General features: G+C 42.0%; 63 protein-coding genes and 1 tRNA gene. 48 read left to right on the top strand and 16 right to left on the bottom strand.

Annotated features, from left to right (window positions below; all coding sequences use genetic code 11):
- Positions 1-18 precede the first annotated feature (18 nt).
- The 4 genes from H6624_16975 to H6624_16960 are packed head-to-tail and all read left to right on the top strand — an operon-like array spanning position 19 to position 3,126.
- Complete coding sequence (locus H6624_16975) at positions 19-501, top strand: hypothetical protein (GenBank protein ID MCB9086040.1); 483 nt, start codon at positions 19-21, stop codon at positions 499-501.
- Positions 502-519: 18 nt separating this feature from the next.
- A complete protein-coding gene (locus tag H6624_16970; GenBank protein MCB9086039.1) occupies positions 520-1,314 on the top strand; it encodes a MotA/TolQ/ExbB proton channel family protein in 795 nt (264 codons plus the stop codon).
- A 3-nt stretch (positions 1,315-1,317) separates the two neighbouring features.
- Complete coding sequence (locus H6624_16965; GenBank protein ID MCB9086038.1) at positions 1,318-2,070, top strand: OmpA family protein; 753 nt, start codon at positions 1,318-1,320, stop codon at positions 2,068-2,070.
- A 9-nt stretch (positions 2,071-2,079) separates the two neighbouring features.
- Positions 2,080-3,126 (top strand): hypothetical protein, encoded by a 1,047-nt coding sequence (locus H6624_16960; protein ID MCB9086037.1) that lies wholly within the window; start codon positions 2,080-2,082, stop codon positions 3,124-3,126.
- A 59-nt stretch (positions 3,127-3,185) separates the two neighbouring features.
- On the opposite strand, the gene H6624_16955 is transcribed toward H6624_16960, so the two are convergent.
- Together H6624_16955 and H6624_16950 are read right to left on the bottom strand one after the other, a co-directional pair.
- A complete protein-coding gene (locus H6624_16955; GenBank protein ID MCB9086036.1) occupies positions 3,186-3,962 on the bottom strand; it encodes a hypothetical protein in 777 nt (258 codons plus the stop codon).
- Positions 3,955-4,968, bottom strand: a complete 1,014-nt coding sequence (locus H6624_16950; protein ID MCB9086035.1) for a hypothetical protein — start codon at positions 4,966-4,968, stop codon at positions 3,955-3,957. The genes H6624_16955 and H6624_16950 overlap by 8 nt, the downstream gene beginning before the upstream one ends.
- A 371-nt stretch (positions 4,969-5,339) precedes the next feature.
- Here H6624_16950 and H6624_16945 point away from each other — a divergent pair, with 371 nt between their 5' ends.
- The 4 genes from H6624_16945 (at position 5,340) to H6624_16930 (ending at position 10,039) form a co-directional block, all read left to right on the top strand.
- Positions 5,340-7,712 (top strand): fibronectin type III domain-containing protein, encoded by a 2,373-nt coding sequence (locus H6624_16945; protein ID MCB9086034.1) that lies wholly within the window; start codon positions 5,340-5,342, stop codon positions 7,710-7,712.
- Positions 7,713-8,086: 374 nt separating this feature from the next.
- Complete coding sequence (locus H6624_16940; protein MCB9086033.1) at positions 8,087-8,665, top strand: helix-turn-helix domain-containing protein; 579 nt, start codon at positions 8,087-8,089, stop codon at positions 8,663-8,665.
- On the top strand, positions 8,658-8,996 hold the full coding sequence (locus tag H6624_16935; protein ID MCB9086032.1) for a four helix bundle protein: 339 nt from the start codon (positions 8,658-8,660) through the stop codon (positions 8,994-8,996). The genes H6624_16940 and H6624_16935 overlap by 8 nt, the downstream gene beginning before the upstream one ends.
- Positions 8,975-10,039: a group II intron reverse transcriptase domain-containing protein gene (locus tag H6624_16930; GenBank protein MCB9086031.1), complete on the top strand. Its 1,065-nt coding sequence runs from the start codon at positions 8,975-8,977 to the stop codon at positions 10,037-10,039. Before H6624_16935 ends, H6624_16930 begins: the two co-directional genes overlap by 22 nt.
- A 437-nt stretch (positions 10,040-10,476) precedes the next feature.
- On the opposite strand, the gene H6624_16925 is transcribed toward H6624_16930, so the two are convergent.
- Both H6624_16925 and H6624_16920 read right to left on the bottom strand, forming a co-directional pair.
- Complete coding sequence (locus H6624_16925) at positions 10,477-10,935, bottom strand: hypothetical protein (GenBank protein MCB9086030.1); 459 nt, start codon at positions 10,933-10,935, stop codon at positions 10,477-10,479.
- A 112-nt stretch (positions 10,936-11,047) separates the two neighbouring features.
- Complete coding sequence (locus H6624_16920; GenBank protein MCB9086029.1) at positions 11,048-11,326, bottom strand: helix-turn-helix domain-containing protein; 279 nt, start codon at positions 11,324-11,326, stop codon at positions 11,048-11,050.
- A 558-nt stretch (positions 11,327-11,884) separates the two neighbouring features.
- Here H6624_16920 and H6624_16915 point away from each other — a divergent pair.
- Positions 11,885-12,166 (top strand): helix-turn-helix transcriptional regulator, encoded by a 282-nt coding sequence (locus H6624_16915; GenBank protein MCB9086028.1) that lies wholly within the window; start codon positions 11,885-11,887, stop codon positions 12,164-12,166.
- Between the two features lie 95 nt (positions 12,167-12,261).
- Here H6624_16915 and H6624_16910 read toward each other — a convergent pair whose 3' ends face one another.
- Genes H6624_16910 through H6624_16880 form a run of 7 tightly spaced genes read right to left on the bottom strand, consistent with a single transcriptional unit; the run spans position 12,262 to position 19,555 of the window.
- Positions 12,262-15,141, bottom strand: coding sequence for a HAMP domain-containing histidine kinase (locus tag H6624_16910; protein ID MCB9086027.1), 2,880 nt, complete (start codon positions 15,139-15,141; stop codon positions 12,262-12,264).
- A complete protein-coding gene (locus H6624_16905) occupies positions 15,114-15,968 on the bottom strand; it encodes a hypothetical protein (protein MCB9086026.1) in 855 nt (284 codons plus the stop codon). The genes H6624_16910 and H6624_16905 overlap by 28 nt, the downstream gene beginning before the upstream one ends.
- Positions 15,961-16,686 carry a hypothetical protein gene (locus tag H6624_16900; GenBank protein ID MCB9086025.1) on the bottom strand — a complete coding sequence of 242 codons (726 nt, stop codon included), beginning with the start codon at positions 16,684-16,686 and terminating at the stop codon, positions 15,961-15,963. Before H6624_16900 ends, H6624_16905 begins: the two co-directional genes overlap by 8 nt.
- A gap of 8 nt (positions 16,687-16,694) precedes the next feature.
- Positions 16,695-17,489 (bottom strand): alpha/beta fold hydrolase, encoded by a 795-nt coding sequence (locus H6624_16895; protein MCB9086024.1) that lies wholly within the window; start codon positions 17,487-17,489, stop codon positions 16,695-16,697.
- Positions 17,486-17,908, bottom strand: a complete 423-nt coding sequence (locus H6624_16890; GenBank protein MCB9086023.1) for an acyl-CoA thioesterase — start codon at positions 17,906-17,908, stop codon at positions 17,486-17,488. The genes H6624_16895 and H6624_16890 overlap by 4 nt, the downstream gene beginning before the upstream one ends.
- Positions 17,905-18,165, bottom strand: coding sequence for a hypothetical protein (locus tag H6624_16885; protein MCB9086022.1), 261 nt, complete (start codon positions 18,163-18,165; stop codon positions 17,905-17,907). The genes H6624_16890 and H6624_16885 overlap by 4 nt, the downstream gene beginning before the upstream one ends.
- On the bottom strand, positions 18,149-19,555 hold the full coding sequence (locus H6624_16880) for a sigma-54-dependent Fis family transcriptional regulator (GenBank protein ID MCB9086021.1): 1,407 nt from the start codon (positions 19,553-19,555) through the stop codon (positions 18,149-18,151). Before H6624_16880 ends, H6624_16885 begins: the two co-directional genes overlap by 17 nt.
- Before the next feature lie 333 nt (positions 19,556-19,888).
- Between H6624_16880 and H6624_16875 the strand changes: the two genes are divergently transcribed.
- The 25 genes from H6624_16875 to H6624_16755 all read left to right on the top strand — a co-directional run bounded on the left by H6624_16875 (position 19,889) and on the right by H6624_16755 (position 41,928).
- Entirely contained in the window at positions 19,889-20,095 is a 207-nt protein-coding gene (locus H6624_16875; GenBank protein MCB9086020.1) for a hypothetical protein, read from the top strand.
- A gap of 17 nt (positions 20,096-20,112) precedes the next feature.
- Positions 20,113-20,337: a hypothetical protein gene (locus H6624_16870; GenBank protein MCB9086019.1), complete on the top strand. Its 225-nt coding sequence runs from the start codon at positions 20,113-20,115 to the stop codon at positions 20,335-20,337.
- A gap of 121 nt (positions 20,338-20,458) precedes the next feature.
- Positions 20,459-21,043 (top strand): hypothetical protein, encoded by a 585-nt coding sequence (locus tag H6624_16865; GenBank protein ID MCB9086018.1) that lies wholly within the window; start codon positions 20,459-20,461, stop codon positions 21,041-21,043.
- Positions 21,030-23,492: a type IV secretion system DNA-binding domain-containing protein gene (locus H6624_16860; GenBank protein MCB9086017.1), complete on the top strand. Its 2,463-nt coding sequence runs from the start codon at positions 21,030-21,032 to the stop codon at positions 23,490-23,492. The genes H6624_16865 and H6624_16860 overlap by 14 nt, the downstream gene beginning before the upstream one ends.
- Positions 23,489-25,027 (top strand): Flp pilus assembly complex ATPase component TadA, encoded by a 1,539-nt coding sequence (gene tadA, locus H6624_16855; protein ID MCB9086016.1) that lies wholly within the window; start codon positions 23,489-23,491, stop codon positions 25,025-25,027. Before H6624_16860 ends, tadA begins: the two co-directional genes overlap by 4 nt.
- A complete protein-coding gene (traF, locus tag H6624_16850) occupies positions 25,002-25,742 on the top strand; it encodes a conjugal transfer protein TraF (GenBank protein ID MCB9086015.1) in 741 nt (246 codons plus the stop codon). Before tadA ends, traF begins: the two co-directional genes overlap by 26 nt.
- 37 nt (positions 25,743-25,779) lie before the next feature.
- Positions 25,780-26,211, top strand: coding sequence for a hypothetical protein (locus H6624_16845; GenBank protein ID MCB9086014.1), 432 nt, complete (start codon positions 25,780-25,782; stop codon positions 26,209-26,211).
- Positions 26,212-26,530: 319 nt separating this feature from the next.
- Positions 26,531-26,953 carry a hypothetical protein gene (locus H6624_16840; protein MCB9086013.1) on the top strand — a complete coding sequence of 141 codons (423 nt, stop codon included), beginning with the start codon at positions 26,531-26,533 and terminating at the stop codon, positions 26,951-26,953.
- Positions 26,946-27,395: a hypothetical protein gene (locus H6624_16835; GenBank protein ID MCB9086012.1), complete on the top strand. Its 450-nt coding sequence runs from the start codon at positions 26,946-26,948 to the stop codon at positions 27,393-27,395. Before H6624_16840 ends, H6624_16835 begins: the two co-directional genes overlap by 8 nt.
- Positions 27,396-27,397: 2 nt before the next feature.
- The gene (locus H6624_16830; protein MCB9086011.1) at positions 27,398-28,306 is read left to right on the top strand and encodes a hypothetical protein; all 909 of its coding nucleotides are present in this window, start codon (positions 27,398-27,400) and stop codon (positions 28,304-28,306) included.
- Positions 28,307-28,323: 17 nt separating this feature from the next.
- On the top strand, positions 28,324-29,166 hold the full coding sequence (locus H6624_16825) for a hypothetical protein (GenBank protein MCB9086010.1): 843 nt from the start codon (positions 28,324-28,326) through the stop codon (positions 29,164-29,166).
- A complete protein-coding gene (locus tag H6624_16820; protein ID MCB9086009.1) occupies positions 29,163-30,419 on the top strand; it encodes a hypothetical protein in 1,257 nt (418 codons plus the stop codon). Before H6624_16825 ends, H6624_16820 begins: the two co-directional genes overlap by 4 nt.
- On the top strand, positions 30,382-30,666 hold the full coding sequence (locus tag H6624_16815; GenBank protein ID MCB9086008.1) for a hypothetical protein: 285 nt from the start codon (positions 30,382-30,384) through the stop codon (positions 30,664-30,666). Before H6624_16820 ends, H6624_16815 begins: the two co-directional genes overlap by 38 nt.
- Before the next feature lie 2 nt (positions 30,667-30,668).
- On the top strand, positions 30,669-33,224 hold the full coding sequence (locus H6624_16810) for a hypothetical protein (protein MCB9086007.1): 2,556 nt from the start codon (positions 30,669-30,671) through the stop codon (positions 33,222-33,224).
- A gap of 21 nt (positions 33,225-33,245) precedes the next feature.
- Positions 33,246-33,704, top strand: a complete 459-nt coding sequence (locus H6624_16805; GenBank protein ID MCB9086006.1) for a hypothetical protein — start codon at positions 33,246-33,248, stop codon at positions 33,702-33,704.
- A 44-nt stretch (positions 33,705-33,748) separates the two neighbouring features.
- Positions 33,749-35,053: a hypothetical protein gene (locus tag H6624_16800; protein ID MCB9086005.1), complete on the top strand. Its 1,305-nt coding sequence runs from the start codon at positions 33,749-33,751 to the stop codon at positions 35,051-35,053.
- Between the two features lie 9 nt (positions 35,054-35,062).
- On the top strand, positions 35,063-36,571 hold the full coding sequence (locus H6624_16795; protein ID MCB9086004.1) for a hypothetical protein: 1,509 nt from the start codon (positions 35,063-35,065) through the stop codon (positions 36,569-36,571).
- Between the two features lie 244 nt (positions 36,572-36,815).
- Positions 36,816-37,175: a hypothetical protein gene (locus H6624_16790; GenBank protein ID MCB9086003.1), complete on the top strand. Its 360-nt coding sequence runs from the start codon at positions 36,816-36,818 to the stop codon at positions 37,173-37,175.
- A complete protein-coding gene (locus H6624_16785; protein MCB9086002.1) occupies positions 37,168-38,931 on the top strand; it encodes a relaxase/mobilization nuclease domain-containing protein in 1,764 nt (587 codons plus the stop codon). The genes H6624_16790 and H6624_16785 overlap by 8 nt, the downstream gene beginning before the upstream one ends.
- A gap of 16 nt (positions 38,932-38,947) precedes the next feature.
- The gene (locus tag H6624_16780) at positions 38,948-39,313 is read left to right on the top strand and encodes a hypothetical protein (GenBank protein MCB9086001.1); all 366 of its coding nucleotides are present in this window, start codon (positions 38,948-38,950) and stop codon (positions 39,311-39,313) included.
- Positions 39,314-39,326: 13 nt separating this feature from the next.
- Positions 39,327-39,728, top strand: a complete 402-nt coding sequence (locus H6624_16775; protein ID MCB9086000.1) for a hypothetical protein — start codon at positions 39,327-39,329, stop codon at positions 39,726-39,728.
- Positions 39,725-39,988 carry a hypothetical protein gene (locus H6624_16770; protein ID MCB9085999.1) on the top strand — a complete coding sequence of 88 codons (264 nt, stop codon included), beginning with the start codon at positions 39,725-39,727 and terminating at the stop codon, positions 39,986-39,988. Before H6624_16775 ends, H6624_16770 begins: the two co-directional genes overlap by 4 nt.
- Positions 39,988-40,161, top strand: a complete 174-nt coding sequence (locus tag H6624_16765; protein ID MCB9085998.1) for a hypothetical protein — start codon at positions 39,988-39,990, stop codon at positions 40,159-40,161. Before H6624_16770 ends, H6624_16765 begins: the two co-directional genes overlap by 1 nt.
- A 145-nt stretch (positions 40,162-40,306) precedes the next feature.
- Positions 40,307-40,639 carry a helix-turn-helix domain-containing protein gene (locus H6624_16760; GenBank protein ID MCB9085997.1) on the top strand — a complete coding sequence of 111 codons (333 nt, stop codon included), beginning with the start codon at positions 40,307-40,309 and terminating at the stop codon, positions 40,637-40,639.
- Complete coding sequence (locus H6624_16755) at positions 40,636-41,928, top strand: hypothetical protein (GenBank protein ID MCB9085996.1); 1,293 nt, start codon at positions 40,636-40,638, stop codon at positions 41,926-41,928. The genes H6624_16760 and H6624_16755 overlap by 4 nt, the downstream gene beginning before the upstream one ends.
- Before the next feature lie 98 nt (positions 41,929-42,026).
- Here H6624_16755 and H6624_16750 read toward each other — a convergent pair.
- Positions 42,027-42,103 (bottom strand) — tRNA-Pro (locus H6624_16750).
- 287 nt (positions 42,104-42,390) lie between these two features.
- On the opposite strand from H6624_16750, the gene H6624_16745 reads away from it, so the two are divergent.
- The 4 genes from H6624_16745 (at position 42,391) to H6624_16730 (ending at position 45,809) form a co-directional block, all read left to right on the top strand.
- Entirely contained in the window at positions 42,391-43,692 is a 1,302-nt protein-coding gene (locus tag H6624_16745) for an alginate export family protein (GenBank protein ID MCB9085995.1), read from the top strand.
- Positions 43,693-44,219: 527 nt separating this feature from the next.
- Positions 44,220-44,720, top strand: a complete 501-nt coding sequence (locus tag H6624_16740) for a hypothetical protein (GenBank protein ID MCB9085994.1) — start codon at positions 44,220-44,222, stop codon at positions 44,718-44,720.
- Between the two features lie 10 nt (positions 44,721-44,730).
- Positions 44,731-45,342, top strand: coding sequence for a hypothetical protein (locus tag H6624_16735; GenBank protein MCB9085993.1), 612 nt, complete (start codon positions 44,731-44,733; stop codon positions 45,340-45,342).
- A 41-nt stretch (positions 45,343-45,383) separates the two neighbouring features.
- On the top strand, positions 45,384-45,809 hold the full coding sequence (locus H6624_16730) for a hypothetical protein (GenBank protein MCB9085992.1): 426 nt from the start codon (positions 45,384-45,386) through the stop codon (positions 45,807-45,809).
- Positions 45,810-45,832: 23 nt separating this feature from the next.
- Here H6624_16730 and rpsR read toward each other — a convergent pair whose 3' ends face one another.
- Positions 45,833-46,105, bottom strand: a complete 273-nt coding sequence (rpsR, locus tag H6624_16725) for a 30S ribosomal protein S18 (protein MCB9085991.1) — start codon at positions 46,103-46,105, stop codon at positions 45,833-45,835.
- A gap of 215 nt (positions 46,106-46,320) precedes the next feature.
- Here rpsR and rpmB point away from each other — a divergent pair, with 215 nt between their 5' ends.
- From rpmB to H6624_16690, 7 genes are all read left to right on the top strand, one after another.
- Positions 46,321-46,623: a 50S ribosomal protein L28 gene (gene rpmB, locus H6624_16720; GenBank protein MCB9085990.1), complete on the top strand. Its 303-nt coding sequence runs from the start codon at positions 46,321-46,323 to the stop codon at positions 46,621-46,623.
- Positions 46,620-46,880 (top strand): KOW motif-containing protein, encoded by a 261-nt coding sequence (locus H6624_16715; protein MCB9085989.1) that lies wholly within the window; start codon positions 46,620-46,622, stop codon positions 46,878-46,880. Before rpmB ends, H6624_16715 begins: the two co-directional genes overlap by 4 nt.
- Positions 46,881-47,001: 121 nt before the next feature.
- Positions 47,002-47,349, top strand: a complete 348-nt coding sequence (locus H6624_16710) for a hypothetical protein (protein MCB9085988.1) — start codon at positions 47,002-47,004, stop codon at positions 47,347-47,349.
- Between the two features lie 5 nt (positions 47,350-47,354).
- On the top strand, positions 47,355-48,182 hold the full coding sequence (locus H6624_16705) for a carbon-nitrogen hydrolase family protein (protein ID MCB9085987.1): 828 nt from the start codon (positions 47,355-47,357) through the stop codon (positions 48,180-48,182).
- Positions 48,183-48,242: 60 nt separating this feature from the next.
- On the top strand, positions 48,243-48,818 hold the full coding sequence (locus H6624_16700; GenBank protein ID MCB9085986.1) for a hypothetical protein: 576 nt from the start codon (positions 48,243-48,245) through the stop codon (positions 48,816-48,818).
- Positions 48,819-48,935: 117 nt separating this feature from the next.
- A complete protein-coding gene (locus H6624_16695; GenBank protein ID MCB9085985.1) occupies positions 48,936-49,154 on the top strand; it encodes a hypothetical protein in 219 nt (72 codons plus the stop codon).
- A gap of 72 nt (positions 49,155-49,226) precedes the next feature.
- A complete protein-coding gene (locus H6624_16690; GenBank protein ID MCB9085984.1) occupies positions 49,227-50,360 on the top strand; it encodes an RNA methyltransferase in 1,134 nt (377 codons plus the stop codon).
- 27 nt (positions 50,361-50,387) lie between these two features.
- Here H6624_16690 and H6624_16685 read toward each other — a convergent pair whose 3' ends face one another.
- The gene (locus H6624_16685; protein MCB9085983.1) at positions 50,388-50,756 is read right to left on the bottom strand and encodes a hypothetical protein; all 369 of its coding nucleotides are present in this window, start codon (positions 50,754-50,756) and stop codon (positions 50,388-50,390) included.
- A gap of 221 nt (positions 50,757-50,977) precedes the next feature.
- On the opposite strand from H6624_16685, the gene H6624_16680 reads away from it, so the two are divergent.
- Positions 50,978-53,008 (top strand): sodium-translocating pyrophosphatase, encoded by a 2,031-nt coding sequence (locus H6624_16680; GenBank protein MCB9085982.1) that lies wholly within the window; start codon positions 50,978-50,980, stop codon positions 53,006-53,008.
- Positions 53,009-53,130: 122 nt separating this feature from the next.
- Here H6624_16680 and metG read toward each other — a convergent pair whose 3' ends face one another.
- Together metG and lpxD are read right to left on the bottom strand one after the other, a co-directional pair.
- The gene (gene metG, locus H6624_16675; protein ID MCB9085981.1) at positions 53,131-54,654 is read right to left on the bottom strand and encodes a methionine--tRNA ligase; all 1,524 of its coding nucleotides are present in this window, start codon (positions 54,652-54,654) and stop codon (positions 53,131-53,133) included.
- A 38-nt stretch (positions 54,655-54,692) separates the two neighbouring features.
- Positions 54,693-55,757: a UDP-3-O-(3-hydroxymyristoyl)glucosamine N-acyltransferase gene (lpxD, locus tag H6624_16670; protein MCB9085980.1), complete on the bottom strand. Its 1,065-nt coding sequence runs from the start codon at positions 55,755-55,757 to the stop codon at positions 54,693-54,695.
- A gap of 183 nt (positions 55,758-55,940) precedes the next feature.
- Between lpxD and H6624_16665 the strand changes: the two genes are divergently transcribed.
- The gene (locus H6624_16665) at positions 55,941-56,645 is read left to right on the top strand and encodes a hypothetical protein (protein ID MCB9085979.1); all 705 of its coding nucleotides are present in this window, start codon (positions 55,941-55,943) and stop codon (positions 56,643-56,645) included.
- A 36-nt stretch (positions 56,646-56,681) separates the two neighbouring features.
- Positions 56,682-56,900, top strand: coding sequence for a translation initiation factor IF-1 (gene infA / locus H6624_16660; protein ID MCB9085978.1), 219 nt, complete (start codon positions 56,682-56,684; stop codon positions 56,898-56,900).
- Positions 56,901-56,940: the final 40 nt, after the last annotated feature.

Raw genomic sequence — 56,940 nt, 5'->3', positions numbered from 1 at the left:
GGAGTGGGAGACTCTGTAGTGAATACTGATGAAAATTTAGTCAGGACAGAAGGTCCAATAAGTTATTCCTTTTTTTTAGAGTATTCATTTGATTCTAGATTGACTCTGGCGGCGGAACATGTGCGCAGTTTGGATTTGTCTCCAGTTTCTACCGGAATTTCAATGACGGGGCTTCATGGCAAGTATTATTTTTATACTCCACACCCTCAGAATTTAAAGCCACAATTGGGGCTTCGTTCTACTGTAAATGTTATTCAAAAAAGTTGGTCGCCTTATGTGGGCACTGGTATTGGTTTTTCCCAAAGTAGTGTGTTGCCTCGCACCGATGAGGAAACTGCTGCGGCCTCGGCAGGATTATATATAAAGGCTAGCTTTGGGGTAGAGTATCCCCTTTGGGGAAAGTGGGGTTTGAGATCCGAATTGAGCTATGGAACGAGTGTTGTCGGGACCGGACAGGTTCAAATGTTGAACTGGCTTTGGGGCATTTATGCTTATTTATAGTCAGAGGAGAGTGAGTTTATGAAGTTTTCTGGAATATTAGGAGTATTGTCGGTACTCACAGTGTTTTTACTGGCTATTTTTGACTCTTCTCACTCTAAAGAAATCTTTTTAAATACACATGCCATTGTTATCGTAATCGGTGGAACTCTTGCGGCAACCATACTATGTTTTCCCGTCTCTATGCTGTTTAATCTGGTAAAAGTATTTTTTCAAAAGGTACTGGGACGTTACTCCCAAGCCCATGAAACTGTAATTAAAGAAATTGTAGATTTGGCGCGAGGGTATCGCGAGGACGAGTTTTATTTAAAAAATAATCTTGATCAGATTAAAACTCACTTTCTTCGTGATGCTATTGACCTAATGGTCAAGGGAGGAATTAAACCAAAGGTCATTGATGAAATTTTATATAAAAGATCATTGACTCACTCTAAACGTTATGAAGAAGAAGCCGGGGTGTTTAAAGTTGTTGGGAAGTTTCCTCCTGCTTTTGGTTTGATGGGTACAACCCTGGGAATGATTGGTTTATTGCAAAGTATAGGAAATGCTGATGCCTTTAAAAAACTAGGCCCTTCTATGGCCGTGGCACTTGTAGCAACATTTTATGGAATTGCTTTGGCAAACCTTATATTTGTTCCATTGGGAGAGCATTTGAGCCAGCTTAATCGTGAAGATGAAGTGTTGAGGCAGATTGTTATGGATGGTGTTCGCCAGTTAAGGTTAAAAGAGCACCCTGTAGTGGTAGAGGAGCATCTCAAGAGTTATTTATTACCCAAAGAACGAGATCGTTTTGATAAAAATCATAAGGTGGCTTAAAGTATGTCTGAAGAAGCTTATGATATTTCGCAAGAAGATGACTTTGAATCGCCCTCTGAATATTTTGCCGACGAAAACTTAGCTTATACTCGGTTGGCTAAAAAACACGTAGAGATCGAAGAGTCAGAGAGCAATTGGCTTGTAAGCTATGCGGATATGATGACTTTACTTGTGGGTTTCTTTGCCATGTTATTAGCTTTTTCAAAAATAGATTCCGTAGCCTTTGAAAAAATAAAAAAGGAGACCACAAAAATATTTGGTGGTGAATATCAGATACCTTTTGAAAAGTTATCCGAGAAATTGAAAGATGTTATTGCTAAGTCTAACTTAACGGATCAGGTTGTTTTAACAGAAACGGATAGGGGCATTGACGTCACATTTAAAGGCTCTCTTTTTTTTGCTTCTGGTTCGGCAGAACTTTTACCAAAGGCAAAAAGTGTTTTACTAGAACTTTTACCAGTCATTCAGACTGAAGCTAAAGGCTTTGGTGTTCTTGTTGAAGGGCACACAGACAATGTACCTATTCAAAGTAAAATGTTTGCCAGCAATTGGGAATTATCGAGCGTAAGAGCTTGTACTGTTGTGAGACTTTTTGAGGAAAAGGGCTTTAGCAAAAATCGTCTAAAGGCTTTAGGCTGGGGGGATACTCAACCTATATTGCCGAACGAGTCTAAGGAAGGGAAAGCCTTACCCCACCATCAAGCTCAGAATCGTCGGATTGTGATAAAAATACTAAGGGATTTTTCGACTGATTAGGAGGTTTTCTTGAAATTGGAGGCCTCAGATCGAGTGGTTATTATTGTCGGAGCCATATTATTATTTATTTCTGCTTATGGCATTTTTGGTGTTAGCCAGGAATCAATGAATAGGTCTGGATTGTATCCTTTAGCAGGTCATGTTGACAGTGTTTTAGGCGATGTGCGCCTTAGAGATCCCGAAAAGTCTCACTATGTGGATATTTCACCTAATATGAATGTTTATCAGAGTGATCGAGTTTTTACGGGAGAGAACTCCAAAACTGTTATTGAACTATTTGATAGTTTTACTCTAAGCCTTCAGGAAAAGTCACTTATTATTATTACCGGAAAAATGGGAGAGCCAAGAATTCATTTAGACCATGGAAAGTTTCAGGGGCAATTGAAATCCAGTCAGCCAGTTGTGTTGGAGTTTCGAGATAAGGAAATGATATTAGAGGGCGACAACTCTACAGTGGAGGTCTGGTCTGAAGGGGCCAATAGCTACCCTGGGGTTAGAGCTATAAAGGGGAGTGTAAAGGTCAAAATTGAAGGAAAAACTCATATTCTTAAAGAGGGGGAGAAAATTCAACTTGAGGGTAAGGGACTTTTTTCGGGAGGTTTAACTGTCAAGTGGGACAAAAATCGTGAAAAGAACAAACCCCCATCTTTAAATAAGAAGGTGAGTGATACTTCGCAGAATTCAAAAGCAAAGGTTAGAGCTGTTGAGCCTAATGCAACCGTTTCTATTGGCACTTACCCTTATCCGAAGAGGAAAACTGTATTTTTACATAAAAAAGGTGGTGTAATTTTTGTAGCACCTAAAAGGACATGTGATAGACCTTGCCACTTAGTTATTTTTATTGATTCTGAAAACCGACTAGAAGAAGATTTTGATAGAGGCCAAAGGCCCATAGCTCAAATGTCAATTGGCCAAGGCATGAGCGGGTGGGTTGAATGGACATTGCAAGAGCAGGGTGAATTGCCACTAAAAGGACAGTTTGAAGTCCGACCCCACTCCACCGATTTTTTTAAACAGGCCTTATCTGGTGGTAAGCCCATAGAAATTTTAGATTGAATGTAGATAAATAACAATGTGTGCAGTTATCTACTTTAACCTTGGTTGTTGATGGGCATTCAATTTGGACTAAAAAATGCCGCTTTGAGTGTTTCAACGATATCTCGTTTTGTAATGCCTGGGATGGAGAGAACCTGTTTGATTGAGAGATCATCTGTTGAAGCTTCAATTTCCTGGAGAACCATTTTTAAATCCTGAGAAGACTGGGAGCCCAGAGACAACTTGTCACTCTCTTTGAGAATTTGCGTCAATCTTAGGATATCATTCTTGTGTTTTTTTATACTGGTGGAGTCTACACTTTTGTCACCCCTTTCCTTTCTCTCGGAGAGCTCTCTAAAGGCTCTGGCTTTCAGGCAGATTGTTGCAAGTGGACTTATGATTGAGTAACCGAGATGGCTTTTAATGCAGTTATTTTTTATTAAGCCAAAATACTCATCGTCAAGAAGAATTGCCGACAATTTATCGGCCTCACTATTTTCAACGATAGGAATGATATATTGTCCATCATCGAGGTTAAGTTGTTGTTCATTGTGAGCAAAGAGTTCAATTATCTTTGGAAACTTATTGTCAATCGGTTTTGAAAAGCGGAAATACTGTTTGCCATGAATAGTTTCTTTAGACTGATATTGTCCCTTCTTGATGTATTCCAGAATGCGATCGTTTAGTTTGTCAGAAGAGTTTGTTAGTATTACGATGTCTACATCTTTTGTTACTCTGAAGCTGATATCATTTTCTTGAAGAGCGATATCGACGGCAACTCCACCTATAATCACATAATCATCTTCAACGTCTTTAAAATAATCTGCAAAATGTTGAAGTCCATGAACCTTAATCATCTAGCTTCGCCTCCAAATTGTAGCTTTTGAGCATTTGTGAAAGTGACAATTGAACTCGTTCATCATCATGGTGATTCAATTCAAAATATAATTCTATGGGGTTTAGATTGCCCTTAACTGAAAATAATTTGGGAGATATTTTTCGAACCTCAATAAAGGTAGTTTTTATTGAGGGCTCACCTTTTTCAAAATCTTGTTTCAAAATCTCGTAGTCTTTTTGTGTTACAGCAAAAGTTTTTTTTTCTGGCTCAGCAAGATCTGAATAGAATTGTAATGCTGACTCACCAGAAAGGATATTTCTTTTTTTAAGAATGGGCCATTTAACCTCGACCAACTTAGTCCCCGTTTTTATAGGGGTGTTTCTAATTGAGTGCCAGATGTCTGTATGGGGTTTAAAGTTGAGTTGCCGATTGGGACCAGACCCCTCTGTAATTACCAACTCTCTTTTGATGAGTTTGTTAATTGCGCGGGACAAAGTCATTTTAGATATGGTGATATTTCGTTTTGTCAGAATGGCTAGAAGATCGTCAAGGTTGAAGTCTGCGAGGATCAATTGATTACTAAGAACTCCTGCCAAAAGCTTTAGCTCCAAAGCGGAGATAGATTTGGATACGATCTCTGCATTTGTATAAGCAGTTTCCCCCAGTTGTTTACGATTGATTTTTAGCCCTAAAAGCGGAGCAAAGATAGATTGATCTTTAAAGATGAAGGGAATATTGTTCTTTACGAATAAGGCTCGATATCTTGGATTGATTTTGTCGGCGCTTATAAGCCATTGTATTGGTTCTTTTTTTTCCACCTGGCTGTATATTTTTCGAAGGACATCAAATTCAAGGGGAGTTTTGGGTTCAATGAGCCCGATAGCTGTCTTGTTTGATTTGATTTTATGGTACTTTGCAACCTTCCTGAGCCATAAAGGTAGGTCTCCTCCGAAAGGCAAAACTTCTGGAGGTATTTCAGAAAGAATAAGAATCCTTAGTAAAGCTATATTTTCTTTTAAAACCATAACTATCAATAATAATATCAAATATATAACAATTTACAAATCATTATAACTAAAAAATGTTATAAATATATTTAAAGTGATATATATATAATATTATTTGATTTTTTCTATTTTTAATAGGTTGTAGGCGGAGGAGTCAAGTGATTGATCTGAAAACGTATCAATTTGAGAATACACTGTTACCGAATGGGACGTTAGCAGGGGCCACCCAAAGAGATTTGAGTTCAGCCATATGGGCTTTCGTAAAGAATTCGTTAAAAATCAAAAAAATGCTGTTAACCCTTCGAAATTTCTAAAGATATAGAGGGAAATGCCGAAACTATATCTAGAGTTATGCCAGAAATGGTAGCTTTGAGGTTAGGGGTCATTGCTTGAGATTTAAATTAACGAAAAAAAGATTCTATATTACACGCTTAATTTGCTTGTGTGGCATTGTTTTACTTTTGGGTTCCTGTTTAGGGAAGGAAAGTGAGGTCACATCAGGTAGCAGTTCTAATCCCTCTAGCCCAACTGATCCAGCATCTGATTTTGGTTTCACGGGAGTGAGTTCGGTTTCTAACTTAGATGACACCCGTATACAAATCTCTTGGTCTGCCGCTACGGGGTCAGACGTAATTGGTTATCGCGTTTATGAAATGCAAGCCGATGGAAGTTTGACAACGTTAGCGACTGTACCCACATCTATTTTGAGTTACATACATTCTGGTTTAACGGCTGGCACCTTACACAACTATGTAGTAAGAGCCGTGGACAATTCCAACGAAACGGATGGTAATTTTAAAATTTTATCAGGATTGACTTATGCGGGTATTACAAGTGCGACTCTGAAGGGTTTTGGCCAGGTGGATGTGGCTTTCCCTGCAGGTAGCACCGACATTCAATCTCTCAAAATTTATGGGACAGTTGGAGCCTCTACGACCCTCTTGAAAACAGTTTCGTCAGCCTCCACAACAGCTAGTTTAACAGGGTTAACTGATGGAGCTAACTATAGCTTTACTGTGAAAGCTGTTAGTAACTTAGGTCAAGAAGATGAAAATTTATCTACAGAAGCTCTAGCACTGCCTTCAAGCTATGATAGCCAGTATAATGGTGTTATGCTTGTGAAAGCTTTTGGTGACGCTCCAGGGGCTCCTACAGGGCAACCCACAGCCAAACAGGTCTCTGTAACCTGGTTGGCTTTTACTGGGGCTACAGTTAGCACAGAGTATGTGCTTGTCAGAGTAGGGCAAGGAGGGGTGTTAGATATGTCTTCATTGCCAACCTGTACGAATGTGATGACAAGCTCTTGTCAAGTATGTACAGCTACAGGCGTAGGCCCAAAAACTTGTACCGACACCAATGTAGCTTCAAGTCCTCAGAAGTATGACTATGTGGTGACTTTAAAATCAGGTGGAACTACTTACGAGTTGCCGACCTCAAATAGTGCGTATAGAGTGACGGTACCTGTTCCGCCCAGTAATATGGCCCTCGTCCATAGAGACTCTGCCAACTTTGAGATGTGTCAGTTAATGGGTAAAACTTCCGACCCCCTCAACAAACAGCGATGTGCTTATACGGGCCTGGGCGCAGTTCCTTATGATAAGGGAAGTAGTGTGGATACAGCACCCTTAGGTCTGAGTGCAAGCTTTTATGATTTTGGATATAACTTATTTGTGGACCGTTGGGAGTTGGGGTGTAAGTGGACCTCTAACGCCAATGGCGGGATGTGTGGGGCCAGCGCCACACCAGGAGACTGTTATGGGGTGGGAACTCCAGCAGGAAGCATAGGTGTGGCTGGAAATGTGTATTACGACACCACAAACGGTCACTGCCGAATTCACGATGGGTCCAGTTGGGTGGAGTTAAATAGTTCCAGCCTGAGTGATACCAATCAAGCTTTAGCAGTGACTAACAATCCAAGTGACGGCAGCGGAAAAAATCCACCTCTGGTTCGAATAGATCAAATCAAATCCCATGATGTTTGTCAGGCTCTTGAAGATGGTGATTATGGTAAAAAACGTCTACTAAGGCACCGGGAGTTTATTGCCGCAAGCGCCAGGCCTAGATTGTCAGGCGAGCCGGGAGAGCAGTCAGACTCTGCCATTGCATCTCAAGATGTGGGTTCTAATTTAGCTTCTAGCCCAGGATGTAATAGTTCTAATCATGGTGGAGTTACAATGAATGGAAGTTCAGAGTTTCCACAAACGGATTTAGCTGGAGATGCTACAGATACAATAAAGTCTGTTGTTTTAGGGGCGGATCTTACGCGTGAATGTGTTTCCAGGTTCGGTATTCAAGATCTAGTGGGAAATGTTTGGGAGTGGACCAGTGATCAGTTAGACACTTGCAATGCGGCCACAGATATTTGTGTGGGTGGAACTTCAACATTGGATTCAGGTAATAGAGATATGTTGAACTTTCAATTTGACGGGGTTCAAGGACCAGGAGGTGTGGACCCCGTTAACGATTGGACATTTGACTCTGAAAGCTATTCGGCAAGCAATATGTCATTGCCGCTGGGATTGCCCTTAGTCGGCAATGATAACGGCAATGCTGTCGCCATCAATACCCTGGTTAACCCATTACATGGAGATCGTATTTGGTTATACACAAATAACGGCAATGGGGTTCCGGCTCGTGGCCTGCTTGTTGGTGGCGCTTGGTACGACGGCTCGAATTCGGGCCGTTGGGCATCGGTTTGGAGCGACACGCCCACGGGCACGTACAACAACATTGGCGCCCGCTGCGCCCTCCCAGCGTACTAGGGAAAGATAAAGTTAAATTTTAAAAGGTATTGTGAGCCACTGAGCAAATACCCACTAAACACTATTTGGCTACCCTAAAAAGATCGGCAATTATCGGCAAAGTGTTGCCGACAAAATGGCCGATAGATTTTGTGTTGCCGATGAATATAAATATCCACCTGTTGTACTTTTCTATAAAAAACTTAAGTTGCATAAATAAACTTTATATGTTTATATGTTGGCATAAAAAAATTCACCCAATCTGATAGAACTATTGATAAAAAAGGTTCTTAATCCACCACTATTACAACTTTTAGGGAAAACTTAACTTGATAATATTATACAAATTTTATATGGCTTATCTCGCTTTAACTCATAGGGTGGGAGTAATTTTCATGTCATGGATCACTTTAACAGAAGCTGCGAAGCTAACAAATAAACCTGTACGAACTTTAAGACATCAGGCCGCGAATGGTAAAATCGTTGTAAAAAAAGATGGTCGAAACTGGTTGGTAAAAAAGAGTTGTTTGACATCAGAGGGTGAGGATAATGGTACAGCCACGAGTGAAATATCAAACCCGCCCAATTCAATACCTTTTCGGCAAGGGAATATTCCACAAAAACAAAATGGGAACAGAAAATTTAAAACCCTTGATGATCTTGGGGTCTACAATGAGTTAAAAGGAATTGTTTTATCGCTTGATTCAAGTGCTAGGAAAGACCAGGCTCCGATTTATTTTTTATTAAAAAAAGGACTTAAGCTTATTGCCATGGGTTTCTATGAATATAATAAAATAAAAAAAGGGGAGTGTTTTGCAAAAGCGAGGTCCGTTGTAGCTCAGGCTCTTGTCGAGGCTCAATTAGAAGCTAACGATTTTTGTAAGGCGTTAGGGTTGGCTTTGCAAAATTCAATATTACCGGGTTTGAGTGGTTTGATTAGAAAAATGGACACGAGAGAAAAAAATCATGGTTAAGTCATTAAAGGTTATTCAAAAATTGGAAGTTTTACTTATGGAACTTTTACCAGCACTAAGACGCTACCCAAAAACTGAACGATATACTTTAGCTGAAAAAATAGAACGAGTGGGTTTGGACGTTGTAGAAAACATTTATACTGCATCCTATCACCCAAAGTTGCGAAATGAGTCATTAAATCTTGCACGAACTCGGTTGCATTTACTGGGGTTTTTATTGCGAATTTCTCGCCGTCAAGGTCTGCTCTCAGAAGGTCTTTATGAAATGATCTCTTTAAAATTGGTTGAGATTGGAAAGATGCTCACGGGTTGGGAAAAGGCTACGAGGTAAATGGTGTGGGGCAAGTTTACACGAATTTGTTTGAAAGCTCCTTTAACTTTTCTTCTTTGCGACGTTCTTTTTATTCAGCAGCTAAAGGCAAGTGGGATCGTACCTCTGTTGCTAAATTCAGTTATCATCTTGAAGAAAATTTATTTGAGATAATCAAGCAACTAAACGATGAGACCTATGAGTTCGGCCCTTATCGTAGTTTTACAATTTTTGAACCGAAGAAAAGAAAAATTGAGTCAGCAAGCTTTAGAGATCGTGTGGTTCATCATTCTATTTTTAATACGTTAGAGATTGTTTTTGAACCTAAGTTTTTTGCTCACAGCTATGCTTGTCGCTCTGGTCGAGGCAATCACGCTGCCATGTTAACTTTGAAGAGATGGGTTTCAGCTAATCCAGATATGTGGTTTTTAAAGTGTGATATAAAAAAGTATTTTGAAAGTATTGATCGGAAGACCTTATTTGAAGTTTTATCAAGATCTATTGGTGACAAAAAGCTGTTAAGCTGTTTGGAAAAGTTGATATTTACTGCGCCTGGGCAGACGGGGATACCTATTGGGAACCTAACCAGTCAGCTTTTTGCAAATGTTTATTTGAACGAGTTGGATCAGTATGTGAAACGATCACTCCGAGAAAAATTTTATGTGAGATACATGGATGACTTTATACTGTTGGTTCCAACTTATGAAAAGGCGAGAACTGTATTGAAATTGGTGCGTGAGTTTGTAAATGAAAGATTAAAACTGGAGTTAAGTCCTCACAAGGTTTTAATTGGTCAAGTTTCAGAGGGAATTTGTTTTGTGGGATATAGGGTTTTTCCTGCACAAATTCGTTTGCGTAGTGGAAGGCTAAGAGCTTACAGGTATAAGTTAAAAAAGCGGTATTTAGCAACTCAGCCAGGTGTTGGGAATTCGAGTTGTAGAAAGTCGAAGTGGGAAGATAGCTTGGAGGCCTTCTCGGGTCATGCTAGTTATTGTGATAATTTTATAGATATGCATAGAGGGTTATTAAATGATTTGGAGAATTTAAAAAATAGCAGAGGATGAATGAGTCTCAGTCAGGTCTTGGGGTTCCGGCTCGTGGCCTGCATGTTGGTGGCAATTGGAACAACGGCTCGAATTCGGGCCGTTGGGCATCGAATTGGAACAACACGCCCACGAACACGAACAACAACATTGGCGCCCGCTGCGCCCTCCGTTAGTAAATTTAATTTGAGCCTCTTTGAGTGGCTCAAATCTGGCCGGAGTTTTAATCATTTATTGTGTTTAAAAGAGTGCCTTTTTTTTACAGAGACTCACCAATCCTCATCAGGGTCAATCCTGATGAATAAACTTCGAGGCCATGGGCTACTTAAATTTTAAGTACCTCATGGTCTTTTTTGTTTCACTACTAATAGGAATTTGTACTTTAATTCATATTGAAGGTGGTAAGATATCCAGCCAAATACAGGTGATAATGAACTTTTTCGATTATTGAGTCTGGGCTAACTTTTATTTTCAAAGATTAGAATCTGTAGTTTCTTGCGTAATAATTGGCCGCTGTTTTTGTTGATAAAGTAAAAGTTTTTCAATGCTTTGTACTTGTCAATCTGTTCATAACTGTTTGCTATAGACGAAAATAGAAAAAAATGAATTGTTTGATTCTTGTAGATAACTTTTTCTAAAAAATCAAAAACATTAGGACTCATTTTGTAATTTTCTCGGATAAGTCTTTCGTGCCAGAAGAAGGTGCAGTAATTTGTTATAACGGCATCAATATCTTTTCTTGAAGAGATGATTTCTTCTGCTACTTCAAAGTCACAACACTGTATAAAAGTTGCCAAAGAATCTATCTGTAATGCATCAATATAACTTTCAATAATGTCATTACTTTTATCTATCCATATTATTTTTTTTATCAAGATTCTCTCACTTCCACTAACTGCTCGTTTTTTAAGCTTCAAAACTGGAGGGAGTCTTTTGCCTTCAGTTTTAATGGTTTAGTTTTCATCTCATAAAGCTATTCTAGAAATTGTCATATGCGGCAGTGAGCTAAAGTGTTTTTTGCTTTGAAACTCACAGTTCTGACTCCTTAATGTTAAGTATTTCACAGATGCGCATCTTTAACCCTTCGATTAATAGCTTTGCTATTATTTGTTTATCTATACGGTAGAGTTCTGTAAAACCACGAAAGGCTTCTAGAGAAGCTGGTGATTTCCCAGTTTCGATATTTGAAATATGTTGAGGAGAAGAATAGCCGAAGTAACTGGCAACGTCTTGTTGGGAGAGCCCAACTGATGCTCGATATTCAGCTAATAGTTTTCCCACTTCTTTTCTGTTATAGTAAAGTCCCATTTATTCCCTTGCTTAAAACCCTGTTAGATGTCTCGATGTAATCCTCTTCATTTTTTACGCCTATATGTGAAACCCATAAAATAGCCCCATATATGGGCAGTAACTTTATCATATCCTCATTATCTTAGTTCTGTGAAGAAGCTACCCAAAAGAACAAGAACAACTAGTAAACCTCGCAATAAGAATGAGGAACTCTTACTCAAGAGGATTGGCCAGAAGATTCACAAGGATTTGTATGATCTCGATAAGCCAGTAGAATGGCTAGGCTGGGAGTCAGAGACAGCTCGCTCTACTATACAACGTGTCTTTGATGCCAATAGAAACGTTGGCATTCTAACTTTAGACAGAATAGCCAAAGGTCTTGGGTACAAAGACGTTATCGAGTTCCTGAACTCAGTGTGAATTACCTCCAGTTTGCCTATATATCGGATATTCTAACCTAAAACCTGATACGTTCCTAGCGTACTACGTCCGTAGCATAAAAATTATCCTCAAAATCAAGACTTTTCGAAGTGAATTAAAGAAATCTTAACTTGAAATTAGTGATTCGAGGGACAAATGGTTACGAAAAAGAAGAAAAGTAAGGCTTATAACCCCAAAGGCATCCAAGGGAATCCAACTGAAGAAGAATGGAAAAAGATAAAGAAATTTGGTCGCATATTAAAGGCTGAACGAGAAAAGAGGGGGTGGACCCTGGAGAGCATGGAGGATCGAGGTTGGAAGTCTTGGAGACACTGGCAGTATCTTGAAGTTGGTAAAAGAAATATTACTTTTGCGACTATTCTAAGAGTCTGCAATGTATTTAAATTGCATCCGAGTGAACTTTGGAAGCAATTGTAAGCACAAAAGAGGAATACGAATAAATCTATAAAAAGTTTTTCACTTTACATTGACGATAGTTTTTGTAAAAAACTATTTTTCGTAACTTTAAGCATTCAACAAATTTCACTTTTCTCCCAAGGGGGCAGTTTACCAATAACATCAATTATATGAGGCCGTGCAAGCTCTTGGTACAGGGTTTTGCTAGAGGCTGTGGATAGCCTGATATTATCATACCCCAAATCATATATCTGCTTACTAGACTCTTCACCTTGCTCACTCCCAAGATTTGAGTCAACAAAGATAGGAATATTTTTGGGAAAAAGATCAATAGTTGAAAGTGCTTCCGAAACAGAATAAAAACTTAAAAATCTTTTTTTATGGGCTTTTGCTGAATCTTTCCATCTGGAGCGAACAAAGTCATCGTCTTCAATTTGTATGGCGTCAAGCTGACCGTCCTCCACATAGATACGTGCAAACCGAGCCAGGTTTTTAGGCACAATTTGTATGCCTTTTTTCTGGCAAGGTTGAGTTACAAAGTCTTCACGATAGTAGCTGGAAACGATATAAGAGTTCTCGGCTACATCGAGCTGCTCTATTAGATCTAGCCCTGTTACTCTTTCGCCGTAGATTTCATAGTCTGAAAGGAGCACAAATTCTTTCTTTTTAGCCTTTAAAGACTCAATCTCAGTTTTTAACTCGCTTGGAGTTTTACTGGAGATGAGGTTCCCAGCATTTTTGGAGTAACCAAATTCTTTTAAGCGTTTTTGCCATGTGAAGTGGATTCCATCATCATCGTCAAACACAACCACCGTTCCATTGTTAGGTATAGAGACTAGAGGTGCAAACCACTGAGGCGGGGTGCATATGGGGATCTTTAAAATCACTTTAGTAAAGCCTTCATATGATTCGATGGATAGAGAGCCACCCCACTTTTGGGTGTGATGGTAAGCATGATATAGACCAAGGCCGTTGCCAGATGGTTTTGTGGTAAAGTTTTTTTCAGTCACTCTATCAATAATTTCAGGTGATATACCTGTTCCGTAATCCGTGACTGAGATAAATGCACAGCCATTTCTAAGATCAATCTTAACGACTACAGTTTTATCTTCGGCATTGGCCTCAACGATAGAGTCTATGGCGTTGTCAATAATATTTGCAAGAGCCACCTCAAGCTCAATAGAGTTGATATTGCAAAAAAGGCTGTAGTGAAAAGGGTTGGGTTTCCACTGGATATTCACAGAACCCTTAGACGTGGTGGTTCGACGCTCCTTTACAACATTGTCCACAATAGATGTTAATAGTTCTGGCTTCAAGGAATAGGCAAAGTCTGTAGAGTCTTTGATTTGTTTGGATTTAGAAAGAAGAATTTGGCGTTTTTTGAGTAGCAGTTCATTTGCCACAGTTTGGATTCTGGCAATGAGGCGTTCATGTCGTCTTTTATGTTCTTCATCTAAAAATTTCAGGTTTTCAGTATCACTATCAAGATCGTCAACACTGCCTAGAATGTTGTGTGCGGTCTCGGTGGCAAGGTCTACCAAAACAGCTTCTTTTTGAACCTTTTGAGCTTTTACAAGGTCTTGATAAATTTCTATAACGTGATCAATCATTGGGTTAAGAGCCGAGGCCAGTTCTTTAATGTAGTCCACTCTTCCTGGTTCAAGCTGGGTGAATTCTAAAATCCGACCACAAATCAAAAGCTGTGGATTTTTACTGGGTTTAAGATCGACATTTTTAGAAAGCTCAAAGCTTGGGCAGTCTAGATGTTTAGTAACAATCTTTGTGATTAAATTAATATATTCATCTTCTGTTTTGTTTAAGGCGGAAGGGGTGGCTGATATCAGTTCAATAAGAATGGAGCTAAGTTGAGGAGGTTGAGAAAAGTTCACCTCAATATTAGCAATTTTATCCTGACTTGGATCAAAGGGCGTAGACCTTCCAGAAAGTGCCTCAATTCTTTCATCTATTTTTTCCCAGGCTGTAAAAGAGGCAGTTTTTTTACGTTCATGGCGGGCCAGGCTGATCAACTGATGAGCCCGTTCATTGTTTCCAAGAACGAGTGCAATTACAGAACTTGCTCGGTAGAACTGTGAATTTATCAAAGGGTCATACTGGCTAGGTCTATGGGCTTCTAATACGTTCCAGAATCTCTCTGCGATCAAGTAGCCATAACCTCTAAGGGCATGGGGAAGAAAGCGCATAACCACTGTGACGGGCTCGTAGCGAGTTAGCTTGCCCATTTTTTGTAAACTTCTAAATCTTTCAGCAAAAATTTCTGTCCTGGCCACGTTTCCAGAGTAGGCGTAGCCATAAAATCCACTTATAAGAACCAATGAGTTATAAAAGGGATCATTCACTACATATTTTTCCGCAAAAGAAATGGATGTCTCTATATCTTTGACTCCAATTCGCCCGGCCACAAATTGTGTGTAAGGGAAGGATGCAAAAACCACATTTCGAGACAAATGCGGAAATCTCCCCCCTCTTAATTGATCCCACTTAAAAATAAGATAAATAAGACGAGTGATATTAAAGGTAATCAGCTTTCCACCAGCGATTGTTTTCAAATGAAAAAAGAGAAATATTCCTGTTAGAGTAAACTGAGGGCAGTTGGAAAAAAGGGATTTACCAATAATTTTTTTTAAGGCCTTGATCGCAATTTTGTGATCCACCCAAAAAGCCCAATAAAATTTTGCGTACAACATTACAATTTGTGCATCTAAAGTAGAAGCTTTGGAGATGTCTAACTCAGTATCAAAAGCTTGTCCCATTTTTACGGAGAGTAGAATGCAATCAGCTAGAGCTAAATCGAGTACCTTATCAGAGCCCAAAGTGTAATCGCTCAAAAATTCAATATAAGCCTCTAGGGACTCCTTAAACTGACCCGTCCAGTGAAGTTTAAGAGCTTCTCCGTGCTCTTCCGAGAGATAAGGCAGCACATCGAGATCTCGATTGTGGTACAGTTTGGCTATTTTTTTATAAACATTTTTTTCCATAATTCACTTATGTTGTTCCTTTTTTTAAATAACCACTGATCCGATGAGCCACAAAATAGCAGTGATTGGGCTTGGTGATTGGACCACACAAAAACATTCAAAGTTTTAGGGTTACTGGGTGTGGCTCCAAGTCTGAGCGCCGTTGAAGATTCAGAAGTCAGCCAAGGTAGCCCTGTTAAATCGCCGATGGATGAAATGACAAGCGAGTCAAAGTTGACATCAGAAATGGCCTTTCTTCTCATTATTTTTAATGTTCGGTGGGCTCTATTTTTTAAATACTCTTTCCACTCCCTTTTGGGGCGATATTCATACTCAAGAACTTTCTGAGCTGGAATGGGAGTAACAATAATAGAATTTCCCCAGATGGCATCTAGGCTTTGAAAATCAAAGGACTCCAAGTTAACAACGAAACCAATATTTTCTTCTTTAAGCTGGGGGAACTGCTTTATTATCTGAACTGCGAGCTTTAGTGTAAAAGTTAGTTTTGACGGGGGGTATTTGACACTTGGGAGCCAAAAGCCATGGGAGTTATACACTTCACTTATTTTCGTAAAACTTTCTCCAGGAACGGAAGAAGCTTTCGCTTTGTTACTTCCATAAAGTTCATTAAACAAATAAGTAAGCCCGCGTCCATCTATATGTTTATGAGATAGCTTAACCAAGTGTCTTTCTAAACCCTCATCGTCGATGGTCTGGAGTGTTCCTCCTTTGTCTTTAAGAGCCTTTAGAGCTGCTGTGGAGGCCATAGCCTTTGAGCTTAATTCAAACTCCATAAAGGCTGTCAGTGGAGCTAATGCCTGGTTGTAGGGATTTTCATGCCTAACCACATTTTTCTCCCTGGTAATACTGGATTAGAAACTGATTTTTATTTTGGATAACAGACATTTTACTTAAACTTTGAAATGCCGCCATTGAATCTGTTTTATCTAGTAGATGGGGGCCTTCAATTTCGATCCCAAAAGAGTTTTTAAAAATCCTAGCGATATTTTCACCTTCAAAAGATTGGGAGAAAATTTTATTTACTTCTTTAGAAACCTCTTTAAACTCTTGTCTAGAGTGCTCACCTTCTGCATTTTTTAAATAGCCAAAGTGATCAAATGAAAAAGCAACATGACCTATTTCTTCATAAAGAGCCTGGGCGTCTACTCGCTCAGAGGGAGAATCTGAAATCACTCGAAGCCTATGTCTTAAGGCTCCCAGTGCGTAACCTTCGAGCATTCCCTGAAGAGCAAAAAGCTTGAGTGTCACAGAGGGAAGGGAGTCCACATAGGCCATAAGATGATCTCGGTATCCACTGCCTTTTATTCTTTCTACACCGATAAGACCATTAAAAAGTCTTACATGTTCCACTTCTTCATCAAGTTGTCTAGAGAGAGTTTCCAACAGTCCTTTGTTTTCAAGAACTACAGGATGTTTTTTGAGTTTTCTAAGTTGCGGAACAATACACTTTTCACCTTCCAGGGTTTCATTAACAAGATAAGCCCACTCTGCTTCAGCAGAAGCTAAGGGAACAATAGAATGATTAATTTTTACTTTATATTTCATAATTTTTACTAACGAGAAAAAAGCCTTGAGCATAAAGACCCTAATCTCGACCTCCTTTTTTGTGTGGCTTTCTTTTTAAAGACATCTGGCTTTTCCACGTGAATCATATGCCCGGCTCCTTTTACGATTTCTATTTCAGCGCCAGGCACTAACCTTTTTGTGTCATCAATATGGCCTTGATGTATAAGCTTGTCGGCTTCACTAAAAACAAATCTCACTTCCGACGGGTTGAGCTTTTTATAATAGGACTCACCATCAAAGGCTAAAATGGCTTCCACTTGTTTTACATATTCTGCGACAGGCATTATCACATCAGGATTTGCTCTATAATCGACATACTCCGTGTATCTTTGTCCTTCGGCTATAAATCTGTCTGAGAAAAACGGCTGAAGAGTGCGGCTAAAAAATTCAGGAAGGCTTTCTGAACTCAATTTTCTTTGTGATAATATTTCTGGAGTTAAAACGGGGTTTGATTTTAAGTTGGGAGAAGTATTTACAAAGACAAACTTTGTATTTTTGGGAAGTAAATGACGGTACTTTGTGGCCATTATACTCAGTATCATGCCGCCCATGCTAAACCCTACAAGAGTGATTTTAGAATTGAGCTTAACACTACTTGAAACAATCCGGGCTTGAATTTCCGCCACATCTTCTAAACTGTATTTTTCTGGAAGCGAATTAAACTCCTCTGGACTATGCGGAGAGTAAAATCCAGGGTTTTCCAAAATGCGGGCAGATTTTAAATAGGCAAACTCTAGGGGGTGCAGAGCCAGTCCTGGTAAAATAAATAAAAACTTTATCATGAGTGGGACTCCTCATAGAACTTTTCGATTATATCTTCTGGCCAATCGGTGGGCCTCATTGTTTTAGGCTCAATAGCAGTGACGGTCATCTTGCAAGTGGAGTGAATTGCACCTTTATCTCCCGTCATTTCACATCCAATAAATATGTCAGTCCTGTTGATCTCCGTAACCCTGGAGTTAATCGTAAAAGGACTGTCTCCAAAGATGGGTCTTTTGTACTTAATCGTGACTTCTTTAACGACAAAAAGAACAGGAAGGGTCATAATGGTGTCTAAGTTCCATCCTAATCGATCTCTAAGTTGGCTGGTTCTGTGTTCCATAAAGTAGGAGAGGTAATGCTCGTTATTGAGTATTTTCATAGAGTCGATCTGAGAAAACTTCGCACGATGCTTAGTGCAAAATTCAATAGGTTTTTTCATTTCTTTCTCCTCAAGATATAGTTTCCAAAGTCAATTTGTAGTTTTTTGTCAACTTGGCACAAATCAAAAAGCTGATTGATCAGGTTTTGAAGATCTTTAGAGCGGCTTACGATGGCTTGATGAAGTTCGCGGGAGAGCTCGGTGGGCTCGTTGTCTTGAAATAATAATTTATTGGCTTCGAGGATGACGGAAATATTGTGATTGATGTCGTGTCGGATATGATCGGATTGGTTGATGGTTTTAAGTTTTTTTATCATGGCCAAACTGCTCCTTCCCAAGATTTAGGTACTTGTAAAAAGCGCGGCTGGACATTCCTAGAGATAATCTGGCTTTGTTTGTATAAGCGTTAGGTTTTTCTAGTTTTGATTGTAATAATTGATAATCCACAATTTCTGTTTGAAGCTGGTCAATGTAGTCTTTTAAGCTCCCTGACTTTTGAACTTGGCTCATAATGTCTTGGGTGAGGATCTTGTACCTGGTGGAAAATAATCCCTGTTTGGTGGGGTTTTGTAAGTTTTGAACCTCTCTAACGGTAATTCTTTTTGTAAAGCTAAGAAGATGAGACTCTACAAAGTTTTTAATCTCACGCGTGTTCTCAGGCCAAGAATAGTCGGTGAGTATTTTCATAGCCTGGTCAGTGATAGAGAAAACGCGTCCCGATGTTTTGTGTGATTTCATAAAGTAGTCAATTTGAAGAGATATATCTGACTTTCTTTCTCGGATGGGTTTTAAATAGACTGTTGTGCCCGATAGCCTCGCTTTTAAATCTCGTCTAAACACTCCCTTTTCAATTAATGATTCTAGGGGTCTACTTCCGGCAGATACAATTAAAAGTTTGGCGGCCACCTCTGCTGAGCTTCCCACGGGTCTAAATTTTCCCGTTTCTATAAACCTTAAAAATTTGTCTTGGATATTTTCAGGAATTTTATCAATTTCATCTAAAAATAAAATTCCACCGTCGGCCTTTTTAGCGCACCCGATATGGTCGGCCCCGGCCCCTGTAAACGATCCCTTTTTATGGCCAAAGAGTTGGGACTCGAAAAGCTCACCTGTAAGGTTGTTACAGTTAAGAGCTTCAAAAGGAGCATCTTCAGGAAAGTTAAGTTTTTTAATCAAGTGAGCGACGACTTCTTTTCCTGTGCCCGTTTCTCCATATATATGAATGGGTGAGGAACCGAGGGGTTTAAACTTCAATTTGTGAAGCTCTTGAATGATCTCGCTGTCTTCAGTGACAAAATCATCTAGAATTTTTGAGATGAACTCTTCGCTATTGATGTGGTGAAAGTATCTATTAAAAACCAGCTTAATAGAGTCTTCACTAAATGGTTTTCTTAAAAAATCTTCCGCTCCTGCATTATAGGCCTTGTTAACAATTTCTTTTTTGTCAAAGTAGGAGCTAATGACGACGGGAAACTTCACTTTATTCTTATAGGCAGACAGAAGTTTAATACCAGCGAGCTCTCCGTTGAGGTTTAAATCAAAAAAGGCCAAATCATATTGATCCTCAGCTAGAGTTTTCTTGGCTTCGTCCGTGGTGGAGGCCGTTGTGATAGCAGGTTTTGACTCTTCATTAACAGAAGGGTTTCTTAAAATCCGAGTTAAACTCTCTCTCAAAACGAAGTCATCTTCAATAATCAAAATCTTCAAAATCTAAATACTCCTAAGAACTATTTGTCTCATATGAAATACAATAATTTGCACTATCTCCGCAATCAAATAAATTTACAGTGTAAAAACTACCTAAATTATAGGTCAAAATGAAATATGCAGGCCCTTGGCAAGATCTAACTCATTAATTATTTCGTATGAGTTAAAAATTTGTAATTAAATCTTAACTTTATACTTAACGCATTGAAATCATTCACATCTAAGTTTGAGCAAAATATGGCAAGACTCTTGAAATAGTAAATAGTGAGAGCCATGAAAGCAAAAAGGCTCAAAACAAAATTGAAAGAGGCGAAACGCCAGAGGAGGAGCCCGATGAACAATTGTCCTAGATGTGGATCGAACACATTTGAAAAATTAAAAACTCACGACTACTGCCCGGAGTGCAACTGGGCACCGGAGTTTGAATATGGAAAGAAAATAAAAAATCAATCTTACTATTACCCGCTCAATCACCAGTTAAAAAATGAACTCTTGGAGATTGTTAAGTTGCTCAACATTCAAAACTTTAAAGTGGCCTAGCCAGAAAGGAGAAAGCTGTGAAGGTAGAAGTTATAAACCCCGATTTCGTGAAATTGAATAGTGAAAAGAAACTTAAAAAATCGGCTGAGATAAATCCCATTGTGGGTTTCATAAAAAAGGTTTTGGTTGGATGTGGAAAAGTGATTCGTGCCCTATTTTGTTTGTTTTTTGCTTCTTCCCCTGAGCAAGAGCACATTCAAAAGATGAGGTACAACTATGCTCTTCAGTATCATCCTTTGTAGTTAAGGTATGACGTTCTCATTTTTTAATTGAGAGTGTCGTACAGGTTAGGCGGCAAATTACAGGAAGTAAGCAAGGTTCAAGGAAGAGCCAAATTTTTAAAGTTAAAAAGGAGAAGTGTCTGTGTCAGGAACATTAAAAAACAATAAGGAGATGAATATTCCTCAAGCACTTCTACTTCTTTTTGGGGTCGGTTTGTTGGTTTGGTTTATTTATTTACCGGGTGACTTAGTGAAAAAGTGGAATGAGCTCACTCAATATTTGGAAGTCAAAAAATTGGAATTGTTAGTGGCTATCGGTGTAATTGGACTACATATTTCTATTTTTGTGGGTGGAGTGATCACGCTACTAGGTGTTGGTAAGCTTGGTGGTAAAATTAAGGGATACTACCTTTCTAGAAAAGAATCCAAGTCCTACCTTATTTATTTTGTGACCTGGATGAGTGTGGGAGTGATTAGCTTTGCGCTTTTAAGAAGTTTAAAAGTCTTTGAGCCACTCCTGCCTTTCCCTTCAGTTGTACCCAACTGGCAAACCGATCTGTTTTTACAATCGACACTAATGTCTGGAGCCTCATTATTAGGAATATTAGGATGTGTGGTGGTAGTTCAGCTTAGCTCTTTGGGAGCCATCAAGAAAACCTCCTCACTTCCACAAATTAAAAGCAGTAAAAATACTTTAGTGTTAGGGACGACCAATGAAGAACTCTAAGAAACCTCAGTGGATTACGATGAATGAGGCGGCTCTACCAGGAGGAATCATGGTGACTGGTTCAATAGGCTCAGGAAAATCAGTGGCGACACTTCTTCCCTGGTCTGAACAGTTATTAAATTTTAAGCCTACGCCTTCGTTTCTTGTCGTTGATCCAAAGCTTATGTTCGCGGAGGACTTTATAGAGCTAGTGGATAAAAAAGGTATTTCAGACAGAGTTTTCCATTTTAAATTCGATGGGGATGTCAAAATTAACCCCATATATCGCAAAAATGTTTTAAAAAATGGAGCTTTTGCTGAAGTGGCGAATATGATTCGTGCAGCTCAGATTAATTTTATGGGGCGAGAATCTGGTGACTCAAAGTTTTGGGGAATAAAATCAAACGACCTTGTTAAAAACACTATTCGGTTCTGCGCTGGCACCCAGGGGAACTATTTTACATTAATAGATTTTTATACGGCCTTAGTAGAAGCTAATAGTCGCGACTACGCTTTAGAGATACATGATTCTTTGGAGAAAAACTATTTTGATGAAGAAGAAAAGGCCAATTTAGAGTTCACAGCTCAGTATTTTGATAATGAGTACAATGAGCTGGACGACAAAATAAAATCAGGAATTACGGCCACTGCCACGGCATTTTTGTCACAGCTAATGGAATATAAGGCCTCGCAAATTCTTTGCCCAAAAGAAGAAGATGTGACTTTGTGGTCTATGGACGAGATCGTAGATGGTGGAAAAATTCTAGTCTTAGATATAAGAAACCAAGGGCTTGCAAGGGCTATTGGAACTATTGTCCGTTTGCAATATCAGGCTTCAGTTTTATCTAGATATTCTAGGACGGATAAAAGTAAAAATAAGGGCCTAGCAGTTACAATTGTTGATGAATACCCAGATGTGGCTTCTGTGGGAGGTGGAGAGGTTTTAGGCGATGACACTTATAGAGCTAAGTGCAGAGGAGCAAATGGAGTTGATATTTATGCCTCTCAAGGACATACATCTCTAGAAAGTGCCGTTAATGACAAGAATGCCACTCAGACTCTATTACTCAACTTTAGAACTCATATTTCTCTTCACTCTTTAGATGAAAAAACGGCAGAGTTTTTTGGGAGAGTCGGTGGAGAAGAGGAAATAGAAAAAGAAAATGAGAGTTTCTCGGAATCGGGGAAAAAGCCCATTAGAAATTTCGTATCTGGAGAGGTGATATCACAAGAGGCCAGTGTTACGCGCTCGGTTTCAAGAACAAAAGAAAAAAGAAAACGCATTACAGCCGAGAAATTGGCAAAGCTTAATACCTTTGAGGCCTGTGGGCTTGTTTTTTTAGATGGTGTGAAGACTGAGTTTTTCGAAAAAATTTATTTAAAGCCCGCGTTTTTAGAAAAGAAAGAAACACCCCACAAAGAAGTATTACGAATTTTAAGAAAAGAACCTAAAAAGTCCCTTTGGAAAAAAGTTACATCAGTTCTTTCTGCGATTGCGGCGACATTTACATTCAGTTCTGCCAGTGCCATGGATTGGCCCAGTGTGTGTTCTGTCGTAAACACACCGCAGTTTGAAAAGATTTTTGATTTTAAAACATCCCTTTGCACTTGTGGCTTTCCCCCGATGCCTTGTATTTATACAAGTTATAATGTCCCCTTTTTATTTACAGAGGTTAGAGAGAGTGGATCGTTTTTTAGTAGCTACCCTGGATCGGGGTGGCAGCTTACACTGAGTTCTCAAAATAGACTCAGGTTTGGCGGAATTGGTGAAGAAGGTGGCTATTTCTACCAAGCCAGAAATCATATTATCCCCCTTACTTCTTACACCTTCAATAGATTACCCTGTGGGGGTGCCAGTGAAGATAAATTTTGTTTTGATGCCATGTCGGAACACTTGGGAGAAAACTGGTACACCCCACAGGCTGATCTTCTTCAGCCCAAAATTCACGCATGGGCCACTGTAGGGCCAAAATTGTGTGTATTAAAAGGGGCTGCAAGCTCTGTAGGTGGGTCTCCCCCTCCTTTTAGCCCAGGGGCTCCTATGTGCAGCACACCGAGGAATTTTATACCTAAATACCCTCCAAGTAAGGAGCCCGTTTGTACAGGCTGGGGTCAGTTAATCCCTCGTTGTGGCTTCGTGGAAGCAGAAAGCACTGTGAATGCGAGCCTTCTTGCAGGAGCTAAATTTAAAAGTTTAGCCACAGAGATTTTTAAAACAACGCCCTCTTACCCAGATGAGCTTTGGCAGATGATATACCCGAACAGTTCGGGCGCATTTAGGCGGGGGCAAAACTTAGGATACGTGAGTTTAAAATTTGCCAATGAGAGGGGGCGAATGAACCCCACAAAAAGCAAAGGCTTTTTGTACGCCCATTGGCATAGGGTGAGTTGTTGCAGGAGTTTGGATTCAGTGCCGAATCTTGTTGGGATAATGTTATTTATGAAAAGCGTTTGTGCAGGTATGAGATGAAGTTTGGTGAGTATTTAGTTTTAAAAAAATTACTATCCAGTGACGAGCTTATGGAAGCATTAGGAATGCAAGAGTGCTTGCCCGCAAAACTGGGAAGATTAGTCAGGGACTTGAAGATGATAGAGCAAAGTGATCTTAATTTAGCACTTAAAGAGTTTTTAAAAATAGAGAAATTAAAATCAGCAGTGACTCTTATTGAAGATTTTAAGGAAAAGAACATTCAACCTCAATTAGTAGGCAATGCCATTAAGGTGGAAGACGAAAGGGGGGTGTCCTTTTATTTTGGAAAATTTTGTGACGAGTTACTAGAAAATGCGGAAAAAGAGAATAAAAAAATCAATGAAATCTACATGATTGATAAGTCACAATGGCTTGCCATTATTAAATCTTTTTTCAGTGATTCTGAGGAAGAAGCTGTAAGGGAAACATTAAAAGAAAATGAGTACGCCTACAAAACTATGTTTTTAGACCTTCTAGAAAGAGCAAAGACAGAAAAAGCCAGTGACATTCATATTGAGCCCAAAGAAGATGAGCTTCTTATACGCTTTAGAATTATAGGCGAGCTCACCACTATTAAAACTTTGGATTTTTCTCATAGAGACGGCTTTTTAAGTGAGGCTAAAAGATTAAGCGGACTTCCGTTAGTGGTTACTGGTAAAGATGGTGATGGAGAGGCTGTATTTCCAGCTCTTAATGTTAAAGTGCGTAGCAATATTTTGCCCACAAAATTTGGTAGCGGGCTTTGTTTGCGAGTCAATGACATGGATAAGGCCGGAGAGCTGAGGATTGACAAAATGGGCCTATCAATAGATGCAGTCAATGCCTTTAAAAAGTCCATAGGCTTTAAAAATGGAGTGGTACTTATATCTGGACCCACCGGAAGTGGCAAGTCGTCCACAGTATATTCACTGGTTATGGAAATGGATCGCTCAAAAAAGAAAATCATCACTCTGGAAGACCCTATTGAGCATGAATCAAGCGATATGCTACAGGTGCCTATCGTAAAGGACCGAATAACATTTAATTCAGGTCTAAGAGCCATTTTAAGGCACGACCCTGATGTGATAATTGTTGGTGAAATAAGAGATGAGGAAACTGCTCAAATTTGCTTTAAAGCGGCGGCCACGGGACACCTAGTAATTTCAACAATTCACACCAATGATGCGATGAATGTTGTAAGCCGTTTAAGAATGCTTGGAATAACAGATGATATTTTAAAAGAAAATTTACGTCTTTGTGTGGCTCAGACTCTTTTAAAAAGGCTTTGTGGAAATTGCTCACAAAAAACTGAAGATATCCCTCTAAAAGATGGAACAAGCTTTATGAAAGCCAACTCTGAAGGCTGCAATGTGGAGGACTGCATCGGTGGGTATTCGAGAAAAAGACAACTTGTGGTTCAAATGGTGAATCAAAAACAAATTACTCAGTTCTTAGACTCAGAGGATGTGGATAACTATAGGACGCTCAAGGAAATGGCTCTTGAGTATGCGCAAAAGGGGGTCATCTCTTATGAAGATGCAATGTCTGTGGCCTAAATTAGTTATACTTTGGCTTTTACCCTCTTTTACAAATGCCGAGGGACTTAAATACTTTGAAAATGAGATCAACTATTGGTCGAGTAAAGAAAAGTCGGAGTCAATTAAGAGTAGTAAAAAAATCGAAACTTCTAAAAAACAAGATTTTGAGTGGGACAAATATTTAAACCCAGAAAATGATGAATTTTTTAAAGAAGGAAATTACATCCCACCAGCTCCTTTTATGGAGGTTTATAGAAGACCTACGAAAAAAAATGTACTGATGTGGGATGCCTACATAAAAAAGAGAAACTTAGTTCATACGCGAGCGATGGATAAAATGAAACTCTACTTGGGTAATGTGGACAAATCACTAGATCCTCAAAAAGAAAAAAGTAAATTTGTTAGAGATGAGTCCGTTAGAAAAAGTTTTAAGGGCAAATATGTGGTTTTTTATTTCGATTCAAATTGCCCTAGCTGTAAGGCCATGTATCCAGAAGTAAACAGACTGGTTCAAATCGGAGTTATGGTGGAGGCAGTGCGCTTAGATTCAGGAAATGATGTAGTGCCTGGACTAGTTTTGCCATGGCAAAAGATAAAGCCCGGTGAACAGGAAAAATTAAAAATCAAGGCATGGCCATTGACTTTGATTGTAGATGAAAAGCAAAAGAGAGTGGCCCGTGTTACAGGGGTTAAAACGGTAGAGGAACTTAGAGATTTAGTAAAGAAATTATAAAAAGTATTAATCCTCAAGGAGGAGGAAAGGAGTGTTCATGGAAGGACAAAACGTAGTTACATCACCTTATTTTTCAAAGGAATGGATCAAGACGGGAGATCTAACCAACAATAACAATCCCAAGTGGGTTTTTTTGTTCCTCTTAGGCTTAGTGCTTGTAAGTTCCCGCAGTTGGGGTGCTGATTTGAGCGGAGATGATTTGAGTGGACAGTTTGAAACCGCTTCAAGTTTACTTAAGACTTTTGACACGATTCTATTTGGTTGGGGTAGTCCCCTTGTTGGTGGAATATTTTTATTCTGGTCCACTTGGGCACTTATTCAGCAAAAAATTGTCTTATTTATTATAGCGCTGATTGCTGCAATTTTTATTCTAGTGGTTCCAAAGTTCGTAAAAGACTTAAAGACCCTAAATAAGGGCACCATTTTTTCAAGTATTGAAATGACACATAGGGAGCCTATTTATGTATAGGCTAGAAGAGAATCGTTACAATCATAGTGAAAATATCTGTCAGACCATAGCCAAACCTATAATGGTTTTTGATTACCTGGAGTTTAGAGAGGCATTACTAGGCATTGGGCTCATTTTTTACTTTGGTATTATTTTTACAAATCCATTCTTATTGACGACTTGTCTGATTGGTCTTTGGGGGTTTTGGCCTGCAGTTAGGAGTCGTTATGAAAGAGGCGTGGTGGTTCAAAAATTATACAAAATATTTGGGCTTAATTTTTCGGGAATTGTAAGGCCCCCCAAGTCAGGAAGATTTGCGGCGTAATTTAGGAGGAAGTGAATGGAAGCAAAGAGTTGGCAAAAATTTATTTTAGAGTCCCAAAGGTGTGAAAGGTGCGAGAGTGCTCAGCTTAAATCTGTGAGATCAGGGATAGAAGTGTACTGGAAAAGTGGTCGGGACTTTGAAGGTATGCTGGTTTATCACACACCAACTTTAAAATGTAGTGAGTGTGGACATCTACATATCAGTAATTCCACTTTAGGAATCTTAAGAGAACAATTTTTATCCGGAGAAAGGGAGGTAAATTTTAATTATGAAAGGCTAAATGAAGTCTTAATGACCATGGAGCCAGAAGAGCAGTGGGTGGAACTCAATTATTATTTTAGTGTTTCTGCCGTGGACTGTGGGTTTCAGGTGAGGTCACTAGCAATAGAAAGTGAAGAAAAAAGTAATAATGCAGATATGGAGGTCATGCATGGATAACAAAAAATTTAAAATCGAAAGTGTAGAGGTTCCTGTCACTGGAAAAGTTGCAGGAAAAAAAGTGGTAGAGCCCTATGATGTCACTTTTAATCAGCAAAAGGGCACACTGAACGTCTATCTCAATAAAAACGATATCATTTCAATGAATGAATCCTTTTTACATAAGCATGTAGGGGTAGATCTTAATCGTCGCCCCGGTGGTGGTGTGAGCGAAAAGCAGGTTAAAGACTCCCTAGAGAAGTCAAAGATCACTTTACGATGTACAGGAGAGACACAAGAAAAGCGATTTTTCCGTGCGGGTTCAGTGAAGGCCAATCTTAATCGCAACTCACTAGATATGTATTTGGACAAAGAGCATATTTGTCAAATTAGTAATGAGCGTTTGCGATCCTTGGGGCTTGAAATGGAGTTCACCACTAAGCGAGTGGCATTAGAGAGATAGATATGAAGTATTCGCAAAGTTTAAATACTCTTGAGAGTTATCTAAAGAAAGTGTTGGCAAAACTCATTCAGCTTAAGAAGGTGACTTTAAGACGTATTTTAGGGGTTCGAGGGAATCGAATCCCCTTTTTGACGGCTCGGTGGTTTCGAGCCCCCCTTTTAGCGGCTAAAAACTTAGGAGGACAAGTGATCGGCGGACTGGAAAAAGGATTTGAGGCAGGCAAACTGCTCACTCCACCAAAACATATTGTAAATGGCGTGGATATTAGTAAGGCCGCAGGTTATGTGGGGTTGAAGGCTGCAGTGGCAAAGAGTAGGCTCACTTTAGAATTGGTTGCAGTTGTGGAAGCAGCCCTTGTCGTCGCTTTGATCTTTTACGCTCTTGATCTGAATAAACAGTTAAAGCTTAAGCACTACCTTATGGTTCCGGCTGAAGTAAAAGAAATCACAGAGGTGGCTCCACAAACCCTTCCCCCAGGGCGAGTGCATATGGCTTTTGTTCATTTTTTGGATTTATTGGGAAATGTCGGCCCCTCAAATGTCAAAGAACATTATCAAATGCTTAAGTCTCATATGAGCCCATCTCTTAGAATCAAGTTTGATTTAGAAACGGAGCCCGTCATTGATCACATCACTAAAGAGGGCTTGAGTGAATATATTGAGGTGAATGGTGAGAAAACCATAGAACCGGATGGCAACGGGTGGTTTAGAGCTACGGCCCCTATCAAGGTCTTTAGTGCCTTGAGAGGTCGAAAAATGAAGGCCAGAAACGAGTACGTCGTCATGAGGCTAAAAATTGTAGCTCCTCGCGATAGAAACACCTGGGGCCTACAGATCGAGGATATGAAACGGATTTCGGCAAGCTCTTATGATCATCAAAGCCGATCAAAAAACAACAAGGTTTTTAACTAGGAAAGGAGAGAATTTAAGTGAAATTTTTAAAAACTTTAATATGTATAATGACTTTTCTCCTTGGGACTCAAAAAGTTTTTGCAGAAAGAGTAGAATATGGACCCAGACCTGTTTCAGTGACCATTCCTTTTGTGGATAGCGATAGAGACTTGGTAGCTGACAGTATCACCTTTGTTTTTCCCAAGAACGTAAAAAGTATCAATAATAAAAGTAAATTCCTAATAACTCCAGAGGATAAAAATGATCCCAATTACTCAAGGCTGAGCATCACTCCCATGGTTAAAAGTGGTCAACAAAAGATTCTATTCACACTTGTTGATGGTCAGGTGATTAAAGTCAAGGCAAAAATTATCTCCAATGCTAAGTATACCGTGGAAGAGTATCAATTTGTTCCCAAACAAACCCTTGGCGCAAAAAGAATCAAGGGGAAGTTAAAGGTTACAGATCTAGAAGTCATGGGCTCATTAATTGCTGGGGCTCATCTTTTAGGATTTAAGGAAAAAAAGATTCGTCGCCAAATTCGATGTGGGTATTGGGGCCTTAAGGCTTATGTGGAAAAAGTCTATGAAGGACCAGAAACTAAAGCCTACGTGATTCAAATGATGAATACTTCGGGAAAATATGAATATGCTCTTCAATTACCCAAAGTCTTCTTTGAAGGGCAGGATCTTAATAGATCTATAGTCTCACACAGCACCAATTATAGGCTAGTGCCAAAAAAGTATGGTTCTAACAAGGCGACTTTAAAAATAGTAGCTGATGGCAATGTTCATATTAAAAAGGCTCATATTTGTAAAAAAGGCGAGCAAGTGGTTCAGAAAACTTATTTGAAACCAAAGCCAGAGGGGAAAAAATTATGAATATTGAAGTTATAAAAAGTGAGTTGGAGTCCCGTTACAAGATTTTTCTAGATTGGTTAAAGGGCGATAGAAGAAGAATGATCGCTCTAGCTACGGTGATTCCCATTCTTTTGATCTATCTATTAAGTAAAGGCAATGAAAAAGTCACCTATGTTTTTGACCCCAATAACAAGAGGAACTTTGAACAGGAAGGTATTTTAGAAAATCCTTATAAAACTATCTATCAGGGTAAGTTGGGTTTACTGGAGCAAGCTAGAAAGGACATCAAAGAAGAAAACAAAAAGCTTCGTTTTGAATTAGAGCAATTAAGAGAAGAGATGTTGCAGATTTCTCAACGAGAAAAGCTAAAAGAAAGTGAAAAAAATCAAAAAGAAGCTGTTACTGAAACAAAAAGTAATGATGTCGATGCTAATCCTAAAAATTCTCAGACAGATTCAAGTATTGGATTTTCAAAATCTCCACTAGATGGATTTAGGGAGGCTCAACATAGTGCTCCTATTACTGAAAGCAGCAAGCCTATAAAAAAGAAGAGGAAAAGAATTAAAGAGAGGCTGAGTCACTCAAGACTTGTTTTTCCAGTAAAGTCAAAAACTAAAGAAGAAGAACCTGGAGTAGTTTTGGGCGTAGGGAGCTGGGCATTGGGAACCATCATAGCGGGGGCCGAAATACCTCAACAGTCCACCTATCCGATTTTAATACAATTAGACCAAGCTTATACAATGGCCAGTAAAAAACGACTCTCTCTAGTAGGCTGTCTCATGGTGGCCAAAGCGTCAACAGTAATGTCTACGAGGCACATTGAGATTCAGCCGGAATCTATGGGGTGCTTTAGTCAATCGGGTCGTTATTTTGAAAAGAAACAGATTAATGGCTGGGGTACGGACAGTCTTGATAACAACTTTGGTGTTAAAGGGCTTTTTCGCAGCAACGTCACTAGGCTTGCCGAATATTCTTTTATCAAGTCCTTATTAGAGGGAGCTGAAGACATCATAGCCAGGCAAAGCAAAAGAGTAGGCGGTGCTGATCCTGATAGAGCCGACGTGGTGGTAAAAAGAGGAGCGGCTTCCAGTGCGACAATGGTTGCCGATTTTTTAATGAGGCAGGCTAAAAACCTACTACCCACCCTCAGTGTTAACTCTGGAAGAAAAGTTTATATCGTTATGAAAGATTCAGTGAAATTACCATATGAATTTTTTGATGGGAAGGAGGAAGAAAATGAAGGTTTTGACTATAGCTTTTCTGTTTTCAATTAGTTTAGTGGGTTGTAGTAGCTCACAAAAAAGTACAAATGAGCTAGAAAAAAGGTCTCTCTTTATACCACCTGTGAAGGCTCCGCAGTATTTGCCTTCAGTTAAAAAACAAAGAGTAGAGACTGTTTGTGTGAGTGGACGATTTTTAAAAGGGGGTGCATGGATGCACCAGTCATGGGTGTCACTAATTATTGAAGATTCGGACATGGTTTTTAATGATCCAATGATTAAAAAGATTCAAGGAAAGTAAGTATGAGTAATATAGCAGAACAACTTGAAAATTTATTTAAAAAGAACATTGAAAACTCTGAACTTTTGGATCTTTTCTCGGTTCCAGATCGCTTGGCTAAAAAGCTTCCCTATGAAGAGTTTTTAGAGGATGGAAGTATTGTTGTCCTTAAAGATGAGTCCTTGGGTGTGATTTATAGTTTTGACCTTGTAGAGCACGAACTTATGTCGGCTCAAAAACTCGGTGATATTCAAGGTTCGTTAAAATCTTGGCTAACTCTACCGAGTGAATATCAATTGCAAGTTATTTTTGAACAGAACAAACTTCATCCAGGAAAAATCAAAGAAAAATTAAGTTGTGAGAAATATAGTGGTCACAATTCATTAGCTGATTTTCTACACGATAAAAAGGTAGAGACCCTTTTATCTAATAGCCAATCTGACTATCCCATTTTTAAGAGAAAGGGATATCTTCTGGTTAGACAAGCGCAAAAAAAAGAAGGCAAAACTCTAAGAGATCACTTACCAAGATCAACGGAAAAGCTTTTATATGAAGAAACTAAGAGATACACTCAACGTAAATCTGCTTTAGAAAAAACTCTATCTCAATTTGAATCCCTGTCGCCATTAAAACTAGAGCGTTTAAGCGCAAATGAAGTGATTTCACTTGTAAAGGATCAGATTTATGGCTCCCAGTCATCTATATTAAAAACTCCAAACTATAATATGGCCTACAGTTTATCTGAACAGATTGTCCACAAAGGAGTGAGTGTAGACTGGCGGGGGCGTTGTGGTGACTTAGGGTTTACTCGCAGTGTTTCTATTAAAGTACCAGGAATAAAGTACCCCTCTATGAGTGCATGGTTTATGAGCTTGCCTTTCCCACTAAGGGTCTCCCTGCAGTTGGTAAAGCCTTCTAAATCAAAAGTAGATATGTATCTAAACCTCAAGGAATTTAGTTTAAAAAACAGTTTTGCTGAGAGCTCTAAAAGACAATTTGAAGAGATTCAAGAGGTTAAGAAAAAGATGGCCTATGATGAGCAGGCCATTTGGCTTTCTTACACGGTCATTGTTGAAGGTGGTACAGAAGAAGAGGTGGAAAATAGAGCCAATGAAGTTATAAGGCTTGCCATAGAAAAGTTTGATGCCCATTGTGTTATCGAAGAAGATATTGGACTGGCATTGTGGTATTCCACACTTCCCTTTTGTTATACACCCAAAAATGATGCTCTTTTTCAGCGTTCATTTCCCGTGATGTCCCGTGACTTGTTGGCATTACTACCCGTGTTTGATTCCTGTAAGGGGTTTGGCGATTTTATGCAGATTTTCCAGTCGCGCGAGGGAAATTTACTGAACTTCTCGTTTTTTAAGTCTATAAGTTCTCACTGCATTCTATTTGGAGATAGTGGATCAGGAAAAAGCTCTTTTATTGGTGATCTGATGATAGCCGCAAAACGTCCCGAAAAAGAGTATTTGATTTTTATAATCGAAATGAAAACCAGCTACGCTATGCTGACTAAGTTTTTTGGCGGCGAGGTGAATAAATTTAAGATGGGAGAAGTATCTCCCTCATCGCCTTTTAGAGGAGTCTATGACAAAGAAAAAATACTTTTTCTTAAAAATTGGATAAAGACAGCCGTCGAACTCACTTCACCGAGTTTTGTTATTGAGAGTGAGCTGCAAGAAGCCATTTACAAATCAATAAAACAGGCCTTAGAGAAAAAGAAAAGAGCCATCGGTTTAAGTTTTGTGGATGGAAATTTAGTAGAAGGAGAAATGGACGCCAATGTGTTTGTCAATGTGGATGAAATTTGTAACGAGTTGGCCCTTCTCCCCGGTGAAAAACAATTTGAAAACCTGACCCATGAAATTGAAGATCTTTTATCAAAACTTGCCATTTTTAGAGGTGATGGTGCTTATTCTTCTTTTAGGCCAAGAGAAGACACTGCTCGTTATGGAAAGGGAATCTATCTTTTTGATTTAGAGGGTTTAAAGATGGACCCCGTTTCAAGGGATTTAAACTTTTTGTCCATTTTTGAGCAGATTAGACAAATCAGACTATTGCCAGAAAATGAAGATAAAGAAGCGATTTTAATTCTAGATGAAATTGCTGATCTCGATAGAGGTGTGCCTATGTTTAAAGACATTATCGAAAGCATTAGTGAAAAAAGCCGTAAGGACGGATTGTGGTTGTTTCCCGCTACTTGTAATCCGGAGGCCTTCGCCGATATGCCAGGGTGTAAGGCCTGTGCTAAGGCCGCCAGGTATTTTGCTTTCACAGCCATGAGTGATGAGAATCTTAGTATTTTGATGAAAAAAACAGAGATTATTGATGAGTTCGACCAAACAGTGATCCGCTCACTTAAAACAGTCAGGGGAAAACACTCTGAAATTTATATTAAAGCTGTGGACGGTCAAAAAACGGTACTGAGATATATCCAATCCCCTACACAGCGTTGGTTGCTGCCCACAAATATTAAAGAGGGGGCCGAGGCCTTTAGAGGACTTAAAAAACACAAAGGAGACGCCCTGGAGGCTATTAAAGAGCTTTCTGAGAAATATCCACATGGAATTGAATAGAATTTTAAGGAGGAAAAAGCTATGGGTTTAAATGATGCTACAAAAAGACGAGTGAGAACTATTTCTTATATGCTAAGAAACGACAAAATGAACAAAAGAGAGTTTTTAAATGTTGTTTCAGAATCAAGGGGTAAGGACTTTGATTTGACCTCAATTCTTAATCGAGCCAGTGGACAGGCAGCAGTTAAATATGACCAGTACCTTGAGGGTCGGGCCATTGTAAAAGGTGGATTTGAAACTATTAGCCTACAAGATCGAGAGGATTGGATTATTAAAGACTATATTGAGAAAATTACCAGTTCCATGCACAACGAAAAGCAGTTTTTAAAGGACTTTCTTTCACCTCAAATAGAACAGGCAGCTTTAAAACGAGATCGTGAAATCAAGCAAATCGAAAAATCTGTTAAAAGAGCTGACCGTGCGAAAGCCATCGGAATCAAGATGGAAAGTCTTAAAAAGAAAATGGGATTGTCGAGGTAGTATAAAAAACACACAAACAGAATGTTAGGGTTTTGGGAGGCAGGATGCCTAGAGGTTTATTAATTATTTTATTTTTTCTCTATCCAGATATGATTTTTGGACAGGAGTTTAGTTACAAGGACAGTGGTTCTTTTTCGTCTAAAGACTACTTTTTTAAAGAAAATGGTGAAAACAGGGATCGCTCATTTCAAGGTTATCAAATCTTAGAACTGGACGTGGATCTGGGAGTTTCCACAGGCTCGTGCGGAGAAATTAATATACATAAAACTCTGGCGGGATCTCTAAAAAATATACTAAACGAGCGCACATTTAAAAGAATTGGTAAGGATCTGGCCAGTTCCTCTTTCATGCTCCTTACTTGCTACTGGTCTCCTCAAATATGTTCGATTTTAAAATCGAGTCGTCTAAATGCGAGCCTATTGTCGAAGCTTCGTATGAATCAGTGTCAGGCCATAAATAAGTACATCGACTCCCGTGTGTCCGACTGGGAAATGTCAAGACAGCAGTGTTTTAACAAACAACTGAGAGCTTCTGGAGGTGATGCTGGAGCCGCATTAGATGCCTGTGGGAGAAGTTCTTACAACTACGATATGGCTAACTGGTCGGGACAAGGAGGAGGTTCAAGCCAGGTTAATAAACTCATTGAATCCAGTGCCCAGTGGATGGGCTTTAAGGGAAGTGAAGCTAAAAGAGTGGTAGATGTGACCAAAGCCTTTGTGGGTGACAGTGTTGTCGCTAAAGGCAGTTTTAAGGTGGATTTCGGTCCTGGTGGTAAGGGAGTAAGTCCAAGGATGTACTACCTAGAGCGCCGAGAGGAAATTAGAAAAAGGCTTAATGAATTGTTTCAAAAAATAAAGAGGCAAGAAGGCACTTCCCTTGGACGCGTTGTAAAAGAAAGGGATTTAAAAAATGTAAGCGGCAGCACTGAGAAAAAACTATTAAACCTTGAAATAATTCGTTCTCTGTACAAGATGCCTCACCTTAAAAGAGAAGCAGCGGTGGAAAAGTTATCTAGTGTCTTAGCTCTTCACAGTTTGGCGACAGATGCCAATAAATCCCTGGATCTGCTTATGATTGCTTCTCAAAACCCCAACTTACCTAAAAATCGTCGCCAAGAGCTGGACAGTAAGCGAAGGGCCTTAAAAGAAAACCTAGAAACTACAATTTTTTTGGAAAAGCAAAAAAATGAGCCATTAAATAAAGTCCTAGGCCGCATAGCCAGCGAGGGAGAATTTTACCACCAAGAAAAAGCCAGTTTTAGTTTAGAGGGAAAGGCAGGACAAAAGAGTAAACAAAAAATGCAAGAAACATTTTTCGACTGTAGCGATGGATTTATGTGCTTGAGATAAGGATGAGATATGTTTAGTTCAACAGCTTACGATGCTTATTTTGTTTCGTTAGGAGTATATTTACACTCAAACTTAACAAAGTTTTTGACCAGCAATGAATTTTTTAGAGCTCTTTTAATATTCATAGCCGCCGTGACTTTACTCGTTATTGGGATTCAATACTTTTCAAGACATCTGCCGGGAACATTTTTTGAAAAAAGATATGTGAGTCTTTCTAAATTTTTTAATTTCATCATTTGCTTTTTTATAGCAGTCTCGCTCTTAAAAATAGGATCAACGGTGGATGTAAAAAACTATGACCGTAAGACTTGGCGAGATAACCCCTATTTGATGGATAGACTTTCCAAACATGATAAAGATTACCAAGTAAGCTTTATTTTTGATCTCATGATACGCACTATCGAAGAAATTGGTTGGGGCACCACAAAGCTTGTGGACTACTTAATGGCAGAAAATCACTCCAATTTAAAAGCCCCCAACTTTTTTTATAAAAGTCTTCTTTATGCGGGCGCTAGTCAAATTGAAAGTCCAAAATTAAGAGAAAAGCTAGAGATGTACTCTACTGAGTGTGTGTGGAAAATGCTGGATAATCTTCCCGAAGAAAATAGAAACGAAGACTGGTTGGGAAAACTTCATTCGGCGGCAAGGCTTCCTGACAAAATTACTGAAATCTACTCTCAAATTCAGTTTAAAAGAGAAGATGGCAGCACTTACACATGCAATGATTTAAGATTTTCTGTCAATCAAGCTCTTTATGAAGAATCTATTTCAGAGGCCCCACTATATGAAAAGTTTTTGAATGAATCGGGTTTAGAGCGAAAAATCTCTGCTTCTATGATGACAAATTTAGAAATTTCCAGCCGCTTGTTAAACTTTTATCGCAGTCAAAGACAAAACGGAATAGGTATAAAAAAGGGTTCTGAAATTCCAGGAACATTCGGAAGTATTATTCAATATTTGAGCAAACTAAAGTCCTTTGAAGGTCTATCAAGAGCCAATAATAATGACTCCATTGCCGGGGCTTCTTTAGCTGTAGATAAAGCCAGAGAGTTCAATGAGCTTCAAAGAAAGGCTCCCATGATTAAAGGCTTAGTGAAAATGTTTTTAATTGGTTTTGCCCCACTTCTCGCTTTTATGGTGATCGCCATGAACTGGAAAATCTTACTTTGGTGGGCTGTGGCCTACTCTTCAGTGACCATTGGGTGGCCTTTTTGTTGGAACCTTCTTTATCAACTGATGACGAACTTTGTGGCGTCGGGCTCAGTCTTAGAAAATATGGGTCAGTTGTCAGATTCCTTCTCGTTGCTGTCAGCACAAATGATAATGGAGGACGCTTATTATTTTTATACAGTCATATTTTGGCTTCAAATGGCATCGGCTATTGCTGTATCTGGTGGAGCCCTTTATTTTGCCAGAGGGATTTTATCGGACAATGCCGAAGACCATGTGCCAGATATTGTGCCTGCCACAGCTAACGCAGCCTTGAGTTTAAATGGACTGGGGAGGATGGGAAGATGATTCATTTTCATGGCAATTTTTGTAAGTTGTGTGCCCGAAGGGGCACGGGGGATTGGGGGTTTCCCCCAACAAGCTTTGGGACTCTGACGTCAGTGTCCATGCTTGCGAAACACGACGGGATTCAAAAAGTTAATAATGGGTCGATAAAAGAGCTAATACTGATGAGAAATAAATATTAGGAAGGTTTAAGGAGTAAAGTCAGGTTACAAGATTTAAAAATTTATTTTTTCAGGAGGAAAAACTAATGGCGCAGGAGGCGAAACAATTAAGTTTGAAAGAATTGGAGTTAGATCCGTCTAAGCTAAGAACCACAGTTAGGTTTACACCCAAGGAGTATCAAAAGATTCTAGAGGACTCAAAAATCCTGGGACAAACTTTGCCTACAATATTAAAAGCAGGTTACTTTGGAAGATTGCCCACTGAGATCTTAATGACGCCAGCGCAGTATAAAGAGTTTGTCCGCATATATAGAGGTGTGGCCAATAACTTAAATCAGCTCACCAAAAACTCTCATTTGGGGCGACCTGTACCGGAAAAGGCGCTTAAGGAGTTTATTCAAATTTCTAATGAGCTTCTTGTAAAGGTGAGCGAGCACTGTGTCTAATATAAAGATCAAATTTCGTAAGAATGCTAAAGCTCTTGAGAACTATATTTTTGAACATAGAGAGCTAGATGACCCTGTGAGTTTTAATAACTGCACTGAAAACTTTGTTTCAGAGATGTTTTTAGCCACGCAGAAGTTTCATGGTAAGGAAGATGTTAACCAGGCTATCCACATTATTCAAAGTTGGGGGCCTGAAGAGAGTCAGTCAGTGGACCCTTTAAGGCTCAACAAATTGGGCCATCAATTGGTATCTAGATACTTTCCTGGGCATGACTTTGCGGTGGTCACTCATACAGATACGGGAAAAACCCACAATCATATCATGGTTAACCCAGTCCATAGTGAATGTGGGAAAAGAGTTAAAAATAAGTTCGAGCACTTTCATAAACTTAAAGATATTAACGATGAGCTGGCCCGTGAGAATGGTTTGTCAATTATAAAACAGCATTCCAGAGAGAAGTGGGATAAAAAATCAGACAAAGTAAAAGGCATTGAAAGTCGAATTGGCTTTTCAAAGGTAAAAGACTTAAAGGAAAAACTAAAGTTTTCCATGTCAGTTGCCACTAGTTTTGATGAGTATTCAGCCTATTTAGACGGAGCTTTTGGTATTAAGTTAAAAATCAAAGGGCAAACAGTTTCCTATCTGTACCCTGGTAATTCGCGGTTTCGTAGGGCCAGGGGGCTTGGGGCCAAATATGACTTTGATAGTTTAGTTAAGAGCTTTAAGGCCAATGATGAGTCATTGATTAGTTTCGGTGTTAAAGATCCTAAGAGTATTGAAGACAAAAACTACAGAGAATATCACAAGTTTTCAAAGGATGAAAAAGAGTTTAGGGTTCCAGAAAATAAACTTAAGGATCTGATTATTCCAGAGAAAACTTTAGAAGAGTTAAAAAAATCAAGTATTGAAAAATTCTGTGAAAAGAACTCCATACCACTGGTGAATGAACAAGATGGCTACAAAAGGTTAAGTGGGCGCGAATATATAAGAATAAAAGAAAATATTTGGGAAAACGAAAAAAATAACACACGCGGTGGTTTGATTGAGTTTGCATCTAACCTCAATAGAGAAGACTATCTAAACACAATTCATAGGCTGAGCGAGATAAAGGATTTTTCAAAAATGAAAAGAGCTTTAGAAATTCCTGAGCCGAGTTTTAGATCCTTCTATGTTCCCAATCGCTCTAAGAGCAAAAAAGATAGAAAAATACTGAATGCTTTGGCGGCCCAAGAAAAAATGAGTCGAACACTTTTGTATGAACTTTCAAGGCTAGGGCAGCTTAAAGCCTATGAAAAGGAAAGGTTTAAACTTTATCCATCAATAGATAGGTCAAAGAGCATAACTTATTATAAAAGCCCCAAAGGAAATTGGTTTACACGTCGATCTCAGGGGCTAAAATCTGATTTTATAAACATATCTGGTCAAAAAAATGAACTTTATATATTTGCCTCACCCATTGATTTTTTAAAGTCAAAATCATCGGAAAGGTTGCTAAAAATGCAGGCAGCTCCCATTTCGGTAACTGTACCCTTAGAGCCATTAGAAAAGTGGTTGTCGCAAAGGTCTGACTTTTTATCCAGCTTTAAAAAAGTAAGATTGATTTGGTTTGAAGATAGAGGATCTCAAGACCAACAGAAGAATAAAAACAAAACTGAGACTAAAGAGCTTGTGATACAGAATCGTTGGTCGGTTCAAGAGTTTGATGAGTATTTGAAGAAAGAGTTTTTATCAAAAGAAAGGAATTTAGATCGTTAGAAAAGGAGGAAAAGTCATGGATGACATAAAATTTAAGCCCCTTAAGCTTCATAAGAATTTTAAGAAGGCACAACGGAAAATTTTAGAGGATCGAAAGAAGCTTTTAAGTAGTCTTTTAAAATCTACAAGTTCAGAAATTTTAAAACAATTTGAGTGTGATCTTTTTGGAGTAAAGTCAGGTAGAAGTGATGAGAGGAGTATTGCTAGAGAGTGGTTACTTAGAAACTATGGGCCTTTAAACAAAAATCACAAAGGGGTTTCTTATGGTGAACTTCGTTTACACCTCGAAAGTTTTGATGAGCTTACTGTAAAGGAAGTCAACAGGCTTGCAGAAAAAATGGAGATAAACAGAAAAGAAAAATCAAGAGGATTAAGTCGATAAACAGGAGAAAACTATGGATGGTACAAATAACATTAAATCCACAAAGAAAGTTGAGAAAAGCAAAGCCCAAGGAAAAAGCATAACCAAAGAGGCTAATGAAAGATTAAAGCAAATTAAGGATGAGATTAATCAAGGAGGCGGAACAAAGAACAAATACAATGAAGGCGATATTTTATCATTTGCCGTTATGAATTTTCCCAAAGAATTGATTTCTACATTAAGAAGTCAGCGCATTTCAGAAGGATTAAAAGAAGCCCTTGGAGAAGTCTGCCAAGAGTTCGGGGTAAGTGGAGCTGAAGCTGAACTAGAAACATTTTTAAGTAAAAAGCTCACCACCCGTTTTAAAGGCAGCAAAAAATCAAAGCCAGAAAATAAAACGCTAGATCAAAACTCTATTCAGCAGGAGACGAAATGAAGGCAGTAGTAATTGGAGCTTTAGTTTTAGTGGGTTGTTCCAGCCCTTGTAAGAGGCTAAAGAAAATTAGGGAGGTCACTCGGCATCAAAATAAGGTTCTCGTTGCATTAAAAACTGAAAGAAGTGAGAGCGTGAATTTAAAAAGGGCTTTATTTAAAACCAAGACCTTATTAGAGGCAGAAAATCGTTTAAATTTAAGCATTGATGAGCTGATCCAGTCCAATAAGGCTATTTTAAAAGCTCTAAAGGAGGAGAAGTGATGGATAGAAATGTGACGGATTCAAAAGATGAACTAATGGTAGGTCTGGGAGCTCTTGAGGAGGCTTCAGAGGAGCTTGAAGAGGTGTCTGAAGATTGTGAGGAGGAAGAAGAGTCCATTTCAAATGGACTGGTATGGATAGGAAAAATTTTAAAGAAAATTATTAAAAATTAGAGAAAACAGGATGAGAGTTTTATGGAATTTAGGTCTTTTAAAGATCGCAAATTATTCGCTCAAACCAAGGCTGAAAAAGCGATTTAAGCGCCTATTTTTACTGTTATTTTAAGAATGATTTATTGATTTCCAGGAGGGAAATGTTATGGTTGATGCGCACTCAGGAGGAGTGGTGGCTTTGCCGGAGAAGGACTCTACGCTCTTTGACAATCTGGTTTGTGGACTAAAGGAAATTTCTTATGAAACGGGAGTTTCAGAAAACGATATTTTAAAGCTCGTGAGGAGTCATCGTTTTCGCAATCATGTTTGTGCCATCCTGCTTACAAAAGAAGGCGTGGCAAAGGCTTGGGATATTTCAACAAGTTTTGTAAATAAACTCATGAAGTATGAAGATTTGCCGTTTTGTAAGATTGGAAGATCTGTACGATTTCCAGCAGTAGAAGTTCATGCGTGGCTCCAGCAAAGGAGACGTGTATGAACAATACTTTTGACGATAGAAAATATAGAGGTAAAGACCGTATTTATGTTCCTGTCCCGAAGAAGACAGGAATTTTGCGGCTTTATGTTTGGAATGGGAAGAGATATGCAGACCCCAAAAATGGCAAGAAATATGATGTTCGAAGAACTATCATTGAGGTCAATGGGAAAAGAAGAAGAGTTAAGCAAATGTTTAGTGATTTGTCCGAAGCTATTTTGTGGCAACAGGGCGAGGACTCAGGTGCTAAAACAGGTGATGCTTTTGGCTCCCTTGAAGAACTTGCAAAAAGGTCTTCAAAATTAGGAGGTATGACTTTTGGCAATCTTGTTAATGAGTTTAAAAAAAATCATGTTGAGACTTTAGCTTCTTCTACTCAAAAAAGATATGAGCGAATCATGGACCGAAATTTACCAATCCTTTACCCCATTTTAATGGATGAGTTTAAGCCACAAGTGATTGACGAGTGGTTAAACAAATTAATTTCATCTGAAAGAGATATTCGTAGAGAAAGTTACGAGCATGAATTTGAGATGCTCGTTACGATCTTGAGATTTTATGAGGAATATTTTGATGAAGATGCCAATTTTATTTCGCCTATAAAAAAGCGTCATAAGAAAAAGGCACTTCTCGGAAAGACCTCAGTAAAGATCACACCGGAACTTACCGAAGATGAATTTTATTTGTTCAGGGAAAAACTCATGTACACTGCTAATGGTGGTGTTTTTGCGATCATGGCGACACTTCAGTATTTTCAGGCTTTGAGAATTTCTGAAGCAGCAGCGGTTTACGGAACTGATTTTCAAATTGATCAGAATAACCGACCAAAAAGTCGTTTTGTTTGTAGTCGTGGTTTAAAATGGACAAAGGATACGGGGAAGCCCACCTGCGAAGGTGGACTCAAAAATGGTCAGTACATTGGAGGCTTCAAAGAGCAACCTTTGTTACCTGAAAGTTTTACGGCATTGAGTTTGATTCCTGATTTTTGGAAAATAGATAGGCCACTTTTTCAAACCCCTAAAGGTGATTGGTTCACCTATCGGCAAATTCAAAGAGCTTATGATAAAGCTTTTGTAATGGCGGATTTGTCTTATACAGGGACTCACATCATGAGACATGGTGGTTGTCGAGCCTTGTATAATCAGACGGGTGACTTGGCAGTTGCTAAACAGCATTTGGGTAACAAGAACATGAATAGTGTTTTGGTTTATGCTCAGAGAAGGGCATCGGCATTGTCCGAAGTTGTGAGCAAGAGGTGGGGAAATTATGAAGTGGTGAGTGGTACGAAGTGATTTTAGGAAAAATGATTTTGTTGAGTTGGGTCGCAAGTGGTCGCAAAAAGCTTGCGACCAAGAAAAAATTTAATGATTTCAATGGGTTAAGTCAAAGATGGTCGGGGAGACAGGATTCGAACCTGCGACCCTCTGCTCCCAAAGCAGATGCGCTACCAGACTGCGCTACTCCCCGACTTTTCAGGACTTTGGTCTCCAGGTTAGTAGGGTAAAGCGTCAAAACTGTCAATGAGTACAGCATGATGCATCAGGCTAAATCCGCGGAAATAGGTTGCCTTTTCCTAAGGGAAATTTTTACGATTAGCTAAGCGCGTTGCTAGATGAAGATCAAGTTCCTTAAGGGAAGTGGGAACGGCTTTGGCAATTCGCTGACAGTAACGATGGGAAAACAGAACTAAAAAACAAAACATAAAGAAAACACAACAAGAATTAATCAATAGGATTACAACAAGGAGAAACTGCATGAAAAAGCTTATCGCGCTTCTGGCTCTGGCCGGTGTTGCAAGCACTGCCTTTGCTGAAGGAGCTGACTTTAGTCACAATGCTGAGTTTCGTCTTCGTTACACCCTTGACCAAGATCAAGATGGTAACGCCGATGCAAACCCCAGCTCTACTAACAAGTGGGACCAGCGCTTCCGTTGGGGCTCAACTTTCCGTGCCGGTGAGAAGCTTACAGCTCACTTGGGCCTGATTCACGCTGCTCAGTGGGGTGCAAACCTCGGAGCCGGTGCAACCAACGATGGTATTGGTAACCTCACTGGTATTGCTGATAACCAAAACATGCTTTTGGTTAACGAGGCCTATGGTTCATGGATGGCCACAGACGAGCTGCTGATCCGTTTTGGTCGTGGCGGCTTGCCCATGGCTGATGAGCGGGTGATTGGCTTGAATGCATGGGGAGCGACACAGAACGCCTTTGAAGGTGTGTTGTTCACCTATGACAAAGAATTTGCTCGCTTCAACATGTTTGGTGTGAAGGTGGCTGAGCTGGCAGGTACTGCTGGAACAATTGCCTCTGACCCTGAAATCAACATGTACGGTTTCGCCATGGACTGGAAGAACCTGCCTGAGTGGCTGAAGATGGCTCACATCCATGTGTTGCAGACCAATGTTGACCAAGCAACAGGTCTAGGTCTCGCTCGTGAGAGCAAGATGCGCTACGGCTTTGTCCTGTCTGGTGACATGAACAACATCGACTACCGCGCCACCTACGCTGTGAACTCTGGAGAAGAGGGCGCTGCCGGTTCCACAACTGACAACTCTGGTAGCATGATGGATATTGAGGTTGGTTACAGCATGCCTGACATGATGAACAGCCGTGTTTCCTTCCTGTACCACACTGACACCGGTGACGATCCGAACACTGCTAATGAGGACGAAGGTTACGATGCTTTCTACTACACAAAGCATGACAAAGCCGGATGGATGGACATCTACGGTTTTGGTAACCTGACTTTCATGCAGTTGGGCTGGAGCATGGACCTGATGGAAGAGATGACTCTTAAAGCTCAGTATGTGATCTTCTCTCAAACTGAGAAGGCTTCTGCTGCCGCCACTGGGGCCAATGGTTCTGGCTGGGGTGGAGCTAGCGCCACTGAGGACGCTCTGGGAACAGAGATCGATGTTGAAGTCATGAAAAAGTATGAGGGTGGATTTAGCATCGCTGCTCGCCTGGGCATGTTCACTCCTGGTGATGAGTTCAAGAACACCACTATGGAAGACAACTACAACCAGTTCATGTTGGAAGGTAAGATGACCTTCTAATGTTTCCTGAAAAGTGAAACACAAAAAAGCCGGACCTTAGGTCCGGCTTTTTTTATCTAATCTGGCTGGTGAAAAGGGTCCACCTGCTTCGTTGAAAATTGCCCACTTAATTGTTGATCCACAGAATCCTTTATCTGCAAATCAGGTCCTTTGCCGACCATTCACCGTAAATCCTCACGCACCTTTCGGCCGCAGGCGCGTCTTCGGACTGCGTCAGCGTGCTGCCGCAGTTCGGATACGCCCATGCGCGACGGTGGAGGATTCGGATTCACGGGAATGGCTCGGCAATCGGACTGATTCCCGGACAAAGGCGAGCCACAGTTCTGCGGATCAAAAATGAAGTAGGCTGGGTAGTGGTTCTGCTTCTCCGCAAGGGCCCAATTGCTCGGTTGAGGGACCAAAGACTAGGGGGCTTGCATGTGGCGGGGAACAGCGCGAAAATAAGGATACTTTGGTTTTGCTTAAGGGCCACGGCGGGTGGCGTGGGGAAAAAGTTGATAGGCAGTCCCTTATTATGGCGGGTTTTCTTGGTCGGTCTCCTGGGAGTGGGGTATCTGACCAGCTCTCACTCGGTTGCTGCCAGGGGGAAGTACGGAAAAATCCCCATTTCGGGAGCTCTCAAGTCGGAGCTCAATAATCTCCTCAAGACGACCAACAATCTCCATGTGGCTTGCGTGAGTCACAACGAAAAGAAGGTGGACGAGAACATTCGTCTAGTCTTATTGGCAATTAAAAGGGCCACCCAGAAAACCTCTCTCGCCAAGGATCAAAAGCCTCACCTGACGCGGATGTTGGACAAGTCCCGACAACACTTGGAACTCACCCTGAATCGCTCAGGTGAAAGCCGCAAGGAAAGTCTCAAAGAAGCCTTCATTAATTTGGTGCAAATTGCCAAAGTCTATAAGCTCGACACCTATCAGATCTATTTTTGTCCCTCAGACAAAGCGGTGTGGTTACAAAAGGGCTGGAAGCCCCGCAACCCCGTGCACCCTAAAAAATATGGTTCTTGCGGTCAAGCCGTGAGATGATTCGATCACGATGCTTGACCGTTTTTTGGCGAATCTGCCTAAGAACATTCTCGCCACCCTCATTATCGGTGGTGGAATCTTTCTCATTATTTTGATGGATCCGCCCCATACTATTTGTGATTCACAGATGGAGATTTTCAAGGAGTCCCAAACGGGATTTGTCTTTCTTGATCCCAAAGACAAAACCACTGAGACGACGGACTATGAATTCCTGACTCGGCAATGCAAGGTAAGCAACAGTCCTGGAGGTTGCTATGAGCTCTTTGCCCGTCTTAAAGCTCTAGTTCGCGATTTGGAGTCCGTTCCCAAGGAGTGTAAGAGCAAGGCCGGGGCCGACAATCGGGTGCGCAAAACTCTTTGGGAATCCTTGGACCTATTGGCCCGCCTGGCTTGGGGTGAAAAACCGCCGACCAGCTACTATGAGAAATTCGGTTGGCTGGAGCCTCCCGATTTGCTCCTTTACTGTAATTTAAAACGCACAACGGTCGAGATGTATGGTAAGCCGGCATGGGAGCAGTTCCGCGAGGGTCTTTTCAAAAATCTCCCTGGGGCCACGGGACTGCAGCGGACAGTCGCCTGGGAACATATGCTATTGTCGATCAATTGCGACAAATACCAGTAGAGGCACTAAGGCGGAACCCGCAGCAACAAAAGGGGTTTGGGGTGCGAAGACGAAATTTTGTCCTATTCTTGATCCTAGAGATTCTGAGTTCTCTCATTGCCGTGGTCCTTTTCAAAAACCTTGAGGACCCACGATGGGCCGGGGTGTTTGCAGGGATTGGTTTTTTCACAACCGGTATCGTCATCGTCCTGATGAGTTGGCGATGGCCGGAGAAATGGACCCTGCCGACGTTTTGGCTGGCCCATGTTCACGTTTGGGTCATTACTTTGCCCATGTTTTTGATGAGGCTTGCCTACTGGGAAACGCCATTTACCGAGCTAAGAATCATGGGAATGGAAGGCACCCTCTTCCATCGTGTGTCGGAAATCATATTTACCCTGCTGATTCTGGCGACCATTACAGATTGGTTGCGCTGCGTTTTGCGCAAGAAAACCGGACGACCTGCGCCCGGTGTTTCTGGTTCTTAAAAAGGCTCAACTCTTTTTAAGGCTTAAATCTCAAACGGCTTAGGAGAGATGGTCTCGACGCGATAATAAGCATCGTAAGCATCTGTTCCCTGGGGAAGCAGAGCCAAATTACGGGCTTTCTTCACCGCAGCCGCTACAGATTTCTGCTGGCTAGCGCTCAGCTTGCTGATGCGGGAAGGGATGATCTTCCCACCTTCCATCAGGAAGCGGCTGAGAGTGACGGGGTCTTTGTAATCGAAGTGAAAATCACCAGGAAATTCAGCGCGATATTTGGTACGAACATTTTTCTTTAGCATGGTACACCTGTAAGCTATTGAAATTATTTAATTTCTTCAGATGTCGAAGCCCGCATCGAAACCCCTTTCGAGGTCCTCTTCAGACAAGGCTTCGGCCTTTACCTAAAGGTAAGCCCCTTCTATACGATAGAAATGGGTTGCCAACAAGGGCCTTTTTTGTCTATAGGTTATCTTTCTCAAAGTCTGCGATGGACTCTGGTGGATAGGAGTGTGAGATGTCTCGCTGTGAGCTGACAGGAAAAGGCCCCGTGGTGAAGAACCTGGTGAGCCATTCCAACATTAAGACCAAATCTCGTTCTTTGCCAAATATTCAGCAAAAACGTGTATTTAGCCGCGCCCTAAATGGCCTTGTTAGTTTGAAAGTGGCTGCAAGCGCTATTCGCTCCATGGAGCATATGGGTGGATTCGATACCTTTATCCTCAACCAGCCTGACAAAGCCCTGTCAAAGCGCGCTCTAGCCGTTAAAGCGCGGATCAAGCGCCAGCTCAGCCAGGAAGGTAAAGGAGAAAAGAAATGAAGTTGAAGATTAAGAAGGGTGCCACCGTTGAAGTAACTGCTGGTGCTGATCGCGGTAAGCGAGGAACTGTTCTGGAAATCGACAAGGGAGCTCTGAAGATCCGTGTTCAGGGTGTTCGTATGCAGACTCACTTTGATAAGCAAGATGGCCTCAACACCAAAGAGGGCTTTCTGGACTATTCCAACGTCAAATTGATTGAGCAGGCAGCCGCCAAAAAAGCGGGTGGCAAAAAGAAGAAAGCCTCAGCTCGCAAATAAAGAAGTAATCAAAATTTGAACTTTAAAAAGCCGGTCTCAAGACTGGCTTTTTTATTGGCTTTCCGGCTAGGCTGGGGAGATTGGGATTGAGATATGAGGTCGGCTTTGCTAGGCTCAATCCATGGTGAACGTGCGCAGAACCGGCGGATGGATTGGGGCCCTGGTCTTTGTGCTTCTCTCAGCGGGATTGGCTGAGGGTGCAAAACATCGTCAGACCTATGTTCTCTGTCGTAACAAAAAAATTGTTCGCACCATTCGGGTCGAAGTTGAATCCGGAGATACGCAGAGTTGCGAGACCTTGTACACTAAGGGTGGCGTGGATCGATCTGTTGGGTCTGGAATCAACAACAGCAGCTGTATGCGGGTGATGAACAACATCAAAGGCAACCTAGAGGCAGCTTCCTGGACCTGCAAAGATATCACTGCCAAATCAGACATCACGGAAGCCGTATTGACCGAGGCTGACTGAGATTCATGGCTCAACAACCAATGCGGGTTGCCCTGGTGCAACTCACCTCAACAGATTGTCCTGATAGTAACGAGGCTCAACTTTTTGCGGGTTTGCAAATGGCTGTTGCCCAACAGCGGGTTCGCTTGATTGTTCTTCCGGAGAATACTCTCTTTTTGAGGCTTAATCGACAGCGAGAGATTAAGGCCCTGGAGTTGACTGACTCAGTGGTCGGGCGACTTCAAACCTTTTGCCGAGAGCAGTCCTGTGATCTTTTGCTGACGACTCCTACACGCGAAGATGGGAGGTGCGTGAATGCCACCTTACACTTCAGCAAGGATGGAAAGTTCCGAGTAGTCTACCGCAAAATCCACCTTTTCGATGTGGACGTGGAGGGGGTCCCTCCGGTTCGCGAATCGGACGACTTCAAATGCGGGAGTGATGGGGCGGTCCTTGAAATTGAGGGTTGGAAGATTGGACTGAGTATTTGCTATGACCTGCGATTTGCCGAGTTGTATGGTCAGTACGCCCGGCAAGGGGTCGATTTGATCACCGTTCCGGCCGCCTTTTTGGTGCCAACGGGGAGGGCGCATTGGGAAGTTCTCCTACGCGCTCGTGCCATCGAAAACCAGGCCTATGTCCTGGCCCCGGCTCAGGGTGGCCACCATCAGAATCAACAGGGCGAAAGTCGGGAGACTTGGGGGCACAGTCTCGCCATTGGACCATGGGGTGAGGTGATAGGGGACCTGGCTGAGGCGGAAAGCCCTTCAGTTCTGTGTGTGAGCCTCGATCCTCAAAGAATCCAGGAAGTCCGTCGCCAGATCCCGCAGGGGAGTCACCGGCGGCTCAACTAATTTTTCGGACCCAGTCTCTCGTCTAGCAAGTTCCCCACAAGATTGACCGAATAGAAGTTGATGGAATCTATTGGATTTTGCATTCGACTCAGGATTCGGGAAGTCACGCAACTTCTCGTATGCCTGGCTTTTCTACTACCCGTGCCCCGGGCACAAGGTGACGATCTCATTCGTGCGGCGGTTAAAGATCGCATTGAGAAAAATCAGGAAGTCGAAACTGAGGTCGATCTCACTCTTAAAAAAGGTGAGAAGGCCTCGCCGATCGCCCCCCAGGCGCTAGACGGCTACGAGGGAAAAGTTCAGCAGCCCTTTGAGCCGGATCCAGTGGAGAGGGTGAAGATTGCCCGAGAAGAGGCGGCAAAGAGGAGAAAAGAAGATCTCCTCGAAGCCAGAAAAGAAGCGGCAAAGAAGAAAGCGGAAATGCTGGCCAAAAAGAGAGAGGCTGCCAAAAATAGGGTGGCAAAAGGTTCCAAAGGCAAAGGTAAACGCCTCCCGGCTGGGCAGCTTAAGAGAGGCAAAAAGCCTCCCAAGAGAAAGGTTGCGCCACGCAAGAAGGCGCCAGCAAAGGGGAAGGCGACGGCCAAAAAAAGGCCTGCGAAGGCAAAAAAGACCAAGCGGAAGCCCGCCAAAAAGTAACATTCACATTGAACCCCTGTTCCAATAGTTTCCCTCATCGGGGAAATCAGCTAGCCTGAGTGGACTGTTTTCGGAGGTTGTGGCGTGTTTAAAGCATTCGCATTCATCGTCATTTTGATGATCGGTCATCTGCCGGCTTTGGGTGAGTCCATTATGGAGGTGGACGAGGTTCGCAATCGGGCCCGTAACCGCCTGTACCCGGGTGGCATAGACGAAGAGGATTTGAAAATCCAGTCGCGATTGACATCTCCCACCAAAAAGGTTCACGCATCGGCGATCCAGGCTGAAATTCTGAAAATCAAACCACACGTCGAAGACGAGCCTGACGAGGAATAAGCCAATCCTGTAATCCTTCCTCCGGATATTCAACTCTTTGCTTTTCCAGTCGTTCTCGTATAGGGAGTGGAAATGGCAAAATTTTTAGCGCTGACATCATTTGGACTGAGGGATGTCCTGGAGGATGAAATCCGGGAAATGGGCCTCAAGATTGTGGATAAAGAGGCCACAGGGGTCTTTTTTGAATCCAATTGGGAAGGCGCTTATCGGGCCAACCTCTGTTTGCGAACGGCGACTAAGATTCTTTTGCCGGTGTTGGATTTTCCTGCATACAAGCCCGAGGATTTGTATCACAACATTCAAAAGCACGATTTCACCAAGTATATCCGGCCGGATCAGACTTTAAGTATTGATGCCCATGTAAGGGAAAGTGCTCTTCAGGATCAGCGCTTTGTGGCGATGAAGATCAAAGACGCTATTGTTGATCAGTTTCGCGATAAATGTGATGGCCAGAGGCCCGATGTGGAGCGGGAAAACCCGGCTCTAGATGTGGTGGTGAGGGTGTTCCGCAACGAAGTAAATGTTTCGATCAACACCACGGGACCAACCCTGTCTATGAGGGGTTACCGAAAAAGTTCGGTGATGGCCCCTCTTCGGGAACACCTGGCCGCCGGCTTGATTCGTATGACAGGATGGAATGGTCATTGTCCCTTGGTGGATCCCATGTGTGGGTCGGGAACTTTTTTGATCGAAGCCGGGTTGATGGCTCTTAATATCGCCCCAGGGACGCTTCGCAAGCGTTTTGCTTTCCAGGGGTTCAAGGGATTTCAGGAAGATGCCTGGAAGACGGTTTTGGAAGAGGCAATGGACAAGGAGTTCACTAACATCCCCTCGAAGATCTACGGTTTTGATATTGACGGCATGGCATTGAGGGCGGCGCGGGCCAACGCAGAGGGAGCTGGGGTCAGCGACTTTATCACGCTCAAGAAGGCGCCAATTGTGACCCTTGAACCACCACCGGGAAATGTGCCTGGCATTGTGATCGTTAATCCGCCCTACGGGGAGAGATTGGGGATTACCGAAGAGCTCAAAGACGTCTACAGAGACCTGGCCCACGCCCTTAAGGTTGGGTTCAAAGGTTGGAAGCTGTTCTTATTGTCCGGAAATCAGGATCTAACTGCAGCCCTCAAGCTTAAAGCCGAAAAGCGCCACCGGGTTTACAACGGTAATCTGGATTGCCGCTTTTTGGAGTACCATATCCGCTGATCCGAAAACTAAAGTGATGTTGTACCCTCAGCCTAGGGGTTTCAGTTCAACCATCAGAATGGCCCAGGCGCCAATGGCGAGAACCACAAAAAATAATGCTCGGGCCCATTTGATCTTTTTGAGGATAACTCGGGTGATGAGTCCCAACATAAGCCATGCCACGAGCTTTCCCCATACCCAGGCCGGCCAGGGCCAGGTAATTCCTGTTTTGGCGAGGAGACCAAACCCGGGGATGAGCACCAGCATCATACCGATTCCATGAATTACCATGGCCCAGCGTCGCTCAGGAAATTCGCGGGTGCCACCAGTCACCGTATGGAGAGAAAGTCCGCCAAGCGCGTAGAAAAGTACAAGGACGCCAATAAGATGGAGAATCAGGTAAAATTGCTGGCTCATGGTAGTCTCCTGAAAAAGTAACCAATTTTGGCTCAATACACACACTTATGACACCAGTGAAGGCGTCTTGGCCAGGTTTTTTGCATTTCGCGGCGGCACGTTTCTGGAAGAGACTCTTGGTGAGAAAAAGGCCTCATTTGAGTTGACTTTTACACCCATTTGGGTGACTCAATGTGGCTCCAGTCACAGTAGAATATCAATGATTACAAGGAGTTCGAGGAATGGTCGAGATTGGGATCTTGGCGCCTGTTGCAGGTGTGGTCGGATTGATCTTTGCCGCAGTCACTTTTGCGGGATTAAAGCGTCAATCTGCAGGTAACGAAAAAATGGTCGCCATCGGCGAAGAGATTCATTTGGGTGCGATGACCTTTTTGAAGGCTGAATATTCAAAACTCGCCGTCTTCGTAGTGATCGTGGCGGGACTTCTTGCCTTTGGGTTTGGCTGGCAAACTAGTGCGGCCTTTGTCGTCGGTGCCTGCTCCTCCGCATTGGCTGGATTTATTGGCATGAGTGCTGCGACGAAGGGAAATGTCAGAACAGCAGCTGCAGCTAAAGACCATGGAGTGTCAGCAGCTCTGCAAATCGCCTTTAATGGCGGTGCGGTTATGGGTCTGTCTGTTGCCAGTCTCGGACTTGTTGGCTTAGGTTCCCTTTATTTTATTTTTCATGGTGAAACCAACGCGGCATCCATCATTTCAGGATTTTCAATGGGAGCCTCGTCGATTGCCCTTTTTGCCCGCATCGGTGGCGGTATTTTTACCAAGGCAGCTGATGTCGGATCTGACCTGGTCGGCAAAGTTGAAGCCGGAATTCCAGAAGACGACCCTCGCAACCCTGGCGTGATCGCCGATAACGTTGGTGACAACGTGGGTGACGTGGCCGGAATGGGAGCCGACATTTTTGAATCTTATGTCGGTGCTATGGTGGCTTCAATCACCATTGCGACAACGATGTCCCAGGCAGAGATGACTAACTTTTTTAATGGTGCCACCAAGGAAATGCTCATGGGTCTTCCTTTGGGCCTATCTGTGATTGGTCTGTTTGCGTCCTTTTTCGGAATCGCGGGTATGAATCTTTTTAAGAAAATGGATCCCGCAAAGGCTTTGGCCGTTTCGGAGTTTACAGCGGCGGTGCTGTTTTTAGTGGTGACAGGAGTCGTGGTTCAATCTTTTGGCTTTGGTCTTGGAGTATTCTGGGCGATTGTGGCTGGCTCGATCTGTGGAATATTAATTGGTAAGGCAACGGAGTATTATACAGCCAGCAAACCAGTCTTTCGCATCGCTGAGGCGTCAAAAACAGGCCCGGCCACCAACATAATTGCTGGTGTTGCAGTTGGTTTGCAAAGCTGTGCGATTCCACTATTCTTGATCGCAGTTTCAATTATGACGGCCTACAAATTTGCCGGGTTGTACGGAATTGCCATGGCTGCTGTGGGCATGTTGGCCACCGTTGGTGTGACCATGACTATTGATGCCTACGGCCCTGTAGCTGATAACGCTGGTGGAATTTCTGAAATGTCTGGCCTGGGTCCTGAAGTGCGCAAGATCACGGATGGCCTGGATGCCATTGGCAACACAACTGCAGCGATGGGCAAAGGCTTTGCTATTGGATCTGCTGCTTTGACTGCTTTGGCCCTGTTTGTCGCCTACAAGCAAGCTGTTGAATTCCACAGCGGCGCGGGAGTCACGATTCCAATGGAGATCACTGATCCAAATGTCGTGATTGGACTTCTGTTGGGGGCAATGGTTGTACTGATTGCTGCGGCTTTGACCATGACTTCTGTTGGTAAAGCAGCTGGAGAGATGGTCTCTGAAATCCGCCGTCAATTCCGCGAAATTCCAGGTTTGCTTCAGGGAACGGGAAAACCAGACACCGCCCGATGTGTGGAAATTTCCACCAATGCAGCCCTTAAAGAGATGGTGGCTCCTGGTTTGGTTGCAGTCATTTCTCCGGTAGCTGTTGGATTTTTGCTTGGCCCAGCGGCATTGGGCGGCCTGTTGGCGGGATCACTTCTCACTGGAGTGATTCTGGCTTTGTTGATGTCCAATGCTGGTGGAGCTTGGGATAATGCCAAGAAATACATCGAGAAGGGTGACATTGCAGGAGAGAAAAAGGGAAGTGATGCTCACTCTGCTGCCGTTATCGGTGACACCGTGGGTGACCCCTTCAAAGATACCACTGGTCCTTCAATGAATATTTTGATCAAGTTGATCTCGATCGTGGCCCTGTTGTTGGCGCCTTTGATTGTGTAAGTTGAGTGCCTGATCCCCTTTGTGGGGGTGAGTGAGTTAAAAAGCCTGGCAAATTGCCGGGCTTTTTTTTAGGTACCAAGTCCCTTTTTGATTGCGGTGCTTCCGAAAAAGGGACTTGGTACCTAAATCCGGGGAAAGAGGGCATCACCCTTGGAAATAGCGGTACCTTCAGCGGTGACACCCCATCTTTTTGCCTGCTCAAAGTCTGCATTGCCGACTCCCAGGCGCTCCATAAGATCAGCCATTTTGAGTGGCATTACCGGCTGGAGCAAAATTGCCGCGATTCGCAGACATTCGATGGCTGTGTAAAGAGATTTGCCCGCTTCGGCCACGTCTTCCTTGGCCTGTTTCCAGGGGGCCTTTTCTTCTAAGAATTTATTGGCTTCATTGAGAAGATTCACCACGTGTTCCAGGGCATAGCTGGGAGCCATGCGTTCAATGTCTGTCTTCACTTTATCAGCCGTCGCGATAGCGGTCTCAATGACCTTCTTGGTGAGGGCATCGTCTGCCGATCCTGCCGGAGCTTTTCCATCAAAGTACTTGCCAATCAGGTTTGCCGATCGACTGAGGAGATTGCCCAGGTTGTTAGCCAAATCGGTATTTACCCGACCGACCACAAGATCCTGAGAAAAGGGGGCATCATTACCAAAGTGAATGTCCCGTACCAGGAAATAGCGGAAGGCGTCCACTCCCACTAAATCCCTGATGTCCAGCGGGTTGATCACTTCGCCGGCAGACTTACTCATTTTTGCGTTGTCTTTGTTTAGGATCCACCCGTGAGCGAAAATGGTCTTGGGCAGGCGAACACCAGTCGCCATGAGCATGGTTGTCCAATACACCGCATGAGTGGTGATGATGTCTTTGCCAATCAAATGAACCGCGCCGGCATCAACCCACCACTTGTCAAACTCTCCTTGGCGTTCGGGCTGGCGATAACCAACGCCAGTGGCATAGTTAAGCAGGGCATCGAACCAAACGTAAGTGACATAGTCCCGGTCAAAGGGAATTTCTATTCCCCAACTCAAACGGCTTTTGGGCCGACTAATGCACAAGTCATTGAGGGGCTGACGGAGAAATCCCAACACCTCATTTTTTCGACTTTCGGGCATAATGAAAGTTGGGTTTTTCTCGATGTGGTCGATCAAGGGCTGTTGGTACTTGGACATTTTGAAGAAATAATTCTTCTCGGTGATTCTCTGTACCTCTTTGCCGGTCGGGCTCCTGCCGTCCACCAGTTCTTTTTCGGTGTAGAAGATCTCCTCGCTGACACAATACCAGCCCTCATAGGTGTCTTCGTAAATATCGCCCTTGTCGTAAAGCTCTTGAAGAACAGACTGGACAGCCTGCTTGTGGAAGGCGTCCGTCGTGCGAAAGAAAAAGTCGTATTGAATCTCAAGATCTTTCCAGGCGGCCTTGAAGTTTTGGACCATATCATCGCAATGAGCCTGTGGATCCATACCCCTCTTATCGGCGGCCTGCTGGCACTTTTGCCCGTGCTCATCCGTGCCGGTCATAAAAAAGGTCTCTTCGCCAAAGAGCTGGTGATAACGATTGAGAACGTCGGCCATGACGGTGCTATAGGCGGTGCCGATGTGGGGTTTGTCGTTTACATAATAAAGAGGGGTGGTGACATAGTACCGCTTCATTGTGGATCTCACTTTCTAATGCCCATTTTACCTTGAAGTTACTCTTCCGTCAGGCCCAGCTTTTTCATGATCTTAGCCATATTTTTCCTCATTTCTACCAGATGGGGGAAGACGGCCAGAGTTTTGAGATGATGTTTGAGCTCGACGAAAGGATAACCACCATAGAATCCTGGTTTGGTCACATTTCCGTGAATCGTGGAAACCCCGGCCGCCGTAACATCGTCACAGATGGTGATGTGGCCGGCAATGGTGGTGCGCCCACCAAATCGATTGTTGTTGCCTAGAGTGGCCGACCCGGCAGTGATCAACCCGGCTGTGATCTGGCAGTTTTTCCCGGTCCTGGTGTTGTGGGCCAGGTGGCAGTAGTTGTCGATCTTGGTTCCCTCGCCGATTACCGAATCCGTGAAGGTTCCTCGGTCAACAAAGACACCTGAGCCGACGTGCACATTGTCTTCTAGCACAGCCCTTCCGTAGTGGGTGACTCGATGATGAGAACCCTTGTCATCCGTGGCATAGCCGTAGCCTTCGGAGCCAATGCTAGAGTGAGGGAGAATCTCACAGTTTTTCCCGATGCGGGTGTCATAGGCCACGTAGACAGCGGGATGAAGGTGAGTTCCATCGCCAATTGTGGTGCCTCCCTCAACCACTGAGTGAGGTCCAATAAGGACGTTTTCGCCAAGGATCACGTCCCGCCCAATGACAGCATAGGGACCGACAGTGGCTGAATTGGGAATTCTGGCCGTCGGATCGACTATCGCGGTGGGGTGAACCCCCTTCTCTCCATAAACGGGCCTAGCGTAGGGGTGAGGAAAAAAGGCCTTTCCAATAAGAGCCATGGCCAACTTGGGGTTGGGAGATGAGAGCACGGGGCGCTCTCCGGCCATTTCCAGGGCGGTGCTCAGCACCTTTTTTGGAACCACCAGGGCCGCTCCTCGGCCTTGTGCGGCTTTCTTTAGGTGAGCTTCCTCAAAGAGAAACACCAGTTCACTCGAATCTTGGCTCTCGGGAGGGCCCAATCGGGTGATTTCCACCTGATTTGAGCCGCGATTTAGCTCAATGAGGTCTGAAAATTTTTCTAAGATTTCATTTAGTTGAGTTGCCATGTCAGTCCCCATTATAGAGCTAATTGGAGCGGCGACTCTATCAAGGACAGGAGAGGGGCCACAATCATTGAAACAAGGCATTAATCCAGTCATTTCCGCTTGTTCCCCTTACATTAATGCCTTTTGAGCCTACCCATTTTGTATATTTTGCGATAGAAGAACAGGGTTTTGTCAGGAGAAGATATGGCCGTAAAGAAGAAAGCAAAGTCGCAAGCTAAGAAAACTACTAAGAAAACTACTAAAAAAACTGCTAAAAAGGCAGTTGCCAAAAAGAAGCCCGCCAGCAAGAAACCAGCGGTAAAAAAGGCAGCGAGCAGCAAAAAGGCAGCAAAAAAAGTAGCTCCCAAGAAAGCAGCTGCGAAAAAGCCAGAGGTAAAAAAAGCCGCGGCGAAGCAGTCCGCTAAAATGACGAAGGCGCCCAAGCTGACTCAGCCTAAGGAGGATTCTCTCAAGGCTCAGGTCAAAACAGCCGCTGAGGTCGTCAGTAAGGCTAAGGAAAAGAGTCTTAAAAAGGTCGTTGAGAAGGCCAAAAAATTGGCCGGTCGTCAGGCTGCTAAGCCGGAAGCGCAGAAGCCGATGGTATTGGCCAAGGCTCCGGTGACTCCAGGGGAAAAGAAGACGAAGAAGAAGACCACCAAAAAGCGCATGACCAAGTCGCAAATGGCGGCGATTGAAAAGCTGGGTCGCATGACTCAGAAGTGGATGGCTCTTTATCGTCGGGCAAAAAGCATTAAGGCGGCTCCCTATAGCATGAGGAGCACCTATGAAGCAAAGACAGCGATTCAGCACAAGGTGTTGGGTTGGGGCTATATTTTGGCCAATAAGAATGATCGTCTAGAAGTTTTATTTAAGGATGGAGTGAAGTTTCTGATCTCCAATTATAAATAAGACGGATACAACAGCAGAGAGGACAGAGAAGACAGCATGGCAAAAGATGATTTAGCACAGCTGGAAGGGCAAGTTGTTGATGCTGCGGCCGGTGGCATTTACAAAGTGAAATTGGAAAACGAAGTCGAGATCTCCGCAAAGCTCTGCGGAAAGATGCGCCGGTTTAATATTCGTGTTGTGGTAGGGGACAAAGTGACAGTTGGAGTGTCACCCTATGACCCCACCCACGGTTTGATCATGTATCGCCACAAGTAGTTTATGGATTTTTGTAAGACCCGTCGAAAGTCTTTATTAT

The organism is Pseudobdellovibrionaceae bacterium (genome assembly GCA_020635075.1).
Classification (GTDB): Bacteria; Bdellovibrionota; Bdellovibrionia; order Bdellovibrionales; family UBA1609; genus JADZEO01.
This window is presented reverse-complemented; position numbering and strand designations above follow the sequence as displayed.

Bases quoted from the DNA above. Each gene is read 5' to 3' on its own strand.
- infA (MCB9085978.1), top strand. From the start codon at position 56,682: ATGGCAAAAGATGATTTAGCACAGCTGGAAGGGCAAGTTGTTGATGCT.
- H6624_16680 (MCB9085982.1), top strand. From the start codon at position 50,978: ATGGTCGAGATTGGGATCTTGGCGCCTGTTGCAGGTGTGGTCGGATTG.
- H6624_16760 (MCB9085997.1), top strand. From the start codon at position 40,307: ATGGTTGATGCGCACTCAGGAGGAGTGGTGGCTTTGCCGGAGAAGGAC.
- H6624_16715 (MCB9085989.1), top strand. From the start codon at position 46,620: ATGAAGTTGAAGATTAAGAAGGGTGCCACCGTTGAAGTAACTGCTGGT.
- H6624_16940 (MCB9086033.1), top strand. From the start codon at position 8,087: ATGTCATGGATCACTTTAACAGAAGCTGCGAAGCTAACAAATAAACCT.
- H6624_16745 (MCB9085995.1), top strand. From the start codon at position 42,391: ATGAAAAAGCTTATCGCGCTTCTGGCTCTGGCCGGTGTTGCAAGCACT.
- H6624_16795 (MCB9086004.1), top strand. From the start codon at position 35,063: ATGTTTAGTTCAACAGCTTACGATGCTTATTTTGTTTCGTTAGGAGTA.
- H6624_16845 (MCB9086014.1), top strand. From the start codon at position 25,780: ATGGAAGGACAAAACGTAGTTACATCACCTTATTTTTCAAAGGAATGG.
- H6624_16860 (MCB9086017.1), top strand. From the start codon at position 21,030: ATGAAGAACTCTAAGAAACCTCAGTGGATTACGATGAATGAGGCGGCT.
- H6624_16710 (MCB9085988.1), top strand. From the start codon at position 47,002: ATGGTGAACGTGCGCAGAACCGGCGGATGGATTGGGGCCCTGGTCTTT.
- H6624_16955 (MCB9086036.1), bottom strand. From the start codon at position 3,962: ATGATTAAGGTTCATGGACTTCAACATTTTGCAGATTATTTTAAAGAC.
- H6624_16665 (MCB9085979.1), top strand. From the start codon at position 55,941: ATGGCCGTAAAGAAGAAAGCAAAGTCGCAAGCTAAGAAAACTACTAAG.
- H6624_16885 (MCB9086022.1), bottom strand. From the start codon at position 18,165: ATGATAAAAAAACTTAAAACCATCAACCAATCCGATCATATCCGACAC.
- H6624_16910 (MCB9086027.1), bottom strand. From the start codon at position 15,141: ATGGAAAAAAATGTTTATAAAAAAATAGCCAAACTGTACCACAATCGA.
- tadA (MCB9086016.1), top strand. From the start codon at position 23,489: ATGAAGTTTGGTGAGTATTTAGTTTTAAAAAAATTACTATCCAGTGAC.
- H6624_16780 (MCB9086001.1), top strand. From the start codon at position 38,948: ATGGATGACATAAAATTTAAGCCCCTTAAGCTTCATAAGAATTTTAAG.
- H6624_16810 (MCB9086007.1), top strand. From the start codon at position 30,669: ATGAGTAATATAGCAGAACAACTTGAAAATTTATTTAAAAAGAACATT.
- lpxD (MCB9085980.1), bottom strand. From the start codon at position 55,757: ATGGCAACTCAACTAAATGAAATCTTAGAAAAATTTTCAGACCTCATT.
- metG (MCB9085981.1), bottom strand. From the start codon at position 54,654: ATGAAGCGGTACTATGTCACCACCCCTCTTTATTATGTAAACGACAAA.
- H6624_16735 (MCB9085993.1), top strand. From the start codon at position 44,731: ATGCTTGACCGTTTTTTGGCGAATCTGCCTAAGAACATTCTCGCCACC.
- H6624_16690 (MCB9085984.1), top strand. From the start codon at position 49,227: ATGGCAAAATTTTTAGCGCTGACATCATTTGGACTGAGGGATGTCCTG.
- H6624_16705 (MCB9085987.1), top strand. From the start codon at position 47,355: ATGGCTCAACAACCAATGCGGGTTGCCCTGGTGCAACTCACCTCAACA.
- H6624_16685 (MCB9085983.1), bottom strand. From the start codon at position 50,756: ATGAGCCAGCAATTTTACCTGATTCTCCATCTTATTGGCGTCCTTGTA.
- H6624_16890 (MCB9086023.1), bottom strand. From the start codon at position 17,908: ATGAAAAAACCTATTGAATTTTGCACTAAGCATCGTGCGAAGTTTTCT.
- H6624_16775 (MCB9086000.1), top strand. From the start codon at position 39,327: ATGGATGGTACAAATAACATTAAATCCACAAAGAAAGTTGAGAAAAGC.
- H6624_16935 (MCB9086032.1), top strand. From the start codon at position 8,658: ATGGTTAAGTCATTAAAGGTTATTCAAAAATTGGAAGTTTTACTTATG.
- H6624_16820 (MCB9086009.1), top strand. From the start codon at position 29,163: ATGAATATTGAAGTTATAAAAAGTGAGTTGGAGTCCCGTTACAAGATT.
- H6624_16915 (MCB9086028.1), top strand. From the start codon at position 11,885: ATGGTTACGAAAAAGAAGAAAAGTAAGGCTTATAACCCCAAAGGCATC.
- H6624_16695 (MCB9085985.1), top strand. From the start codon at position 48,936: ATGATCGGTCATCTGCCGGCTTTGGGTGAGTCCATTATGGAGGTGGAC.
- H6624_16970 (MCB9086039.1), top strand. From the start codon at position 520: ATGAAGTTTTCTGGAATATTAGGAGTATTGTCGGTACTCACAGTGTTT.
- H6624_16700 (MCB9085986.1), top strand. From the start codon at position 48,243: ATGGAATCTATTGGATTTTGCATTCGACTCAGGATTCGGGAAGTCACG.
- H6624_16770 (MCB9085999.1), top strand. From the start codon at position 39,725: ATGAAGGCAGTAGTAATTGGAGCTTTAGTTTTAGTGGGTTGTTCCAGC.
- rpmB (MCB9085990.1), top strand. From the start codon at position 46,321: ATGTCTCGCTGTGAGCTGACAGGAAAAGGCCCCGTGGTGAAGAACCTG.
- H6624_16830 (MCB9086011.1), top strand. From the start codon at position 27,398: ATGAAGTATTCGCAAAGTTTAAATACTCTTGAGAGTTATCTAAAGAAA.
- H6624_16765 (MCB9085998.1), top strand. From the start codon at position 39,988: ATGGATAGAAATGTGACGGATTCAAAAGATGAACTAATGGTAGGTCTG.
- H6624_16840 (MCB9086013.1), top strand. From the start codon at position 26,531: ATGGAAGCAAAGAGTTGGCAAAAATTTATTTTAGAGTCCCAAAGGTGT.
- H6624_16790 (MCB9086003.1), top strand. From the start codon at position 36,816: ATGGCGCAGGAGGCGAAACAATTAAGTTTGAAAGAATTGGAGTTAGAT.
- H6624_16895 (MCB9086024.1), bottom strand. From the start codon at position 17,489: ATGATAAAGTTTTTATTTATTTTACCAGGACTGGCTCTGCACCCCCTA.
- H6624_16920 (MCB9086029.1), bottom strand. From the start codon at position 11,326: ATGGGACTTTACTATAACAGAAAAGAAGTGGGAAAACTATTAGCTGAA.
- traF (MCB9086015.1), top strand. From the start codon at position 25,002: ATGAAGATGCAATGTCTGTGGCCTAAATTAGTTATACTTTGGCTTTTA.
- H6624_16800 (MCB9086005.1), top strand. From the start codon at position 33,749: ATGCCTAGAGGTTTATTAATTATTTTATTTTTTCTCTATCCAGATATG.
- H6624_16805 (MCB9086006.1), top strand. From the start codon at position 33,246: ATGGGTTTAAATGATGCTACAAAAAGACGAGTGAGAACTATTTCTTAT.
- rpsR (MCB9085991.1), bottom strand. From the start codon at position 46,105: ATGCTAAAGAAAAATGTTCGTACCAAATATCGCGCTGAATTTCCTGGT.
- H6624_16815 (MCB9086008.1), top strand. From the start codon at position 30,382: ATGAAGGTTTTGACTATAGCTTTTCTGTTTTCAATTAGTTTAGTGGGT.
- H6624_16900 (MCB9086025.1), bottom strand. From the start codon at position 16,686: ATGAAATATAAAGTAAAAATTAATCATTCTATTGTTCCCTTAGCTTCT.
- H6624_16965 (MCB9086038.1), top strand. From the start codon at position 1,318: ATGTCTGAAGAAGCTTATGATATTTCGCAAGAAGATGACTTTGAATCG.
- H6624_16755 (MCB9085996.1), top strand. From the start codon at position 40,636: ATGAACAATACTTTTGACGATAGAAAATATAGAGGTAAAGACCGTATT.
- H6624_16835 (MCB9086012.1), top strand. From the start codon at position 26,946: ATGGATAACAAAAAATTTAAAATCGAAAGTGTAGAGGTTCCTGTCACT.
- H6624_16875 (MCB9086020.1), top strand. From the start codon at position 19,889: ATGAACAATTGTCCTAGATGTGGATCGAACACATTTGAAAAATTAAAA.
- H6624_16950 (MCB9086035.1), bottom strand. From the start codon at position 4,968: ATGGTTTTAAAAGAAAATATAGCTTTACTAAGGATTCTTATTCTTTCT.